The 55,675-nt window shown below is 71.4% G+C and carries 51 protein-coding genes and 1 pseudogene; 27 read left to right on the top strand and 25 right to left on the bottom strand.

Annotated elements, in window-relative coordinates; all coding sequences use genetic code 11:
• Nucleotides 1-322 precede the first annotated feature (322 nt).
• Both ABFX54_RS35315 and ABFX54_RS35310 read right to left on the bottom strand, forming a co-directional pair.
• Nucleotides 323-1,711: an alpha/beta fold hydrolase gene (locus ABFX54_RS35315; protein WP_346111007.1), complete on the bottom strand. Its 1,389-nt coding sequence runs from the start codon at nt 1,709-1,711 to the stop codon at nt 323-325.
• Between the two features lie 758 nt (nt 1,712-2,469).
• Complete coding sequence (locus ABFX54_RS35310; RefSeq protein WP_346111006.1) at nt 2,470-4,542, bottom strand: S9 family peptidase; 2,073 nt, start codon at nt 4,540-4,542, stop codon at nt 2,470-2,472.
• 33 nt (nt 4,543-4,575) lie between these two features.
• Between ABFX54_RS35310 and mshB the strand changes: the two genes are divergently transcribed.
• The 3 genes from mshB to ABFX54_RS35295 are packed head-to-tail and all read left to right on the top strand — an operon-like array spanning nt 4,576 to nt 6,421.
• The gene (mshB, locus tag ABFX54_RS35305) at nt 4,576-5,481 is read left to right on the top strand and encodes an N-acetyl-1-D-myo-inositol-2-amino-2-deoxy-alpha-D-glucopyranoside deacetylase (RefSeq protein ID WP_346111004.1); all 906 of its coding nucleotides are present in this window, start codon (nt 4,576-4,578) and stop codon (nt 5,479-5,481) included.
• A gap of 11 nt (nt 5,482-5,492) precedes the next feature.
• Nucleotides 5,493-5,909, top strand: a complete 417-nt coding sequence (locus ABFX54_RS35300) for a DUF6113 family protein (protein ID WP_346111003.1) — start codon at nt 5,493-5,495, stop codon at nt 5,907-5,909.
• Between the two features lie 17 nt (nt 5,910-5,926).
• Nucleotides 5,927-6,421: a flavin reductase family protein gene (locus ABFX54_RS35295; protein ID WP_346111002.1), complete on the top strand. Its 495-nt coding sequence runs from the start codon at nt 5,927-5,929 to the stop codon at nt 6,419-6,421.
• Nucleotides 6,422-6,523: 102 nt separating this feature from the next.
• Here the strand turns inward: ABFX54_RS35295 and ABFX54_RS35290 are convergent, their stop codons facing one another.
• A complete protein-coding gene (locus tag ABFX54_RS35290; RefSeq protein WP_346111001.1) occupies nt 6,524-7,624 on the bottom strand; it encodes a hypothetical protein in 1,101 nt (366 codons plus the stop codon).
• 74 nt (nt 7,625-7,698) lie between these two features.
• Between ABFX54_RS35290 and ABFX54_RS35285 the strand changes: the two genes are divergently transcribed.
• The gene (locus ABFX54_RS35285; protein ID WP_346111000.1) at nt 7,699-8,124 is read left to right on the top strand and encodes a hypothetical protein; all 426 of its coding nucleotides are present in this window, start codon (nt 7,699-7,701) and stop codon (nt 8,122-8,124) included.
• Nucleotides 8,125-8,229: 105 nt separating this feature from the next.
• Here the strand turns inward: ABFX54_RS35285 and ABFX54_RS35280 are convergent, their stop codons facing one another.
• From ABFX54_RS35280 to ABFX54_RS57155, 8 genes are all read right to left on the bottom strand, one after another.
• Complete coding sequence (locus tag ABFX54_RS35280) at nt 8,230-10,716, bottom strand: penicillin acylase family protein (protein WP_346111013.1); 2,487 nt, start codon at nt 10,714-10,716, stop codon at nt 8,230-8,232.
• Between the two features lie 156 nt (nt 10,717-10,872).
• Nucleotides 10,873-12,240 (bottom strand): cysteine--tRNA ligase, encoded by a 1,368-nt coding sequence (gene cysS, locus ABFX54_RS35275; RefSeq protein WP_346110998.1) that lies wholly within the window; start codon nt 12,238-12,240, stop codon nt 10,873-10,875.
• A gap of 20 nt (nt 12,241-12,260) precedes the next feature.
• The gene (locus tag ABFX54_RS35270; RefSeq protein ID WP_346110997.1) at nt 12,261-14,105 is read right to left on the bottom strand and encodes a sigma factor-like helix-turn-helix DNA-binding protein; all 1,845 of its coding nucleotides are present in this window, start codon (nt 14,103-14,105) and stop codon (nt 12,261-12,263) included.
• A 48-nt stretch (nt 14,106-14,153) separates the two neighbouring features.
• Nucleotides 14,154-15,974, bottom strand: a complete 1,821-nt coding sequence (locus tag ABFX54_RS35265) for a UvrD-helicase domain-containing protein (protein ID WP_346110995.1) — start codon at nt 15,972-15,974, stop codon at nt 14,154-14,156.
• A 4-nt stretch (nt 15,975-15,978) separates the two neighbouring features.
• Nucleotides 15,979-18,351 (bottom strand): hypothetical protein, encoded by a 2,373-nt coding sequence (locus ABFX54_RS35260; protein ID WP_346110994.1) that lies wholly within the window; start codon nt 18,349-18,351, stop codon nt 15,979-15,981.
• Between the two features lie 112 nt (nt 18,352-18,463).
• A complete protein-coding gene (locus ABFX54_RS35255) occupies nt 18,464-19,240 on the bottom strand; it encodes a class I SAM-dependent methyltransferase (RefSeq protein ID WP_106240821.1) in 777 nt (258 codons plus the stop codon).
• Nucleotides 19,241-19,342: 102 nt separating this feature from the next.
• Nucleotides 19,343-20,413: an ABC transporter substrate-binding protein gene (locus ABFX54_RS35250; RefSeq protein ID WP_346110993.1), complete on the bottom strand. Its 1,071-nt coding sequence runs from the start codon at nt 20,411-20,413 to the stop codon at nt 19,343-19,345.
• A gap of 17 nt (nt 20,414-20,430) precedes the next feature.
• Nucleotides 20,431-20,661: a putative acetyltransferase gene (locus ABFX54_RS57155; RefSeq protein WP_428834607.1), complete on the bottom strand. Its 231-nt coding sequence runs from the start codon at nt 20,659-20,661 to the stop codon at nt 20,431-20,433.
• 105 nt (nt 20,662-20,766) lie between these two features.
• On the opposite strand from ABFX54_RS57155, the gene fdxA reads away from it, so the two are divergent.
• The 3 genes from fdxA (at nt 20,767) to ABFX54_RS35235 (ending at nt 23,028) form a co-directional block, all read left to right on the top strand.
• Complete coding sequence (gene fdxA / locus ABFX54_RS35245; RefSeq protein WP_106240826.1) at nt 20,767-21,093, top strand: ferredoxin; 327 nt, start codon at nt 20,767-20,769, stop codon at nt 21,091-21,093.
• A 114-nt stretch (nt 21,094-21,207) separates the two neighbouring features.
• Nucleotides 21,208-22,278: a succinyldiaminopimelate transaminase gene (dapC, locus tag ABFX54_RS35240; protein WP_346110992.1), complete on the top strand. Its 1,071-nt coding sequence runs from the start codon at nt 21,208-21,210 to the stop codon at nt 22,276-22,278.
• A 93-nt stretch (nt 22,279-22,371) separates the two neighbouring features.
• Nucleotides 22,372-23,028: a DUF4178 domain-containing protein gene (locus ABFX54_RS35235; protein WP_346110991.1), complete on the top strand. Its 657-nt coding sequence runs from the start codon at nt 22,372-22,374 to the stop codon at nt 23,026-23,028.
• A gap of 15 nt (nt 23,029-23,043) precedes the next feature.
• On the opposite strand, the gene ABFX54_RS35230 is transcribed toward ABFX54_RS35235, so the two are convergent.
• Nucleotides 23,044-23,901, bottom strand: coding sequence for a hypothetical protein (locus ABFX54_RS35230; RefSeq protein WP_346110990.1), 858 nt, complete (start codon nt 23,899-23,901; stop codon nt 23,044-23,046).
• Between ABFX54_RS35230 and ABFX54_RS35225 the strand changes: the two genes are divergently transcribed.
• From ABFX54_RS35225 to ABFX54_RS35200, 6 genes are all read left to right on the top strand, one after another.
• Nucleotides 23,900-24,733 (top strand): 2,3,4,5-tetrahydropyridine-2,6-dicarboxylate N-succinyltransferase, encoded by an 834-nt coding sequence (locus ABFX54_RS35225; protein ID WP_346110989.1) that lies wholly within the window; start codon nt 23,900-23,902, stop codon nt 24,731-24,733. The genes ABFX54_RS35230 and ABFX54_RS35225 overlap by 2 nt on opposite strands.
• Nucleotides 24,733-25,788 (top strand): succinyl-diaminopimelate desuccinylase, encoded by a 1,056-nt coding sequence (gene dapE / locus ABFX54_RS35220; RefSeq protein WP_346110988.1) that lies wholly within the window; start codon nt 24,733-24,735, stop codon nt 25,786-25,788. The genes ABFX54_RS35225 and dapE overlap by 1 nt, the downstream gene beginning before the upstream one ends.
• A gap of 216 nt (nt 25,789-26,004) precedes the next feature.
• A complete protein-coding gene (locus ABFX54_RS35215; protein WP_346110986.1) occupies nt 26,005-26,802 on the top strand; it encodes an LOG family protein in 798 nt (265 codons plus the stop codon).
• A 22-nt stretch (nt 26,803-26,824) separates the two neighbouring features.
• A complete protein-coding gene (locus ABFX54_RS35210; RefSeq protein ID WP_346110985.1) occupies nt 26,825-27,409 on the top strand; it encodes an LOG family protein in 585 nt (194 codons plus the stop codon).
• 82 nt (nt 27,410-27,491) lie between these two features.
• Entirely contained in the window at nt 27,492-28,253 is a 762-nt protein-coding gene (locus tag ABFX54_RS35205) for a hypothetical protein (RefSeq protein ID WP_346110984.1), read from the top strand.
• 29 nt (nt 28,254-28,282) lie between these two features.
• Nucleotides 28,283-28,801, top strand: a complete 519-nt coding sequence (locus ABFX54_RS35200; protein WP_346111011.1) for a DNA-3-methyladenine glycosylase I — start codon at nt 28,283-28,285, stop codon at nt 28,799-28,801.
• Here the strand turns inward: ABFX54_RS35200 and ABFX54_RS35195 are convergent.
• From ABFX54_RS35195 to ABFX54_RS35185, 3 genes are read right to left on the bottom strand one after another with little or no spacing between them, the layout of a single operon-like run.
• Nucleotides 28,773-31,019 (bottom strand): polysaccharide lyase 8 family protein, encoded by a 2,247-nt coding sequence (locus tag ABFX54_RS35195; RefSeq protein ID WP_346110983.1) that lies wholly within the window; start codon nt 31,017-31,019, stop codon nt 28,773-28,775. The two genes, ABFX54_RS35200 and ABFX54_RS35195, sit on opposite strands and share 29 nt — an antisense overlap.
• Before the next feature lie 36 nt (nt 31,020-31,055).
• Nucleotides 31,056-31,832 (bottom strand): enoyl-CoA hydratase-related protein, encoded by a 777-nt coding sequence (locus tag ABFX54_RS35190; RefSeq protein WP_346110981.1) that lies wholly within the window; start codon nt 31,830-31,832, stop codon nt 31,056-31,058.
• Nucleotides 31,829-32,626 (bottom strand): PaaX family transcriptional regulator, encoded by a 798-nt coding sequence (locus ABFX54_RS35185; protein ID WP_346110980.1) that lies wholly within the window; start codon nt 32,624-32,626, stop codon nt 31,829-31,831. The genes ABFX54_RS35190 and ABFX54_RS35185 overlap by 4 nt, the downstream gene beginning before the upstream one ends.
• Before the next feature lie 159 nt (nt 32,627-32,785).
• On the opposite strand from ABFX54_RS35185, the gene ABFX54_RS35180 reads away from it, so the two are divergent.
• Both ABFX54_RS35180 and ABFX54_RS35175 read left to right on the top strand, forming a co-directional pair.
• A complete protein-coding gene (locus ABFX54_RS35180; protein WP_020545024.1) occupies nt 32,786-32,953 on the top strand; it encodes a DUF3117 domain-containing protein in 168 nt (55 codons plus the stop codon).
• An 80-nt stretch (nt 32,954-33,033) separates the two neighbouring features.
• Nucleotides 33,034-34,437 carry a leucyl aminopeptidase gene (locus ABFX54_RS35175; protein ID WP_346110979.1) on the top strand — a complete coding sequence of 468 codons (1,404 nt, stop codon included), beginning with the start codon at nt 33,034-33,036 and terminating at the stop codon, nt 34,435-34,437.
• Between the two features lie 73 nt (nt 34,438-34,510).
• Here ABFX54_RS35175 and ABFX54_RS35170 read toward each other — a convergent pair whose 3' ends face one another.
• Nucleotides 34,511-35,149 carry an O-methyltransferase gene (locus ABFX54_RS35170; protein ID WP_346110978.1) on the bottom strand — a complete coding sequence of 213 codons (639 nt, stop codon included), beginning with the start codon at nt 35,147-35,149 and terminating at the stop codon, nt 34,511-34,513.
• A 173-nt stretch (nt 35,150-35,322) separates the two neighbouring features.
• Here ABFX54_RS35170 and sigE point away from each other — a divergent pair, with 173 nt between their 5' ends.
• The 5 genes and pseudogenes from sigE (at nt 35,323) to ABFX54_RS35145 (ending at nt 39,033) form a co-directional block, all read left to right on the top strand.
• Entirely contained in the window at nt 35,323-35,955 is a 633-nt protein-coding gene (gene sigE / locus ABFX54_RS35165; RefSeq protein WP_346110977.1) for an RNA polymerase sigma factor SigE, read from the top strand.
• 1 nt (nt 35,956) lies between these two features.
• Nucleotides 35,957-36,049, top strand: a pseudogene (locus ABFX54_RS35160) (zf-HC2 domain-containing protein); the annotation flags it as partial.
• Between the two features lie 27 nt (nt 36,050-36,076).
• The gene (locus tag ABFX54_RS35155; protein ID WP_346111014.1) at nt 36,077-36,484 is read left to right on the top strand and encodes an anti-sigma factor; all 408 of its coding nucleotides are present in this window, start codon (nt 36,077-36,079) and stop codon (nt 36,482-36,484) included.
• A 165-nt stretch (nt 36,485-36,649) separates the two neighbouring features.
• Nucleotides 36,650-38,395 carry a S1C family serine protease gene (locus tag ABFX54_RS35150; protein WP_346110975.1) on the top strand — a complete coding sequence of 582 codons (1,746 nt, stop codon included), beginning with the start codon at nt 36,650-36,652 and terminating at the stop codon, nt 38,393-38,395.
• A gap of 269 nt (nt 38,396-38,664) precedes the next feature.
• A complete protein-coding gene (locus tag ABFX54_RS35145) occupies nt 38,665-39,033 on the top strand; it encodes a sec-independent translocase (protein WP_346110974.1) in 369 nt (122 codons plus the stop codon).
• A gap of 134 nt (nt 39,034-39,167) precedes the next feature.
• Here the strand turns inward: ABFX54_RS35145 and ABFX54_RS35140 are convergent, their stop codons facing one another.
• The 3 genes from ABFX54_RS35140 to ABFX54_RS35130 form a co-directional block, all read right to left on the bottom strand.
• Complete coding sequence (locus tag ABFX54_RS35140) at nt 39,168-40,304, bottom strand: Mrp/NBP35 family ATP-binding protein (protein WP_346110972.1); 1,137 nt, start codon at nt 40,302-40,304, stop codon at nt 39,168-39,170.
• Between the two features lie 218 nt (nt 40,305-40,522).
• Nucleotides 40,523-41,002: a DUF1003 domain-containing protein gene (locus tag ABFX54_RS35135; protein WP_346110971.1), complete on the bottom strand. Its 480-nt coding sequence runs from the start codon at nt 41,000-41,002 to the stop codon at nt 40,523-40,525.
• Nucleotides 40,992-42,203, bottom strand: a complete 1,212-nt coding sequence (locus tag ABFX54_RS35130) for a magnesium transporter MgtE N-terminal domain-containing protein (RefSeq protein ID WP_346110970.1) — start codon at nt 42,201-42,203, stop codon at nt 40,992-40,994. The genes ABFX54_RS35135 and ABFX54_RS35130 overlap by 11 nt, the downstream gene beginning before the upstream one ends.
• 93 nt (nt 42,204-42,296) lie before the next feature.
• Here ABFX54_RS35130 and ABFX54_RS35125 point away from each other — a divergent pair, with 93 nt between their 5' ends.
• Entirely contained in the window at nt 42,297-43,307 is a 1,011-nt protein-coding gene (locus ABFX54_RS35125; protein ID WP_346110969.1) for an EamA family transporter, read from the top strand.
• Nucleotides 43,308-43,318: 11 nt separating this feature from the next.
• Here the strand turns inward: ABFX54_RS35125 and ABFX54_RS35120 are convergent, their stop codons facing one another.
• A complete protein-coding gene (locus tag ABFX54_RS35120) occupies nt 43,319-43,702 on the bottom strand; it encodes a hypothetical protein (RefSeq protein ID WP_346110968.1) in 384 nt (127 codons plus the stop codon).
• 64 nt (nt 43,703-43,766) lie between these two features.
• Here ABFX54_RS35120 and ABFX54_RS35115 point away from each other — a divergent pair, with 64 nt between their 5' ends.
• Entirely contained in the window at nt 43,767-44,699 is a 933-nt protein-coding gene (locus ABFX54_RS35115; protein WP_346110967.1) for an HpcH/HpaI aldolase/citrate lyase family protein, read from the top strand.
• On the opposite strand, the gene ABFX54_RS35110 is transcribed toward ABFX54_RS35115, so the two are convergent.
• Both ABFX54_RS35110 and ABFX54_RS35105 read right to left on the bottom strand, forming a co-directional pair.
• A complete protein-coding gene (locus ABFX54_RS35110; RefSeq protein WP_346110966.1) occupies nt 44,689-45,234 on the bottom strand; it encodes a DUF6529 family protein in 546 nt (181 codons plus the stop codon). The genes ABFX54_RS35115 and ABFX54_RS35110 overlap by 11 nt on opposite strands.
• On the bottom strand, nt 45,231-45,959 hold the full coding sequence (locus ABFX54_RS35105; RefSeq protein ID WP_346110965.1) for a hypothetical protein: 729 nt from the start codon (nt 45,957-45,959) through the stop codon (nt 45,231-45,233). The genes ABFX54_RS35110 and ABFX54_RS35105 overlap by 4 nt, the downstream gene beginning before the upstream one ends.
• A gap of 99 nt (nt 45,960-46,058) precedes the next feature.
• Between ABFX54_RS35105 and ABFX54_RS35100 the strand changes: the two genes are divergently transcribed.
• Nucleotides 46,059-47,045, top strand: a complete 987-nt coding sequence (locus ABFX54_RS35100) for a CPBP family intramembrane glutamic endopeptidase (RefSeq protein ID WP_346110963.1) — start codon at nt 46,059-46,061, stop codon at nt 47,043-47,045.
• A gap of 349 nt (nt 47,046-47,394) precedes the next feature.
• Nucleotides 47,395-50,343, top strand: coding sequence for a beta propeller repeat protein (locus ABFX54_RS35095; RefSeq protein ID WP_346110961.1), 2,949 nt, complete (start codon nt 47,395-47,397; stop codon nt 50,341-50,343).
• 118 nt (nt 50,344-50,461) lie between these two features.
• Here ABFX54_RS35095 and ABFX54_RS35090 read toward each other — a convergent pair whose 3' ends face one another.
• Nucleotides 50,462-50,860: an NUDIX hydrolase gene (locus tag ABFX54_RS35090; protein WP_346110960.1), complete on the bottom strand. Its 399-nt coding sequence runs from the start codon at nt 50,858-50,860 to the stop codon at nt 50,462-50,464.
• Nucleotides 50,861-50,949: 89 nt separating this feature from the next.
• On the opposite strand from ABFX54_RS35090, the gene ABFX54_RS35085 reads away from it, so the two are divergent.
• The 3 genes from ABFX54_RS35085 (at nt 50,950) to ABFX54_RS35075 (ending at nt 53,334) form a co-directional block, all read left to right on the top strand.
• The gene (locus ABFX54_RS35085) at nt 50,950-51,576 is read left to right on the top strand and encodes a DUF6758 family protein (RefSeq protein ID WP_346110959.1); all 627 of its coding nucleotides are present in this window, start codon (nt 50,950-50,952) and stop codon (nt 51,574-51,576) included.
• Between the two features lie 52 nt (nt 51,577-51,628).
• Nucleotides 51,629-52,345: an MBL fold metallo-hydrolase gene (locus ABFX54_RS35080; protein ID WP_346110958.1), complete on the top strand. Its 717-nt coding sequence runs from the start codon at nt 51,629-51,631 to the stop codon at nt 52,343-52,345.
• Nucleotides 52,346-52,416: 71 nt separating this feature from the next.
• The gene (locus tag ABFX54_RS35075) at nt 52,417-53,334 is read left to right on the top strand and encodes a RecB family exonuclease (RefSeq protein WP_346110957.1); all 918 of its coding nucleotides are present in this window, start codon (nt 52,417-52,419) and stop codon (nt 53,332-53,334) included.
• Between the two features lie 113 nt (nt 53,335-53,447).
• On the opposite strand, the gene ABFX54_RS35070 is transcribed toward ABFX54_RS35075, so the two are convergent.
• Nucleotides 53,448-54,362 carry an oxygenase MpaB family protein gene (locus ABFX54_RS35070; RefSeq protein ID WP_346110956.1) on the bottom strand — a complete coding sequence of 305 codons (915 nt, stop codon included), beginning with the start codon at nt 54,360-54,362 and terminating at the stop codon, nt 53,448-53,450.
• A 13-nt stretch (nt 54,363-54,375) separates the two neighbouring features.
• Entirely contained in the window at nt 54,376-55,266 is an 891-nt protein-coding gene (locus tag ABFX54_RS35065) for an alpha/beta fold hydrolase (protein WP_346110955.1), read from the bottom strand.
• Nucleotides 55,267-55,675 lie beyond the last annotated feature (409 nt).

The raw sequence follows: 55,675 nt of genomic DNA, 5'->3' as shown, positions 1-55,675 counted from the left end.
GGTGCATCAGTGGACTCATCGCGCATCGCCAACCTGGGCAGGCCACCGGATCGGCGTCGCGAGTCGGCCGATGGCATGGTCGGTCTCAGGGACGGGGCCGCGGCCGGGCGGGGTCGTGAGGCCGGTCAGGGAGTGGGGCAGGGGCCGGGCAGGGTTGTGGGCGGCGGATATATGGCAGGAGTTGGGCGGGGTTGTGGTCCGGCAGAGGGCATGGCAGCGGTCGCGCGTACTTTCGCGGGAGCAGTACGTCGTGTCGCGTTCGTAGCCCGTGGTGGCCGGGGAGGGCGAGGGCCGGGGAGTGAGGGCGGGTGGGTGTGGTTGGTCAGCATCTGGTTTTGGGGGTGGGGAGGGTGCGGTCGGTGAAGTAGCGGTTGATGTGGTCGCGGGCGCAGGCGTTGAAGCCGTACAGGGTGTGGCCGGGGCCGTCGTGGTGGATGGTGGCGCTGCCGGGGAACTGGGTCAGGACCCGTTCGACCGCGTCGGACTCGCCCCATGCGCCGGCTCCCAGGACGGGCGGGAGGTTCTCGGGGAGGGCGGCGGGTGGGTTGGTGACGGGTACGGGCCAGCCGACGCAGTTGAGGGTGGCGGAGGCGTTGCTGCCGGCGATGCCCGTGTTGGGGGCGATCTTGCGGAGGCGGGCGAAGATGGAGTTCATCTCCTTGCGGTTGGCGACCCGGGGCCAGTCGGTGCATTCGGTGACGCCGGTCGCCTGGTCGGGGTAGCGGGCGCCCCTTGTCGGTACGAAGTCGGAGGCGTCGCCCTTGCTCGCCTTGCGGATCGCCGTGGCCAGCTTGGGCCAGGCCGGGGCGCCCTGTCGGGCGAGGGCCAGGGCGAAGGTCTGCAGGTCGCGGGTCTTGTAGGCGACGTTGGGCGTCGTGGTGGGGATGGGGTTGCGGTCGGCTCTGGCGATCAGGGCGCGCCAGCGCGCCGGGACGTCCTTGCAGTCGTTGGCGGCACACCAGGTGAAGAAGCGCCGCATGAACTGCTCGTTGGTCCTGGCCATCGCCTCAAGCTCGCGCTGCCAGTCGGGGGCGCTGTGGCTCCATGTGCCGTCCAGGACCATCGTGCGGACGCGGCCGGGGAAGAGGCGGGCGTAGTCCTGGCCGTAGAAGCCCGCGTATGAGGCGCCGTAGTAGTTGAGCTTGTCGTCGCCGAGGGCCTTTCTGATCGCGTCCATGTCTCTGGCGTGGTCGGCCGAGCTCATGTTGGCGAACAACTCGGGATCCTTGAGCCGGCAAGCTTCGGCGTAGCCGCGGTTGGTGTCGGACAGGCGGCCGAAGTCGGCGTCGTCCTTCGGCACGTCGGCGATGGGGACGCGGGTCCAGGCGCAGGGCAGGCCCGTGCTGAGGCCCTGGAACTGGTCGATGCCGTAGCCGCGAGTGTCCCATGTGACTATGTCCATGCGTTGGCGCAGCTTGGCCCACCAGTCGGGGGAGGACTGGGTCAGGGCGATGCCGGGGCCGCCCGGGCCGCCGTAGGCCACCAGGACCGAGCCTTCCGAGGTGCCGGTGGCCTTGAGCCGGCCCACCTTGAGGGTGATCTTGCGGCCGTCGGGTTTCCGCCAGTCGGCTGGGACCTGGAGGTCGGCGCAGTCCATGCCGATCTTGTCGTTGGGGCAGGGCTCCCACTTCAGCGCGCCCCCACTCTTGGCCGGGCTATTAACGGTCGGGGTCTTGGTAGCCGGGCTTGTGGCGGCTGAGGTCGTTGGCATGCTCGTCGGGCTGGGCTCTGCCCGTGCGGCTGCTGGTGTGGGTGCCATGCCTGCGTTGAGCAGGGTCAGGGTGAGCGCCAGAGCCAGGGGCGTGATCATGGGAAGCGGGAGGTGGCGCGTACGGGGGGAGGGGTGTGGGTTGGGCATGGCGTTCACGATGCCGGAGGAGACGGTGAGATCGCGTCGGACCGGGGTTTGGTTTATGGGGGAGGGAAGTGCGACCAGGAGTTGTCAGACCGTGGGTTGATGCGAGGACCGCCCAGGTGCTGTGGGGCGGGTTGGCTGTCGGCCGGAGGCGGTGTGGTGGCGCGGGTAACACACTGTCCCGACGTGGTGGGAAAGGGGTGGGCGGGCCGGTCCCGTCAGTGCGCGTGGGGTGGATGGCTCGGCTCGGTGCCGTTGGTGTGCGGTGCCGTGGTGGATGGCCGGCTGCCGCTCGCCGGCGTGCGGCGACGTGGATGGGGTGGCCGACCGTGCAGGGGAGGCGGCTTGGCCTTGTCGAGTTCGGGAACGTTGAGCGGGCGGTGATCTGAGGCGGGGACAGGTGGCCTCCGCCCTGACGGCACAGCGGCGTAGGTCGGTTGGTCTTCGTGGCGGGAAGGCGGTTTTGTCCCATAGGTGTGCGGTTGGGTGGTCAGCCGCGTCAGGGCAGGTGTTTTGTCCGGCCGGGCTGGTGGCATGGGTCGGACGGCCAGGTCTGGTGGAGGTGAGGGGACGGCGGCGCGGGTGGTTGGAAGGGCCCGCGCCGCGTGCGGACGTCAGGCCGCCGGGCCCAGGGAGCGCTTGAGGAACTCCACCTGGAGCAGCAGCAGGTTTTCCGCCACCACCTCCTGCGGTGTCATGTGGGTCACCCCCGACAGCGGCAGCACGCTGTGCTGGCGGCCGGCGGCGAGGAGGGCGGAGGAGAGGCGGAGGGTGTGGGCGGCCACGACGTTGTCGTCGGCGAGGCCGTGGATGAGCAGGAGCGGGCGTTCGAGCTTGGCCGCGTCGGCGAACAGCGAGGAGTTGTCGTACGCCTCCGGATGCTGCTCGGGATGGCCCAGGTAGCGCTCGGTGTAGCACGTGTCGTAGAGCCGCCAGTCGGTCACCGGCGCGCCCGCGACGGCGGCGTGGAAGACGTCGGGACGGCGCAGGACCGCGAGCGCGGCCAGGAAACCGCCGAAGGACCAGCCGCGGATGGCCACCCGGCTCAGGTCGAGGTCGTCGGGATATTGCTCGGCCACGCCCTGCAGCGCGTCGATCTGGTCGTCGAGCGCGGGGCTCGCCAGGTCGCCGCGGACCGCTCGCTCGAAGTCGGTGCCCCGGCCAGGGGTGCCGCGGCCGTCGGCGACGATGACGGCGAAGCCCTGCTCGGCGAACCACTGGCTCTCCAGGAACGCGCCCCGCCGGTTGAGCACCCGCTGCGCGTGCGGCCCGCCGTACGGGTCCATCAGCACCGGCAGCCTGCCGGAGCCCTGCTCGTGCCACGAGGGCAGCACCACGGCGGTGGCCAGCTCGCGGCGGCCGGAACGGCCGAGAGAGACCCGCAGGTCGAGGCCGGGACGCTCGGCGAACGACGGGATCGGCACCGCCATGCCGTCGCGGCGGACGACCGTGGTGGAGACGCCCTCGGCGTCGAGGCTCTGCTCGGTCAGCACGCCGACCCCGCCGGACATCCGCCCGGAGAACACCCCGGAACGGGTCGAGACGGGCAGCAGCGAGTGGCCGTCCCACGTCCAGAGCTGGATCTCGGTCGGGTCGCCGCTCGCGCTGAACAGCACGCTGTCGTGATCGACGTCGAGCACGGCGCGCACCTGCAGCGTCGGGGGCGTGACGGCGCGGTCGCCGACGAACAGCCGGTGGCCGCCCTCGGAGTTGGCCACCCACACGAGCGAGCCGTCGTCGAGGTGGGCGGGGACGCCGCCGACGATGTCGACCCAGGCGGGGTCGGTGTCCTCGCGCACCAGCGTGGACGCGCCCGTCGCCGGATCGACCGTGAACAGCCGCATCGTCCGCTGGTCACGCGTGAGGGTGACGATGGACAGCGCGTGGGAGTCCCAGGCCGCGGTGGTGAGATATTCCTCGTCGTACGGCACCGCCACCCGCGACCCGTCGAGCCCCAGCACGAACAGCCCGGTCACCGCGTTGGGCGTGCCGGCGGCCGGATAGCGCTGGGCCACGGCCGGACGGTCGGGGTTGGCCGGGTCGGCGATGTGCCACACGTGGACGGGGGCCTCGTCGGCCCGCTCGACCAGGAGCGCGTCACTCGAAGGGGCCCACCAGTAGCCCCGCATCCTGTCCATCTCCTCGGCGGCGATGAACTCGGCAAGCCCGTAGGTCACCGTCTCGGTCTCCGGCTCGGCCAGCGCGCGATCGGCGCCGGAGGACAGGTCCTGGACGCGCAGGGCGCCCCCGGTGACGTAGGCGACATGTCGCCCGTCGGGGGACAGGCGGGGGTCGATGACCGAGCCCGGGGTGTCGAGCTCGCGCACCTGCCCGTCGGCCAGCTCCACCACGTAGAGCGCGCCGGACAGGGCGAAGCAGGCCCTGGTCAGGTCGGCGTCGGGGGCGTAGGCCACCACGCCGCCCGCCGACTCGCGGCTGCGCTCGCGCCTGGCCCGCTCCTCCGGCGGCAGGTCCTCGTCGTCCGCGTGGAGGGTGCGCGGGTCGACCACCAGGCGCTCGACGTGGGTGCCGGTGTCGAGCTCCCACATGCAGGTCACCGGATCGGTGCCCGACCTGGTGCGCAGGAACACCACCCGGCCGCCGTCGGGGGAGATCGTGAAGCCTCTGGGCACGCCCAGGGTGAAACGGCGGGTCCTGGCAGACAGGCGCGGGAAGCTCTCGCTCATGGCCTCAATCCTGCCATTGCTACGCTCGTGGGCATGACTGATCGACGGCTGCTGCTCGTGCACGCCCATCCGGACGACGAGTCGATCGGCACCGGCGCGACCATCGCCAAATACGTCGCGGAGGGCGCCCACGTCACGCTCGTGACCTGCACGCTCGGCGAGGAGGGGGAGATCATCCCCCACGGCCTCGCGCAGCTCGCCTCCGACCGCGACGACGCGCTCGGCCCCTACCGGGTCGGCGAGCTCGCCGCCGCCTGCCAGGCGCTCGGCGTCGAGGACCACCGTTTCCTGGGCGAGCCGGGCCGTTACCGCGACTCGGGCATGATGGGCGCGGCCACCAACGACCACCCGAAGGCGTTCTGGAGCGCCGACCTCGACGAGGCGGCGGGTGAGCTGGTCAAGGTCATCCGTGAGGTACGCCCGCAGGTCATCGTCACGTACGACGCCAACGGCTTCTACGGTCACCCCGACCACATCCAGGCCCACCGGGTTTCGCGCAGAGCGTTCGAGCTGGCGGCGAAACCCGGCCTCGGCGAGGGCGAGCCCTGGCAGATCGCGAAGTTCTACCACACGGCCATGGCCAGGTCCGTCATGCGGCGCGGGGCGGAGGCGATGCGCGAGTCCGGGACCGGCTTCCTCCTGGAGGACGTCGACGACATGCCCTTCGGCTGCCAGGACGAGGACGTCACCACCGAGATCGACGCGCGTCCCTGGATCGGCAACAAGATCGAGGCCATGCGGGCGCACGCCACCCAGATCACCGTCGAGCCGCCCTGGTTCGCGCTGTCCAACAACATCGGCCAGGAGCTCCTGGGCGTCGAGCACTACACGCTGGCCATCGGCGTGCCCGGCCCTCCGGTGCCTGGTCCGCCCGTCGAGGCAGGGGGTCTCGGAGAGCCGCACAACCGCGAGAACGATCTCTTCGCGGGCATCCACTAACCTCGTGCGATATGGAACATCGCAGCCAGGCCGAGTCGGCGCTGGGCGGGGCGGCGTACGGGATGCTGTTCGTGCTCGGGGTCGTCATGGCGATCGTGGGAGGGTTCACGCATCCCGTGTGGCAGCCCGGCCTGATCCCGGTGTCGGCGATCGGCTGGGTGCTGGCGTTGTTCGGGGTGTGCGTGGGGGCAGGCCGGCTGATGCGGGCGAAGCTCGGCGCCACGACGGCGGGGCTCGGGTGGCTGCTGGTGACGATGCCGTTCACGCTGGAGCTGAGCGCGGGTGACTTGGTGATCGCGAGCGGCGCTCCGGGCTATGTCTACCTTTACGGGGGATTGGCCGCTCTTGTGGCGGGCTATCTGCTTTCGCCCTCGTCAGGCGGGGGTTCGTGGCTTTTGCGTGGGTACGAGCAGAAGAATTCTATGTAGAGGCATACAGTAGCTAGGTGCATTCCATCGAGCGGCACGTGGACCCGGCAACATACCGTAAGGTCGTCGGCCGTTTCGCCACAGGAGTCGCGATCGTCACGACCAGACTCGGGCACGTCGATCATGCGATGACCGTCAACTCCTTCACCTCCGTCTCGCTCGATCCGCTGCTCGTGCTGTTCTGCGCGGAGAAGGTGGCCCGCTTCCACGACGCGGTGCTGGAGACCGGGACGTGGGGCGTGTCGGTGTTACCGGCCTCCATGGAGGACGCCTCGCGCTTCTTCGCCCACCGGGGGCGGCCGCTGAACGGCCAGCTCACCAGGTGGCCGCATCATCGGGGTGAGTCGGGGGTGGCGCTGTTCGACGGGGCCATCGCCACCGTCGAGTGCGCGACGACGGCGGTGCACGACAGCGGGGACCACTCGATCGTGGTGGGCGAGGTGAGCGCGCTGGACACACCGGCGGACGCCGCGCCGCTCCTGTACCACGAAGGGCGCTACAAGACCATCTGAGGCGAATGTCCGCCGGGTCGGGAGGCGAGGCCGGGCATGGGCCGGGCCAGGCGCTTCGGCCTGGCCCGGTCGTGTGCTCGTGCTACTGGTCGGGACGGTGGTCTACTCGTGGTGCGCGGCCGTCGTGGCGTCGGTCGCGGTCTGGTTGCCGGCCGTGGTGTCGGCCGTGGTGTCGGTCGGGGTGTCGGTCGGGGTGTCGGTCGGGGTGTCGGTCGGGACGCTCGTGTCTGTCGGCGTCGGGGTCGGCGTGGGGGCGGGGGTCTCGCCCGGTGTCGGGGTCTCCGAGGGGTCCTCGGCCGGAGGCTCGGACGGCGGCGGGCAGGTCGGGATCTCAGCCGTCGGGGACGCGCTCGGCGGAGCGGTGTCCGCGGGCGGATCGCTCGGCGTTTCTGACGGCGGCACGGACGGCGGCACGGTCGGCGGATCGGACGGGGGATCGGTCGGCGGATCGCTCACCGTGGGCGTAGGCGTCTCGCTGGGCGTCGGCGTCACGGTGGGGGGAACGCTCGCGGACGGTGAGGTCGTGTCCGGGGGAGGCGCCGTGTCCGTGGGATCGGCAGGCGGCTCGCTGGGCGGATCAGTGGGTTCGACGTACGGCTGACAGGTGAACGTCACCGTCGGCCCGGGCTCCGTGACGGTGACCGTGGGACCCGGTTCGGTCACCGTGACCGTCTCCTTGACGGTGACGGTCGGCAGCGGCGCCATGGCGACGCCGGCCTCGCCTTGCTTCTTGTACGTGCCGCGCCCCAGCCGGGCCCGGGTGTTCCCTTCCCCGCCGAGCACGGTGAGCTCCACGTTCGCGGTCTTGCACGATCTTCTCTTGCACACCCGCTGCTCGACGGCGAAGAAGCCCGCGCCTTCGTAGGTTACCGAGACGTTCAGATAGGAAACGCCCCGCCTCTTGACCACCTTCGTCTCGGCGGTGTATTCCCCGGTCGTGGGGCTCTCCGTGGGAGTGGGGGCCGGGGTCAAGGTCTCGGCCGGGGGTGGCGTCTCGGTAGGCGGCGTCGCACCAGGTGTCTGGGACGGGGGCGTCTCGGTCGGCGGCGACGTGGAGGGCTCGGCGGCTAACGCCAGCCGCGCGTTGGAAGGGGTGTCAGTGAATCGTAGGGAATCGGTCGCTGACGTCTGGGTGATCGCGACTCCGCCGGCTCCTGCCAGTGCAACGGTGCCGAGCAGCGCGCCCAGGATGGAGAATCTCATAATCCTGCTCTTTGGGAGATTTCAGGACGGGGATCATTATTCCGACTTGTCAAGATTGGTCAAGACTCAGACGCATGAACAGGCGCTTCCGGTTCCGGCGGGCGGCGAACTACGTCAACCTCTCCACGCCGCTCGGTCTGCTGATCGCTTTCGTCGGCGGGGCGTCCAGGACGCCCGGTCCCGACGGCCTCATCCTGGCCTTCGGCTACCGCTACAGGTTCCCCGTCGCGGGGGCGTTCACCGTCGGGAACGTGGTCCTGACCAGGCATGACTCGCTGAGTGAGCAGCTCATCCTGCACGAGGGGCGGCACGCCACGCAGTGGGCCTGGTGCGTCGGGCTGCCGATGCTGCCGCTCTACCTGCTGTCCATGCTCGTGTCGGTGATCGTCTGCGGGCACCAGGCGTCGTACAACGTGTTCGAACGGCTGGCCGGGCTGGACGACGGCGGTTACCCGCGCAGGCCGGCGCGATGGCGGCGCGACGCCGGCAGCGCGGGTTGACGGGATCGTGTAAAGAAGGGCGCTCCGATCAGGGCCCGCTCTCCGGCAAGCCGGTCAGGGCCTGCTCCCCGCCGAGAGGACGCCGCCCCGCCCGGAGCAGCACGCTCACGGCGTGAGCCGCAGCGTGTGGACCGCCGCCTTCTTGACCGCCTCGGGCGAGGAGTACATCGGCAGCAGGTCCCCCCTCGCCCACACCTTCGCCTGGTCCCAGTAGTTGTCGTGGAAGGCGTGCCCCGAGGCGCCGGTCAGGTTGATCCAGCGGGACTTGTCCAGGTCCGACAGATCGACGACCATGCGCATCGACGGCACGGCGGTCACCGCGTACCCCTCCTGGACGTTCCACCCCGTGGCGTTGACCGCGTCCTTGCTCCCGGACACCGCCAGCGGCCCCCGGTTGAACAGCGCCTCGACCGGCGCGACGCCCGACGCGCCCAGCGAGCCGTTGACCAGTTCGAGCTGGTGCAGGTCGCCCCAGCGCCACGCCTTGACGTCCGTCCCGAGCCGGTCGGCGAGCTCCTGGTACGCCGACGCCAGCGCCTGGCGCAGGACGTCGTCGCGGCTCTCCTCGAGCTCCTTGGTGCCCACGTCGTCCCAGAACGGGTCGTCAGGGGCCTCCAGGAGCCGCCTGACGACCTCGTACCAGCGGTCGCCTCCCGTGGGCCTGGCCGCCTCGGGCAGGTCGTCGTCGAACGTCAGCGTGAGCAGGTGCCGCCAGACGGCGTTGAAGTAGGCCGCGGCGGCCGAGCCGGACTCCTGCGCGCGGTCCCACGACTTCAGTAACTCCCTCGCCTGTACGGCGGGCCCGGCCAGGTCCACCTTCATCAGGGCGGGCACCAGCGTCTCGGCGAAGCCGTCGGCGGAGTCGCGCTGGATCCGCAGCATCGTCTCGGTGTCGATCGGGCCCTTCTGGAGCGCCTCCCTGAGCAGGGTGCGGATGCGTTCGGAACGGTAGCCGTAGGCCCAGTCCTCGGTCAGCAGCGGCTGGTAGCGGGCGGGGTCGATGACGGCGTTGTTGGCGGTGACGATGTAGCCGTCCTCGGGGTCCTCGACGGTGGGCAGCTGGTCGTACGGGATCGGCGCTGGACGCCACTCGTACTCGCCGGTCCAGCCGGGAACGGGCCAGGTGCCGTCGCCCTTCTCCCGTACGGGGACGCGCCCGGGGGCCTGATATCCGATCTTGCCCGTCGTGTCGGCGTAAATGAGGTTCTGAGAGGGGACGTCGAACAGCGAGGCCGCCGCCTTGAACTCGTTCCAGTCGGTGGCCTTGTTCAGCGCGAAGATCGCGTCGGCCGTGCGGCCCGGCGTCAGCGCGGTCCACTGCAACGCCACCGCGTTGGCCTCGCCGCTGGGCCGCGCGTTGGGCATCACCTCGTTGATCAGCGGGCCGTGCCGGGTGCTCTTGACGGTGATCGTGACGGGCGACCCGCCGGCCACCTTGATCACCTCTCTGCGGGTCTCCAGCTTGACCTGCTCGCCCTGGTACAGGTACGTGTCGCCGGTAACCTGCTCAAGGAACAGGTCGGCCACGTCGGGCCCCAGGTTCGTGAAGCCCCAGGCGATCTTGTCCGTGTGCCCGATGACCACGCCGGGCAGCCCGGCGAAGGTGAACCCGGTCACGTCGTACGGGCACGCCTCGGTGATCGCCCGGCAGTGCAGCCCCGCCTGGTACCAGACCGACGGCATCTGCGCCGACAGGTGCGGGTCGTTGGCCAGGAGCGGCTTGCCGCTGAGGGTGTTGGCGCCGGAGACCACCCACGAGTTCGATCCGACGCCCTCCCGGTCCGCGGTGCTCATGGTGCTCGGTACGTTCCGTAGCGTCCCGGCCGCGTCGGTGAGCGCCCGCCCGGCCCGCACCCGAGGCTCGGCCCGCTGGTCGAAGCGGCTCTGGGCGATGCCGCCCTCGTTGACGATCGGCAGGTGGCGGTCGTAGGGGTAGCCGGGGTAGAGCTGGTCGACGCGCTCCCTGGGCAGCTTGGTCAGGGCGAGCGCGCGGTCGATCTCGTCCTCCATGTTGGAGCGCAGGTCCCACGCCATGGCCTTCAGCCAGGACAGGGAGTCGACCGCGGTCCACTTCTCCGGCGTGCCGCCGCCGCCCTGGAGCTTGAGCACGGAGTATTCGAGGCTGCGGTCGGAGGCGTTGGGGTTGGCGCTGAGCCAGGCGTTGACGCCCGCCGCGTACGCGTCGAGGTAGTCCTTCGTCTCCTGGGCCAGCTCGGGCAGCTCCTGCTCGGCCACCCGGCGCCAGCCCATGGTCCGCAGCGCCTTGTCGTTGGCGAGCGTGGCGGCGCCGAACAGCTCCGACAGGCGCCCGGCGGTCGTGTGACGGCGGAAGTCCATCTCGTAGAAGCGGTCCTGGGCGTGGACGAAGCCCTGGGCCATGAACAGGTCCTTGGCGCTGTCAGCGTAGATATGTGGAATTCCAGATTTATCGCGATAAATCTCCACACTTCCCGTCAAGCCGGGCAGCCGCAGCGACCCGTCCACCTGGGGGAACGACTTCCGCACCGTGTAGACCAGCACGCCCGCCAGCACGAGGACCAGCGCGAGCGCGACGGTCAACGACCGGGCCGCCCACCGCAACGGCCACGGCATCCACGCATAGGGCCTCACCGCCACCTCCTTCATGCCGAACTGGCATCAAGTCTGGCAGTTCGCGATCACTCCTCCGGACGCCTTCCCGGCCGCGACAGCGCCGACCGAGAGCGCTCGCCCGGCCTCGCCGGCCCCACGTCCGTCAGTCCGGGACGATCACTCCCAGGTCTGGCCTTCGGCGGTGTCGGACACGCGTACGCCCAGGTCGGCGAGCTTGTCGCGGAGCCGGTCGGAGGCCGGCCAGTCTTTCGCCTCGCGCGCCCGCTCCCGCGCCTCCAGCAGCTCACCGGCCCCGGGCGGCAGCACCTTGGCCTTGCCGATCTCGGTGGACAGATCGAGCGCCAGCACCTGGTCCAGATGGAGGAACGTCTCGAACTTCGCCCCTGGCGCCACCGACTCGTCCCGCTCCAGCTCGCGCAGGATCCGCAGCGCCGCAGGAGTGTCGAGGTCGTCGTCGAAGGCCGCCTCGGCCCGGTCGGCGTAGTCCCTGGACAGGGGCGCGCTGACCGACTCGGACCACTCGGCCACCCGGGCCCGCCACCTGCGCACCGTACGGTCGGCGGCCCGCAGGGTGTCCCAGGTCAGGTTGAGCTGCTGGCGGTAGCGGTGCTCCAGGAACGCCAGCCGCACGGCCAGCGGGTCGAGCCCCTCGGCGACCACGTCGGACAGCAGCACCACGTTGCCCGTCGACTTGGCCATCTTGCGCCCGTCGAACAGCAGGTGCTCGCCGTGCACCCAGTGACGCACCACCTCGTGCCCGGCCGCCGCGTCGGACTGGGCCCGCTCGTCCTCGTGGTGCGGGAAGCGCAGGTCGATCCCGCCGAGGTGGAGGTCGATGCGCGAGCCGAGGAAACGCAGCGACATGGCCGAGCACTCCACGTGCCAGCCGGGAAAGCCCCTGCCCCAGGGCGTGTCCCAGGTCAGCTCGCCCTCGGCGGGCTTCCACAGGGCCCAGTCGGCGTGGAACCGCTTGCGCGGATCGACGGCCTCGATGCGGTGGGCGGGCCTGAGCTCGTCGAGCCGGTTGCCGGAGATCTCGCCGTATGAGGGGAACGTACGGACATCGAAGAAGACCGACCCGTCGGGCACGGTGTAGGCGTGCCCCTGCTCGATCAGCTTGGCGATCAGCTCCACCATCAGCTCGACGCTCTCGCTGGCGCGCGGCATGTGCTCGGGCGGGCGCAGGTTGAGCGCGGAGGCGTCGGCCACGAACGACTCCTCGTGGAAGCGGGCCAGCTCAAGCGGCGAGCGCCCCTCGGCCTGCGCCTGGGCCAGAACCTTGTCCTCGCCCTCACCAGCCGGGGAGTCGGCGAGGTGGCCGACGTCGGTGATGTTCTGGCAGGCCACGACCCGCACCCGCCGCCGCTCCAGGACCCGTCTGACCAGGTCGGAGAGTACGTAGGTGCGCAGGTTGCCCACGTGCGCGTGGCGGTAGACGGTCGGCCCGCACGTGTACATCCGCAGCGCCCGCCCGGCGTCGATCCGCTCGACCTGCCTGGCGCGCGTGTCGTAGATCCGCAACATCTCCCGAGCTTAGCCCGGCGTCATCCGCCCAGGAAACCGAGTATGTCCCGGTCACCGCGCTCGCGCAGCCTGGCGAGCACCTCCTCGCGGCCGGCCGTGTCGGGCAGCCCGATCCTGGCCCCGATCAGCCGCAGGCCCTCCAGCTCCGAGCTGACGGGAGCGGTGTAGCCGAGCAGGTAGAGCGCCCGGTTCACCGGCGGCATCGCCAGGGGCGCGGCGGGCAGGTAGCGCGTCAGCAGCTCGCCGCCGTCGGACACGGTGAGGAAGACGTGGTCGCCCTCGTTGGCCTTGTACTCGACCAGGATGTTGCGGATCGACCCCATGGTGGGCTGGTTGTGCCAGCTGATCACCACGTCGCCGGACGGCGCGGAGGCGGTCAGCTGCCCGCCGGGCGCCATCCCCAGGTACGCCGCGAACCCCGTCGGCAGCGGCGATCCTGAGCCGCGCAGGTGCTCGGCGTTGATGTCCACCCGGTGCCACCAGCGCCCGTCGCGGGAGCGGAAGCTGCGCCGGGTCTCCGAGACGTCCTTGCGCGGCTGGTACGGCTCCGCCTCCCCGCCCGGCGAGGTGCCCGCCACCCGGATCCAGCCCCGCTGCGTGCGCTCGAACCCGGGCCCGCCCGAGTACGCCCGCACGGAGCTCTCGCTCACGTCGTAGCGCGAGGTGAGGTTGGCCACGATCGTGCTCACCGACGCCTCGCCGCCGGCCCGCTCGATCTCCCTGGCGATCATCTCCCTGATCCCCAGGTACTCGTCGCCGCCCCACCTGGTCAGCCCGTACTTGTTGCGGTCGAGCCGGCGGAAGCGCTCGTCGGCGGTGAGCTGGTTGCGGATGCCGACCAGGCTGTAGTCCTCGCCGATGCGCTCCTGGATCTCCTCGGGCGACAGGGGCGTGCCCGCCACCGCCAGCACCGCCTCGGCCTTCTCGTTGATGCTGCGCGGCCACGGCACGACGTGCTGGCCCAGCACGCGAAGCTGCGGCACGGCCAGGATCCACCGCTCGGCCACGTCCTCGTGCACGCCGAGCTGGGACACCATGGACACGGCCTCGGGCAGCGGGCGGGGCCCGTCGGCGAAGAGCTGGCGCGTCTTCTCCCGCAGGTCGTCGGCCCCGCCGGCCACCAGCCAGCCGTCCGACTGCTCGTAGCCGGTCATCAGCGTACGGACGAACCGCCACGCCGGGATCCCCAGCGCGCGCAGGTCGCCCGCGTGCCACGGCACGACGGTCTGCAGGTCCTCGGCCGGCACGGCCACGCCCAGCCGCCCGCGCAGCCACGTCACGTGGGCGACCAGGCCGCCCGCCTCGGGCTTGGCGAGCCAGGCGTCGATCTGCTCGCGCAGGTCGCGCTCGATCTGCCTGATCCGCTCCCTGGTGACGGAGAAGCGCTGCGCCAGCTCGTCCAGGGTGGCCCGCTGCTCGGCGTACAGCCGGTCGCGCGCGATGGCCCGCTGCCGGTCGTCCAGCGCCGCGAACAGCTCGTCGATCAGGTCGGGCAGCGGCTTGTCCGTTCTCGCCGGGCCGGGCCCGGCCTCGGGCGCGGGTTCGAGCAGCCGCTCGAAGACGCCGCTGAACAGTTTCTGCACCACGTCCTTGCCCAGTGTCTCCGGCGTCCGCTCGGCCTCGGCGGGGTCGGAGAACCGCAGCAGCGGCAGGATGTCGCCGAGCGTCAGATGCCCCCAGCAGGCCACGGCCAGGTCGGCCAGACGGCCCGCCACGGTCTGTGTGCCGACGATGGCGCACGCGCGGTCGAGAGGAATCGCCTGCCACCAGGCCTCGGGCAGCTGTGGCTCCTCCACGATCGGCGCGATCTGACCAGGAGAGGTCCAGCGCAGTGGTGGCGTGAGGTCGCTCAGGCTGAGGTTCATTGAGGTCCAACCGGCAAAGGGAAGATATCCGCAGTTCAGACTATGTGATCAGAGGGGTAGAAACGGGCTGCCTCTTCCAGAATGGGAGATATAGAGCATCGAGCGAGCACGGGTGCAGGCGACGAACAGTATGCTCCGTTCGCGTTGCAGAGCGTGCGCGCGTGCTTGCGGTTCTTCCGGCAGCGGCCCTGGCACCACGTCGTCGGCGACGCCGACGAGCGCCACGCGTTCGAATTCGAGCCCCTTGAGTTGCGGGAAGCTCGCCCCCCGCACGCCCAGGCCGTCGAGCGCGCGGCCGGCCCGGCGCGCGAGCCGCTGGTGGCGGGCGCCGACCGCGATCTCGCCGGCCGGCACGCCGTCGGCCAGCCAGCCCTCGACCGTGGCGCGCAGGCCCGCCAGCTCCGCCTCCAGCGTGTCGTACGCCCGCACGAGCGGCCGCTCGCCGTTGCGCGTCGCGCTGAGGCCGTACATGTCGGTGACGCCCGCGACGAGCCCGGAGGACAGGCCGCCGCCGCGCAGCCGGACGACGAACGACAGCACCTCCTGCGGCAGGCGGTAGGAGAGCTTGAGCGTGTGCTGGACGGCGGGGATGCCGAGCGCGCCGAGCGCCACGCGCGCGTCGGTGACGCGCTGGTGCGGATCGCCCACGATGAACAGGTCGTCGCGCGCCCGCGGCACCGCCGCCCGCAGCAGCCGCCACTGCGCCGCGCTGATGTCCTGCGCCTCGTCCACGACGATGTGACGGTACGGCTTCAGCCCGGGATCCACATCGTCGAGCAGATCACCCGTCGAGATCGACAGCAACCGCAACGCCTCGTCGGTCAGCTCGGCCAGCGAGCGCGCCCCCGGGCCGACCAGCGCCGGGCGGCGGCCCTCCGCGTCGGCCACGATGCGCAGGGCCAGGCGTTCGACGTTGTCCACCTCGACCCGCTTGCGCACCACCTCGTCCTCGATCAGCAGGTCCAGCTTGGCCGACAGCTCGTCGGCCAGGCTCTGCGAGAACGTCACCAGCAGTACGGGCCCCGCGCCGCGCGCCGCCAGATGGGCCGCCCGGTGCAGCGCCAGGACGGTCTTGCCGGTGCCCGCCCCGCCGATGACCAGCACCGGGTGCTCGTACCTGGCGGCCCTGGCCAGCCGGTGCTGCGGCGGGTCGAGGAACGTGCACCAGTCCGGCGCGTCCAGCACCCGCTCAAGCGCCACCTTGTCCTGGACGAACGCCGCGCGGTCGGGGCTGCGCCGCAGCGCCGCGTACAGGTCGTCGGTGTCGATCGGGCCGCTCTCCGGGTCGGCGGCCCGCCAGGCGTCCAGCTCGCGCCACGCCTCCGCCAGGGTGCCGCCGCGCGCCAGCGCGGCCAGCGGGGCGTACTGGGTGGGCGGCAGCAGCGGTTCGAGCGCGGCCACGTCGGCCTCGGTCGTGATCAGCCGGAACAGCGGCAGCGCGTGCAGGTCGAGGCCGAGGCCCAGCAGGTCTCCGTCGCAGATCGGGTCGAACAGCCCGGACGACCCCGCCGATCGGCGTAATGCGGGCTCCACCCGCTCCAGGGACTCCGCGTCCCACTCCTCGACGACGCCGATCACCGGGTTGACGCCGTAGCGGTGGCGGCGCGCGTACGACCAGGCCTCGGCGTCCGGCAGCACGTCGCGCAGCCAGTAGACGTCCCGCTGCCGCACCACCACCCCGCGGTGGCCGGCCGCCAGGCGCAGGGTCGCGACCCGCGGATCGCGCGCGCCCCGCACCCTCTCGGCGTGCGGGGCGCCGGCCACGTTCAGCAGGAACCGGCGCAGCGCGACCACGGCGTCCCTGCGCACCGGCTGGGCCAGTGCGCTGAGCTCCCTGGGGAACTCCGGGCCGATCGCGAGCCGCGGCACAGGCTCAGTCCAATAGTTCGAGCAGGTCGCGGTCACCGCGTTCGCGGAGCCTGTTGAGCAGGTCGGGCAGGGCGACGGGGCCCGTCATGCCGATTCTGGTCGCGATCACCCTGGCCGCCTGATCTCGTGTGCCTCCCGGGGCCGTGTACCCGACCAGGCGCAGCGCCTTGGTGATCTTCTCGGCGCCCTGCGCGGCGACCGGCAGGTGCCTGGCCCTCAGCACGCCCTCGTCCGACAGCGTCAGGAACAGGTGGCCGCCCTCGCGGGCGCCCACGTCCACCAGCAGGTGCTCGATGGACTGCAGCACCGGCGAGCCGTGCCAGGTCATGGTCAGCTCGCCCGCGGCGCTCCTGACCGTCCTGCTCTCACCCGGGTTCAGCCCCAGGTACGAGGCGAAGCCCGTCGGCAGCGCGCACTCGCCGCCCGCCAGCTGCTCGCCGGTCACGTCCACGCGCAGCCACCAGCGGCCGTCCGGCTGCCTGAAGCAGCGCCTGGTCTGGGAGACGTCCTTCAGCGGCTGGTACGGCTTGTCCGGCTCGGGCGCGCCGCCGTTCGTCTCGCTCGCGGGCCCCGTCACCGGGGTGAACGCCTGGAACTGCGGCGGGCCCGGGGGAGGCGGCGACTGGGCGGGGCCGAACGCCGACTGCAGCAGCTCCACCGGCTCCTGGCGCATGGCGGCCTGCTGATCGTGAACCTGCTGATCAGGAGTGTGCTGGTCCGGGATCTGCTCGGGCGCGGCCTGCTGGGCCTCAAGCTCCTGGGGCTGCTCGTACTGCTGCTCCCGCACGGGCGGAGGGGCCAGCGTGGTCAGCACGAACTGCCAGGCCGGGACCTCCAGCGCGCGGATCTCGACGTTGTGCCAGTCGGCCGCGCCGATGATCCGCTCCTTGGGCGCCTCGGGGCCGATCGTCGCGACCAGCTCGTCCAGATGAGCGCGGTACGGGGCCGCCTCGTCGCTGGACAGCCAGTGGTCGAGGCGGGCGCGCAGCTCGTCCTCGGTGGCGGCGATCTCGGCGGGCGGGACGGCGAAGAGCTTGGCCAGCTGGTCCACGGCGGAGGGCTCGTCGGTGAAGACCCGGTTCTGGGCCACGGCCCAGCTCTTGTCGTCCAGACCGGCGAACGCGGCCTCGATCAGCTCGGGCAGCTCCTGCTCGCGACCGCTCTCGGCACCGGCCTGCTCGCCCTGCTCGGCGTGCTGCTCGGCGTGCTGCTCGGCGGGCTCCAAGGGGAACTGCTCGACCGGGACCTGCTCGGCGTGAACGTCTTCGTGAACGTTTTCAGGGACCTGCTCATCGAGGACATCCCCGGCCGGTTCGGCTTCCTGAACGTCGGGCACGGGCTCGTCGGCGGTGTCCAGCGCGTCCCCGTGGTGCTCCTCAAGGGCGTCGCCGTGGTGTGCCGCCACGACCTGCTCGCTCTCGGGCGCGCTCTCCGGCTCGGCTGCCCGCGCGACGGACTCCTCGGCCTGTTCCGCGGCGGCGACCTCGGCCGCGTGCTGGGCGGCGGCCACCTCGGCGTCGTGCCGGGCGGCGTCCCCAGCGTCAGCGTCAGCGCCGGCGTCGTCGGCGACAGCGTCAGGGCCGGCGGCGTCCCCAGCGGCGTTCTCCGCCGCGACCGGCCCCACGTGAGACTCTTGGGCCTCGTGCTCCGGCTCCGGCGCCGCAGCGGCGGGCTCAGCCTCGCGCGCGGCCTGCTCCTGAACGTCCCGCTCGTGCGCGAAGGGCTCATGCGCCAGCGGCGCGGCGACGGACTCGCCCACTGGCGACTCGGCGGGCTCGACCGGCTGGGCGGCCACCGGCTCGGCGGGCTCGACCGGCTGGGCGGCCACCGGCTCGGCGGGCTGGTCCAGTGGCGGCGCGACGGGCTCGGCGGCCACGGGCTCGGCGGCCACGGGTGCGGCCTGCGGCAGGCCGGCGGGCGTGGCGAGCGGCGGCTCGTGCCTCCCGCCCGGGGCCGGAGCGGCGTACGCGAGCGGCTGCGCGAGGTGCACCAGGACGGCGGAGAACAGCGTGTTCAGCACCGGCCGCGCCTGGATGAAGGGCTGGTCCACCAGCTCCCGGCTGGTCAGCGCCAGCAGCCCGGCCCACGACCCGGTGCGGTCGAGCGCGATGGCGACCGCGGGCTCGTCGGCCTCGTCCGGGTCCAGCACGTGCAGCGCGGGCAGGACGTCGCCGATCGAGGCGGCCGGCCAGTGTTCCAGGGCGATCTCCGTCAGCAGCTCGCCCAGCGACTCGGGGCCGATCGCGGCCAGGACGCGGGGCATGGGCAGGCTGCGCCACCACGCATCCGGCAGGTCCGGCTGCCCGGTGAGTAGCGTGATCGTCGACGCGTCGCTCCACCTCAACGGTGGTACGAGGTCGCTCAGGCAGAAGTTCATCCCGTTCCGTTCACCAGCCCCTCACGCCGCCGCAGCGGTGCAGCCCAAATCTCGCCGCCCACGGAACAGACCATAGTCCGGCAAAACAGCCCTACGCATCATGCACGACGCATCAACGCCGAACAGCGGCAAAGCGTAGACGCACGTAGTCGGCCATCCAGCCAGTCTCCCTGCGAAGTGCGGGCGCGGCCAGTTCGTTGACGCGACGGAGCAGGGGCTCCACGATCTCCGGGGGAAGCCCTTCGAGCACCGATGCGGCGAACACGCGCACCCAGTCCGCGGCCCCGCCGGGGCACTCGTCAAGGGGGGTCGGCCGGTCGAAGTATTCGAGCAACCTGACGACGAACCCCTCCTGCTCGAGGCGGCGGGCGTACTCGGCAGGCGTGGGAAAATACCACGGGAGCTCTGGTTCGCGCAGGCCGTATTCGCGCCACGCGGTCAGCATCGCGGTGGTCAGCTCGGCGCAGTTGCCCGCGCCGCCCATCTCCGCGACGAAGCGTCCGCCAGGCTTGAGTGCCTCGCGGACGCTGGCGATCACGGCGGCCGGGTCGCGGCTCATCCAGTGCAGCGCCGCGTTGGAGAAGACCGCGTCGTACGGGTCCACCACCGTGAAGTCGTGCCCGTCGCCGATGATGAAGTCGATGCCGGGATACTGCGCCAGCGCCTTCTCGATCATGGCGGACGAGCCGTCGATGCCGAGGACGTCGGCGCCCCTGAAGGCGATCTGCGCCGTCAGCACCCCGGTGCCGCAGCCGAGGTCGAGCACTCGCTCGCCGGCCCGGGGGTCGAGCAGGTCGACCAGTGGCGCGCCTTGGGTCGATACGTAGCCGAAGCTGCTGTCGTAGGCGCGACTGTTCCACCGCTCCAAACTCGGTGTGTCGTATCGCAAGACGATCAGCTCACAATCGATCAGACATCGGGCCCCCGTGGCCGTGCTGTCTGTTCACTTTAGAGGCTGATTGTCGCTACCACATATCAAGTCACATAGGACTCATCCCACCTTCTTGCCCCACTCCTTCCTCAGGTACGCCTTCGCCGCGTCTGCCTGCGGAATCGTCATGAGCACCGGCGGGCCGGGCGCCTTGGGCAATTTCGCGGCCTGCTCCCTGTCGAGCGTGCCCTTCATGAGCATCGCCTCGCCGCGCACCGGCCTGGCGTACCCCTTCTGGAGCAGGTTCTGGCCCTCGTCGGAGAAGAGGAACTCCTGCCAGAGCCGGGCCGCGGCCGGGTGCGGGGCGTTCTTGTTGATCGCCTGCACGTGGTAGCCGCCGAGCGCCGCGTCCCGGGGGATCGTCACCTTCCAGGCGTCGCCGTGTTCGGCGCTGCGCGCGGCGTTGAGGTGGTCCCAGGCGATGACCACGTTGGCCTTGGCCAGGTCGGTCAGCCTGCCCGCCTGCTTGAGCCTGGCGAACAGCTCGACGCCCTGCTGCGGCTGCGGCGTCCCCGAGCGCATGGACGCGGCCATGACGCCGCCGAACGCCGACGCCGAGCGCAGCGGGTCGCCGTCGAGCGCGACCTTGTAGCCGGGCCCGAGCAGGTCGGCGAAGGAGGCGGGCGGTTTGACCGCGCGGGGGTCGTAGCCGATGGACATGTAGCCGCCGTACGCGGCGTACCAGGCGCCGGACGGCTCCTTCACCTGGTCGGGCAGGTCCTGCCAGCCCTGGACCTGGTAGCGGGCGAACCGGTCGGCCGCGGAGACGGCCACGTCCATCGTCAGGTCGAACACGTCGGGCTTGAGCTGCGCGGCGGCGTCCAGTTCACGTTTGCTGCTCGCGGTGGGCTCCAGCTCGTTGACCTTGATGTCGTACTTGTCGGCGAAGGTGTCGATGACCTCGCCGTAGTTGACCCATTCGCGGGGCAGGGCGATCACGTTGAGCTCGCCCTCGCGCTTGGCGGCCTCGGCCAGGCGGTCCATGGTGCCGAAGCCGGCCTTCAGCGAGGTGGCTCCGGTGTTGATCGGCGGCAGGTTCCTGGCCTCGGTGGAGGCGGTGTCCGTGGACGACGCGCCGCATCCGGCGCTGGCGAGGATGGCTGCTGCGGCGGCGCAGGTACGTACAGTCACGTATTGAATACTTGCTGTTACATCCGCCCAGGTCGAGGAGGCGCGGCCGGAACGACCTTGGCGGCCACGAGTGTCTCTTCGGGGATCTCCACCACGGTGCCATCCCTTTTGCGAACTTTGAGAAGTCCGTCCGGCCACGACACGAGCACGCCCACCGCGTCACGGAACCCGCCCGGGACGCGTCTGCGGGTGGTGATCCGTGCGCCTATATCCTGACTTGTGATGGCGATGACGAGGCGCGCGACCATGAGTTTGGCACCCTCCGTTTCGGCCAGCGTGCAAGCACGGCAATACTAGGGCGTAGCAAACCGCGGTCGAAGTCATGCCATGGTGCGGAGAAGAAGGAGCTCGAGGTGACCTACGTCATCGCGCAGCCTTGCGTGGACGTCCTGGACAAGGCGTGCATCGAGGAATGCCCCGTTGATTGCATCTACGAGGGCGAGCGCATGCTTTACATCCACCCCGACGAGTGCGTGGACTGCGGCGCGTGCGAACCAGTGTGCCCCGTCGAGGCCATTTTCTACGAGGACGACCTTCCCGAGCAGTGGAAGGACTTCTACAAGGCGAACGTGGACTTCTTCGAGGACCTCGGCTCGCCCGGTGGCGCCTCGAAGGTGGGCAAGATCGAGAAGGACCATCCGGTGGTGGCCGCCCTGCCGCCGCAGGGCGAGGACCACTGACGAGTCCCGACGTCGTGCACGGGGGCATCCGCAGGGATGCGCCCCGTTCGCGCCATGCGCCCGTGACGCGGCTCCGCTGAGCCGCCGCGCCCCAGTACGCCGAGGAGAAGAATCGTGAACAAGCTGCCTGACTTCCCCTGGGACCGGCTGGAGCCGTACAAAGAGCGTGCGCTGGCGCATCCCGACGGCATCGTCGACCTGTCGGTCGGCACGCCCGTCGACTCCGTGCCGCGGGTCGTCCAGGACGCCCTGGCCGGAGCGTCCGACAGCCCCGGCTACCCGCTGACCCACGGCACCGTGGCGCTGCGCGAGGCCGCGGCCGGCTGGCTGCGGCGCAGGCACGGCGTCACGGTCGGGCCGCGCGACGTGCTCCCGCTGATCGGCTCCAAGGAGTTCGTCGCCTGGCTGCCCACCTACCTGGGCGCCAAGCGGGTGGTCTTCCCCGAGCTGGCCTACCCCACCTACGACGTGGGCGCCAGACTCGCCGGCGCGGTCGGCACCGCGTCCGACAGCACGCTCGCGCTCGGACCCGAGCCCGTCGACCTCATCTGGGTCAACAGCCCCGGCAACCCCACGGGGCGCGTGCTGCCCGCCGAACACCTGCGCAAGGTCGTGGCCTGGGCCCGCGAACGCGGCGCCGTCGTGGCCTCCGACGAGTGCTACATCGAGCTCGGCTGGGAAGAGCAGCCGATCTCGATCCTCCACCCCGACGTCTGCGGCGGCTCCCACGAGGGGCTGCTCGCCGTCCACTCGCTCTCCAAGCGCTCCAACCTGGCCGGCTACCGCGCCGGGTTCGTGACGGGCGATCCCGTCCTGGTCAAGCGGCTGCTGGAGACCCGCAAGCACGCCGGCATGATCATGCCGCAGCCCGTGCAGGCCGCGATGGCGGCCGCGCTCGGCGACGACGAGCACGCCGAGCACCAGCGCGAGCTCTACGCCGCGCGCCGAGCGCTGCTGCGGCCCGCGCTGGAGAAGGCGGGCTGGGAAATCGACCATTCGACGGCAGGGCTGTACTTCTGGGCGTCCAACGGGCAGAACGCCTGGGATCAGGTAGCCAAGCTTTCCGAAATCGGCATTTTGGTCGCGCCGGGCGAATTCTATGGATCAGCAGGTGGGCGCCACATCCGCATCGCGATGACCGCGACTGATGAGCGGATCGGTGCGGCGGTGCTCCGCCTCCAGTAGGATCGCGCGTCATAGCCATCCCAACTGGCTTGAGCACGCATAAATTGATAAGGGCTTATGCCGAGGCAGACCGCGAGTGGAGCGAGCTGATCGATGAGCATGACCTCCATGGTCGTACTCGGGCTGAGCATCGCCACCGTCCTGCTGCTGCTGGGCGCCTTCTTGGCGACCATGCGGCAGGACAGGAGAGGCCGCACGAGCGCGCCGCCCGCGCAGGTCGCGTCCTTCGAGACCCCGCTGGCGGCGCCGGTGAGCGTCCCCGCGCATGTCGGCACCGACTACACCGACCCTCGCACCCTCCGGATCGGGGACCGGATCCAGGTGCACGGCTCACGCGCCCGCGTGCTCGGAGCGATGTACATCTCGTGGCAGGGCCACGAGTGGACCGAGTTCTTCCTCCGCGACTCCGCAAGGCGCTACCAGTGGCTCTCGGTCGAGGTGCTCGACGGTGACCCGCCGCACCTTGAGGTCCAGCTCTGGAATGACGTGCCGACGCAGGGCATGGTCCCGGCCAAGAGCATGCTGATCATGGAGGGCGTGGAGTTCTTCCCGATCGAGCGCGGCACGGCCGCGTTCAGGACCGAGGGCGACACCGGCTACCCTGAGCGCGGCCTGCTCGACTTCGCCGACTACCGGGCCGCCGACGGGCGGTTGTTGTCCTTCGAACGCATCCAGGGCGGCTCGTGGACGGCCGGCTACGCCCAGCCGCTCCCGCCCGGCTCGATCTCCATCGTCCGCCGCGCCTCCTGAGCGGCGCTTCCCTTCTCAGGACAGCTCGACCCGGCGGTCGCCGGCCTTGCCGCCCGCCTGCCAGCCTTCGAGCTCCAGGTCGTTGGACCAGGTCACGCCGCTGTAGCCGACCCGGCTGATGGCGTACTGCTCGGCGTGGGCCACCGACCAGGCGGCCACCAGCCACCCGCGCTTCTTCGACGTGATCGCCGTGCTGCCCAGCGCCCTGGCGAGCTGCTTGCGCGCCTCGGCGGTCTTCGGCTGCGGCGGCGGGGTCTTGGCCGAGGGGTACCAGCAGTGGACCGCCTTCGGGACCCGCCCGGTGAAGGCGGCGGCGAGGATCTTCGCGTCGCCCTCGTGCGGCGCGTACGCGTAGCCGCCCGCCGAACGCTGCACGGCCTGCGCCGCCTCGGCCAGCGGGAGCTTGCGGTAGTTCTTCACCTTGACCAGCGCGGCGAAGAACTTGTTGGTGGCGTAGACGGGGTCCATGAGCTGTTTCTTCCTGCCCCAGCCCTGCGACTCGCGCTGCTGGAACACCCCGACCGAGTCGCGGTCGCCGTAGTCGAGGTTGGACAGCTTCGACTCCTGCAGCGCCGTGGCGTACGCGATGACCACGGCCCGCTCGGGCAGCCGGCGGCGCGCCGCCACGGCCGCGATGGTGGCCGAGATGCGGGCCTGCTCGATGTCGAGGCCGATGGTGCCGTCGGGCGTGACGGCGGTGCAGTAGGCCTCGGGCTGGACCGCCAGCCGCGGAGCCCGCTTCAGCAGGTGATAGAGGCCCACCGACACGCCCACCGCGAGCACGACGACCACGACCACGATGGTGATGACCCCACGAGAGAAGCGCACGCGCACCCTGAAGAACCTACCCGGCCGGATAAGCTCCGTGGCCATGAGTCACGTGAGCACCTCGTCACCGATACCCCCGGTGGTGGACGAGCTGTGGGAGCGCCGCGCGGAGCTGTCGCCGGCCGACGCCGAGGCACGCCACCTGGTGACCGGCGCGATCGATCTGCTCGACCGGGGAGAGGCCCGTGCGGCTCACCTGGTCGGCGGCGAAGTCGTCGTGGACGAGCGGGCCAAGCGGGCGATCCTGCTCAGCTTCAAGGTGCTCGGCCTGGTCCGCTCGCAGGTGGGCGACTTCCACCAGCACGACCGGCATCCGCTCAAGAGCTCACTCGACGGCGTCCGCGTGGTGCCGGGGGCCATCGCGCGCTGGGGCTCGTACCTGGCGCCCGGCGTGGTGCTGATGCCGTCGTTCACGAACATCGGCGCGTACGTCGATGCCGGCACGATGGTCGACACCTGGGCCACGGTCGGATCCTGCGCCCAGATCGGCAAGAACGTGCACCTGTCCGGCGGCGTGGGCATCGGCGGCGTGCTGGAGCCGCCCGGCGCGGTGCCGGTCGTGGTCGGGGACGACGCGCTGATCGGCAGCCGGGCGATGATCGTGGAGGGCGCCAGGGTCGGCGAGGGCGCGGTCGTCGGGGCTGGAACGATCCTGTCCGCCTCGATGCCCGTCATCGACGTCGAGAGCGGCGCGGAGCTGGCCCGCGGCGCGATCCCCGCGTGGTGCGTGGCGGTGAGCGGCACGCGGCAGAAGGAGTTCCCCGGCGGCACGTTCGGCCTGCCCTGCGTGCTGGTGATCAAGCGCCTGGAGCCGGGGCGCAGGCACGACAAGGCGGCGCTCAACGAGGTGCTGCGCGAACACGGAGTGAACACCTGATGCTTGACCTGACCCAGGACGTACGCGACCTGACCGCCGCGATCGTGGACATCGAGTCGGTGAGCGGCGCCGAGAAGGCGCTGGCAGACGACGTCGAACGGGCGCTGACGGCGCTGCCGCACCTGAAGGTGACCAGGTCGGGCGAGACCGTCGTGGCCCGCACGGAGCAGGGGCACGCCGAGCGCGTGCTGATCGCCGGCCACCTCGACACCGTCCCTCTCGCGGGCAACCTGCCCAGCCGGGTGGAGGGCGACCTGCTGTACGGGTGCGGCACCTCCGACATGAAGGCCGGCGTGGCCGTCGCGCTCAGGCTGGCCGCCACCGTGCCCGCGCCCGTCAGGGACGTGACCTATGTCTTCTACGACTGCGAGGAGATCGAGGCCGAGCGCAACGGCCTCACCAGGGTCGCCAGGGAGCATCCCGACTGGCTGGCGGCCGACTTCGCGGTGCTGATGGAGCCCACCGACGGCGTGATCGAGGGCGGCTGCCAGGGCACCCTGCGGGCCGAGGTCACGGTGACCGGCCGGCGCGCCCACAGCGCCAGGTCGTGGTTCGGGGTCAACGCCATCCACGGGATCGAGCCGGTGCTGGCCAGGCTCAACGCGTACGAGGCGCGCCGGCCGGTGGTCGACGGGCTGGAATACCGCGAAGGGCTGAACGCGGTCGGCGTGCGCGGTGGCGTGGCCGGCAACGTCATCCCCGACCTGTGCGTGGTGACGGTCAACTACCGCTTCGCCCCCGACCTGTCGCTGGAGGCGGCGCAGGAGCACGTACGCGAGGTGTTCGACGGCTTCGAGGTGGCCTTCACCGACGGCGCGCCCGCGGCCAGGCCGGGGCTGACGCATCCGGTGGCGGCTGCCTTCACCGCGGCCGTCGGCGGCACTCCGCGCGCCAAGCTGGGCTGGACGGACGTGGCCCGCTTCTCCGCGCTGGGGGTGCCCGCCGTCAACTACGGCCCCGGTGACCCGAACCTGGCACACCAGCAGGGCGAATACGTGTCGCTGCCCAAGATCGTGGAGAGCGAGCGGGCGATGCGGAACTGGCTCCACATATGAAAGTGGCCTTCCTCGCCGGCCATTTGGCGGGGAAGACCACTTTCAGTCCCGAGCAGCACCCTCGGCAGTTAGACGCGGGGGAGTCGAAATCCGGTTCCCGGCTTCGTCCAGATTTTTTCAGACAATGTTCCGTCCGTCCGACCAGCGATTTCGCCTTCAGCCGACAGACTCGGACGACGGAACCGGCCGCGCGTGAGAAGGGCTAGCGTCATCTCCATGGAAAAGATTCGCCGAGAGCGCCGCCAGGGACAAGCCGTCGTCCGTGGCGACCTCGTCCCCAGCTCCACCCACGACCAGCGGCTGCTGGCCCGCCAGGGATCCTCCGACTGGGTCCACATGGACCCGTGGCGGGTGCTGCGCATCCAGGCGGAGTTCGTGGAGGGCTTCGGGCAGCTCGCCGAGCTGCCGCCGGCGGTCACCGTCTTCGGTTCGGCCCGCACCGCCCCCGACACGCCCGACTACGCGATGGGCCGCGCGCTCGGCAGGAAGCTGGCCGAGACCGGCTACGCCGTGATCACGGGCGGCGGGCCCGGCGTCATGGAGTCGGCCAACCGGGGCGCGCTCGACGTCGACGGCGCGGTGTCGGTCGGGCTCGGCATCGAGCTGCCCTTCGAGCAGCGCATGAACGACTACGTCGACCTCGGCATCGAGTTCCGCTACTTCTTCGTGCGCAAGACGATGTTCGTCAAATACTCGTGCGGCTTCATCGCCCTGCCCGGCGGCTTCGGCACCCTCGACGAGCTGTTCGAGGCGCTCACGCTGGTGCAGACGCGCAAGGTCACCTCCTTCCCCGTGGTGCTGATGGGCTCGGAGTTCTGGGGCGGGCTGCTCGACTGGATCAAGAGCACGCTGCTCGGCACCGGCAAGATCGCGCCGCAGGACCTCGACCTGATCACCATGACCGACGACGCGGAAGAGGCCGTGCGGATCATCGTCGACGCCGACCGGGCCCGCTCCCAGCAGCGTGAGGAGGAGCTGAAGGCCGCGGCGGTCCAGACCGCGGAGCCCCAGTAGGCCCCGAATAAGCTCTTGCGCCGTGAACATCTGCGTCTACTGCGCCTCAAGCCTCAACATCGACAAGAAGTACATCGAGCTGGCCGCCGCCGTCGGCACCGAGCTCGCCCGGCGTGGCCACACCCTGGTGAGCGGCGGCGGGTCGGTGTCCTGCATGGGCGCCGTCACCGCCGCCACCAGGCCCGCCGGCGGCCGGACGGTCGGGGTGATCCCGCAGGCGCTGGTGGACATGGAGGTGGCGGACGTGGAGTCCGACGAGCTGATCGTCACGGCCGACATGCGCGAGCGCAAGGGCATCATGGACGCCCGCTCCGACGCGTTCCTGGTGCTGCCCGGCGGCATCGGCACGCTGGAGGAGCTGTTCGAGATCTGGACCGCCCGCGTGCTCGGCCTGCACGATCGCCCGCTGGTCATCCTCGACCCGTTCGGCCTGTACGACCCGCTCAAGCACCTGGTCGACGGCATGTACGAGCAGGGCTTCACCCGCCCCGACGTCTTCGACGCGATCTCCTGGACCTCGACCGTGGCGGAGGCGTTCGCCGCGCTCGAATCGCGCACCCAGCCCGTGCGGCCGAGCGTCGCCGAACTCGGCGAGGCCGCGGGCTGACCTGCGCGGCTTCGCTCGCTTCCGGGGGCGGACGCGGCAAGTGCGGGACCTCGTGCCCCGATGGTATGAGTACGATGCCAATGTGCTGGTCATACTCGCCATCGCCGCCATCGCCATCTTGGCCTGCGTGGTGCTGGTCTCCCTCGGCAGGGGCGGTGAGCTGACCGAGTTCCCGCCCGACGTGCCGCCGCTCGACCTGCCCGAGGCGGGGCAGCTCACCGCGGTCGACTTCATGGCGCTCCAACTGCCGGTCAACCTGGTCGGCTACCACACGCAGAGCGTCGACGAGACCCTGCGCAGGGCCGCCGGCGCGATCAGCGCCCGCGACACCCGGATCGCGGTGCTGGAGCAGCGGGTCTCCGAGCTGCTGTCGAGCCGGCTGTACGCGCGGCAGGAGGTCTATGCCGCGCCGGGGGCGGGGCCGCGTACCGAGCACGAGCCCGAGGCGCCGGCCACGCCGCGCGAACTGCCCGAGTCGGGCGATCCGGTGGGGGCGGGCGGGGCCACGGCGACGTGGGAGCACGCCGCGCAGCTCAAGCGCCCGCCGGAGTGGCGGGTGGCCCAGCCGGGCGACACCGCCGCCGCCAACGGCGAGACCCCGGCCGCCGCTGCCTCCGATGAAGGGGCCGCCGCCAAACCGGACGACGAGTTCGTGGCCGAAACCGAGGAGGCGGCAGAGGAAGAGCCCGCCGAGCAGCCGGCCGACGGTGAGAAGGCGGAGGAGACGGTGGCGGTGCGCGAGGAGCCCGACGCCGAGGATGAGCCTCAGCCCGCCGTCAAGGACGAGGCCGTCGAAGACAAGGACAAGGACAGCAAAGGCAAGGACGGCGACGAGCGCCCGTGAGTGAGCCCATCCGCTGCAGTTGGGCGGGTATGTCCGACCCGATGTACCTCGCCTACCACGACGACGAGTGGGGCCGCCCGCTCAGGGGCGACGACGAGGTCTTCGAGCGCGTGTCGCTGGAGGCGTTCCAGTCGGGCCTGTCGTGGCTGACGATCCTGCGCAAGCGGGAGAACTTCCGCGCCGCCTTCGACCGCTTCTCGATCCCGAAGGTCGCCGCGTACACGGAGCAGGACGTCGAGCGCCTGCTCGGAGACACGGGCATCGTCCGCAACCGGGCCAAGATCGAGGCCGTCATCGGCAACGCCAGGGCCGCCTACGACCTGCCCGGCGGCCTGTCGGAGCTGGTGTGGCGGCACGCCGACCCCGACGCTCCCGTGCCCGCGACGATGGCCGACGTGCCCGCCGTCACCCCTGGCTCGAAGGCGCTGGCCAAGGAGCTGAAGAAACACGGCTTCCGGTTCGTCGGCCCGACCACGGCGTACGCGCTGATGCAGGCGATCGGCCTGGTCAACGACCACATCAAGGACTGCCTGGCGCGGAGCCGCTGAGCTCCACGCCGTGGCCGCGCCCCAGCGACCCGCCTACCGCCACGGTGATCACGGGGGTCCTGCCTGTGCGCACGGTGACGGTCTCGTCGGCCCTGACGACCCCGCGGGCGGGGCGGTCGAGCGTGATCGTCACGACGTCCACGGTCCTGCTCGGGTCGGCCACGGCCAGGAAGAGCCGTTCGCGGGCCCGGCGCAGCATCACCACGCAGGGCTGATCCACGCTGACGATCCCCGCCGTACCCGGCGTCCAGAAGGTCGCCCCGAGCAGCGAGCGCGTCCGTACGGCCTGCACGTCCCGCGTGTTGGCCAGCACCCGCGCGGGCCGGCTGCCGCGAAAGGACCTGGTCCGCTCGCGGGTGGCGTTCGGCAGCAGCACGTAGGCGTATGTGGCGTCCTGCGGGTCGATGCCGTGGTCGTACCAGATCGTCACGTATCGCCGGGAGACGAGGTCGGCGGCGCCCTCGGTGTCGTCGCCCGCGTTGATGTCGCGCCAGCGGCCCGAACGCGTCTCCACCAGCATCGAGGCCCCGTCGACGACGTAGCCGCCCGCCCCTGGCAGGTGGATCCACCCGTCGCCCACGTACGGCTCCGCATCCGTGGCGCGGTTGTCCACCACGGTCTCGATCCTGCGGCCGTCGCCGCTGGTGATGCCGCCGCCGAGCGCCACCACGGCCGAGTCGAGGCAGAACCACGACTTGCGCGCCCGCAGGGTGACGCCGTCGCCGATCAGCTCCATGGCCGCGACGCCGTACCGCCCCTCCAGCGCCACCCCGCCCGCCGGCTCGTTGGCCGGCCGGTAGGCGCTGAAGTCGAGATCGGCCCGCTCACGGGTGTCCACGGTGGTGCCGGGCAGCCGGTACGGGTCCACGGTCGGCCAGAAGTCGTGCCCGTAATGGCCGAGGTCGCCGGTGTAGAGGTAGGTCATGCCGTCGCCGGTGTACCAGCCGTGCGGGTTCTCCCCGTTGATCGCCTCGTAGGCGGCGACCCGCCGCGACGACATGCTGATCGCGACCGACCAGCCGGGCCGCCGGTGCACGACCCGGTCCATCGAGGGGAACACGAAGTGCCCTGAGGGGCCCGGCGCGGCCTCCACGCTCTTGTCGTCGAGCACCGCGACCGCCCGCCTGGTCTCCGGCACGTTCGCGTGCCGCAGGTAGGCCCGGCTCCCGCCGCGCTCGATCCACCCCTTGGCCAGCGCCATGAAACGGCTCCGGTACGGCTCCGGCGCGCTCTCCGCCAGCAGCAGCACCGCCGAGATCACGCCATGGCCCGCCACCCGGTCGGAGAACGCCTGCCGCGTCGCCGCCCGCCCCCTGACGGTGTCCATGAGCAGCCCGTCGTGCATGAAGGGCGCGAAGGAGCGCTCGACCGCGTCCAGCACCACCCGCAGCCCCGGGTCGCTCACCTCCCAGGGCGAGCCGTGCAGCAGCGCCACGCTCTCGGATACCGCGATGAGCAGGGACAGGCCGTAGGAGCCCGTGTAGGCCACGCTGCCGTGCTGGATGAACGAGCCGTCGCGGTAGAAGCCGTCGCCGCTTTCGGCGTAGCGGAACACGCTGTGCCGCCCGCCGTCACGCACGTCGGAGAGCCCGTCGCGGGCCAGCGCCAGCCGGCCGGGGTCACGCCCGGCCACGCCGCGGAAGGCCACGATGCCGGCCTTGTCGGCCCGGTTGGAGCCGCTCTCGGAGGCGTCCGGCCAGCCCGCGCGCCGGTCGGCGTCGGGGCAGAACCGGTCGATCGCCCTCAGGTACGCCTCCGTCCGGCCCGCGTCGAGCCGATCGCCGAGCAGCACGCACACCCGGGCCAGTTCGGCGGGCGTGCCGATCTCCCAGAACCACCAGTTGCCGCTCTCCGGGAGCCGCTCGTTGTAGTGGCCCTCGTGCAGCAGGTCGAGCGCCTCGATCACCTGGGCCGCCACGGCGTCGTCGCCGTACTGGGCGGTGCCGGGCGTGGCCCACGCGGTGGCGATCAGCCGCAGCCGGCCGTAGCTGCCCGTGACGCGGCCGGGCCGGCCCCCGAGCGGCAGGTCCGGCCAGAGGAGACCGGGCGTCATCTCGGCCAGCCGGCGGGCGGCGCGCTCGCTCAGCGTGGCCATCGGCCGCTCGTAGACCGGGTCGGAGGCGTCGAACGCGCCGCCCGTGAGCAGGCGCACGGCCCTCGCGCGCAGGCCCTCGACGTCATACGGAGCGCGCGGGCGATCGGATCCGGAAGAGCGCATGGCGCAAGCCTTACCCACGCGGCCGTGCCGGCTCGGTCACTCCGCGTTGAAGACCGGCACTTCTTTGGCGAGGAAGGCCCGGGTGGCGTCGAGATGGTCGCGGGTCGCGACGCATTCGTCCTGAAGCTCGGCCTCCAGGGCCAGCGCGTCGGGCAGCGAGTGCGTGGCGGCGTAGGCCAGCGCCCGCTTGGTGGCGGCGTAGGCCAGCGTGGGGCCCTGCGCCAGCCGTACCGCGAGCTCCTGGGCGCTCTTCAGCACCTCGCCCGGCGGGACCACCCGGGTGACCAGGCCCAGCTCCAGCGCGCGGGCCGCGTCGAGCGGCTCGCCGAGCAGCATCAGCTCGGCCGCCCTGCCGGGGCCGACCAGGCGCTGCAGCGTCCACGACGCGCCCGTGTCGGGCGCCAGGCCGATGCCCGCGAACGCCAGCGCGAACTTCGCCTTCTCCGAGGCCACCCGCAGGTCGCAGGCGAAGGCCAGGGACGCGCCCGCGCCCGCGGCCACGCCGTTGACGGCGGCCACCACCGGCTTGGCCATGGTGGTGATCAGCTCCACGATCGGGTTGTAGTGCGCGCGCACGGTGTCGGCCAGGCCACGGCCAGCCTCCAGGTTCGCGGCGTGCTCACGCAGGTCCTGCCCGGCGCAGAAGGCCCGGCCCGAGCCGGTCAGCAGCACGGCCCTGACCGCGCGGTCTTCCGCGGTGCGGCGCAGGGCGGCGAGGAGCTCCTGCTTGGTCTCGGCGGTCAGCGAGTTCATCGCCTCGGGACGGTCGAGGGTGACGGTGGCGACGGCGTCGGCCGTCTCGTAGCGGATCACATCAACTCCCTGTCGACGAACGCGGCGGCTGCGGGCAGCAGCCGGGCGGCTTCCTGCTCGAAGTAGGCCCTGGCCTTCTCGCCCGGCCAGCCCGCTGGCAGCAGCTCGGGCGGCAGGCCGGGGTCGCGGAACAGGAAGTTGCGCCACCCGTGCACGAGTCTGCTCCTCGTCGCGAACACCAGGTCGGCCGGGGCCTGTTCCGGCAGCGTGCTGATCAGCGTGACAGCTTCGGCGTGCCAGCTCTCGTACGCCTCGCCGATGGAGGTCAGATCCCAGGCCCTGGCCACCAGCTCGCGCGGGTCGCCCTCCAGCCCGGCGTCGAACCTGTCGGCCCGCACCCCCTCGCCTTCGAGCAGGTTGTCCAGCTCGATCGAGGAGCGCGGGCCGATCCAGGTGGTCTCCGACAGCGACGCGTAGCCCAGGAAGGTCAGGTCGGCCTTGAGCCGCTCTCTTCGCGGACGCTCCTTGACCGGCTCGAAGACGATCAGATGCCAGCGGCCGTGCCAGGTCAGCGTTCCCGCTCGGTAAATTCTCAGTGCTGCCTCATCCAGCCGTCTGACGCATTTCGGCGTCAGCCCGTAGCCGGCGCCCTGAGGCAGTCTCAGTGGCCGCAGCCACCCCTGCCGCACCATGCGTGAAACCGCCGTGCGTACGGCGGGAGCGGCGATGTCCAGGGGTTTCATCAGCCGGACGAGTGCGGCGACGGATGCCTGTCCACCGCGTGAGCGTAAGTGGTCCCCATAGAGGTCGAACAGAGCGGCGCGAGCGTGCACGAGGTCCAGTTTGGACGTCATCGCACGCCTCGACAACGCATTCTGGGAGGAGATCGTTACCCATGAGCGCTCTCGATGCGGGAGAATAGGACATCACAGAAGACGTGAATGCGCCGACCACCCCCTCGGGAGGTCGGAAATCGCGGGCCGCGGGAGCCCAAGGCAGGAAGGGATGCACGCATGGCGGCGATGAAGCCGCGGACCGGCGATGGTCCGCTCGAGGTCACCAAGGAAGGGCGCGGCATTGTCATGCGGGTCCCCCTGGAGGGTGGCGGCCGGCTCGTCGTGGAGATCTCCGCCGACGAGGCGAAGGCCCTCGGCGAGGCGTTGAAGAACGTCGTCGGCTGAGAGCTCCCGAGAGACCACTTGATTGACCGACCCTGGCGTGGCCCGGCGCCAGGGTCGCTGACGTTTGAGGAGATGTTCTCGTGCCCATTGAGACCACGGCGTCGGTGATCGCCGAGGTTCCCGGCGATGCCGAGCTCCTGGCCGTACCTTACGCCTCCGACCTCGCTCCCGCGGTCGAGTTGCACCTGCCGGTGCCCGACCTGCTGGCGCACTACGAGGCCAAGGGAGAGGCGGGGGAGATCGTCGAGGTCCCGGTGGCACGGGCCGGCGGCGTGGGACGCGTCCTGCTGTACGGCGTCGGCGACGGCTCACCCCGTGCCCTGCGCAAGGCCGCCGCGACGCTGACCAGGAAGGTCAAGGGCCGCGACGCGCTGACCGTGGTGGTGCCCGATGGCGACGTGGCCGTGTTCGCCGAGGCGGCGCTGCTGGCCGCCTACTCCTTCAAGATCGGCGCAGCGGGCAGGCAGCCCGTGCGGGCCCTGGTGTTCGCCGGCGCCGACGAGGCGGCGGTGCGCCGCGCCGCCGGGGTGGCGGGGGCCGTGGCGCTCGCCCGCGACCTGGCCAACACGCCCGCGTCCGTCAAGGACCCGTCCTGGCTCGCCGAGCGGGCCGCCGAGGTGGGCGTGCCGGTCGAGGTGTGGGACGAGGAGCGGCTGCGGGCCGACGGGTTCGGCGGCCTCCTCGCCGTCGGGAAGGGCTCGGTCAGGCCGCCCCGGCTGATCAAGCTCTCCTACACGCCCGCCGAGCCGGCCGAGCGTCACGTGGTGCTCGTGGGCAAGGGCATCACGTTCGACTCGGGCGGGCTGTCGCTCAAGCCCACCGAGAACATGAAGACCCAGAAGACCGACATGGCGGGCGGCGCGGTCGTCATCGCCGTGCTCGGCGCGCTGGCCGCGCTCAAGGCTCCCGTGCGCGTGACCGGGCTCGTCGCCGCCGCCGAGAACATGCCGTCCGGCACCGCCCAGCGGCCGAGCGACGTCATCACCCCCTACGGCGGGCGCACGGTCGAGGTGCTCAACACCGATGCCGAGGGGCGGCTGGTGCTGGCCGACGCGCTGGCCTACGCCGACGCCGTGCTCGACCCCGACGTGGTGGTCGACATCGCGACGCTCACCGGGGCGATCACGGTCGCGCTCGGCCGTCACGTCGGCGCCGTCTACTCCTCCGACGACGTCCTCGCCAAGGAGCTCGTGGAGGCCGGGCAGGCCGCCGACGACCGGCTGTGGCGGATGCCGCTGATCGAGGACTACGCGCCCGCGCTGGAATCGTCGATCGCCGACCTGGCCAACGTCGAGACCGGGTCCACGTACGGCGCGGGGTCCATCACGGCGGCGCTGTTCCTGCGCGAGTTCGCGGGCCGGCGGCCGTGGGCGCACCTCGACATCGCCGGCGTCGGGCGCAGCACGGTCGACGAGGGCACGCTCAGCAAGGGCGCCACCGGCTTCGGCGTACGCGTCCTGCTGGAGTGGCTCACCCGAGCCTGACCGGCTGAGCCTTACCGGAGGCCCGCCGGGCGGGCTCGGCCGAGGCCCGGCCCGCCGGGCGGCTCGGCGCCGGCTAGTCGGCGATCTTGACGGCGGCGAGGAGGCCGTCGCCCAGCGGCATGAGCACCGAACGCAGGCGCTCGTCCGACTGCACCAGCTTGCCCACCTCGCGCAGCGTCACCGTCTCGGTGTCGCGCTGCGCGGGGTCGGCCACCCGGTTGTGCCACAACATGTTGTCGAAGGCCACGATGCCGCCCACGCGCAGCAGCCGGACGGCCTCGGCGAGATAGTCGGCGTATTCGTACTTCGCGGCGTCGGCGAACACCATGTCGTAGCCGCCGTCCGACAGCCGCGGCAGCACGTCGAGCGCCCGCCCCGAGATGAGCCGCACCCGGCCGCCGGAGAAGCCGGCCTCCGCGAACGCCTGCCTGGCCAGCCGCTGATGCTCCGGCTCGACGTCGACGCTGGTCAGCGTGCCGTCCGCGCGCATGCCGCGCAGCAGCCACAGCCCCGACACCCCGCAGCCCGTGCCGACCTCGACGACGGACTTGGCGTTCACGGCGGTGGCGAGGAAGCACAGGGCCGCCCCTCCGCCGGGAAGGATGGGCATGGCCCCCATCTCAAGCCCGCGCTGCCGCGCCGCGTGCAGGATCTCATCTTCGTGATGGAACTGCTCCGCATAGGCCAGAGTGGCCTCCACCGGACTGGTCATCGGCCTCCTCCCCCCACTTTCGTGCGATTGGTCCGCGAGATTGGCACCGATCGCAGCCTAGGGGAGACACGCCGGGACGGGAACTCAGGAGGGACCTAAGGCGTTGCAGGTTTAAACGGGCTTTGCCGGTCCGGAAGGCAGGCAGTACGCACGAAGGGACGAAACCAGGCACTATGGCGGTAGTGGTGGTCCCAGAGAGAGGAGTTCTGGTGGACGAAAGCGACCACCAGACAGATACTCCCGTGTCGTCTGACTGGACGCCTCCCACCTGGGAGGAAGTGGTGCGGACTCACTCCGCACGCGTGTATCGGCTGGCCTACCGGCTGACCGGCAACGTTCACGATGCCGAAGACCTGACACAGGAGGTCTTCGTCCGGGTTTTCAGGTCGCTGTCGAGTTACACCCCCGGCACGTTCGAGGGGTGGTTGCACCGGATCACGACGAACCTGTTCCTCGACATGGCGCGGCGCAAGCAGCGCATCAGGTTCGAAGGTCTGGCCGACGACGCCGCCGAGCGGCTGCGCGGCCGCGAGCCGTCGCCGGCGCAGGCGCTCGACGACGCTCACTTGGAGCCCGACATCCAGGCCGCCCTCGACGCGCTCGCCCCCGAGTTCCGGGCCGCGATCGTGCTGTGCGACATCGAGGGCCTGTCTTACGAGGAGATCGCGGCCACGCTCGGCGTCAAGCTGGGTACGGTCCGAAGCCGTATTCACCGTGGCCGGGCGCAGTTGCGGGAGGCGCTCGACCATCGGGCCCCCCGTAATTCTCAACTCCCCCCGACCGTGATCCGTGGGGAGGAAGTCTGATATGGCTCATCTTGGAGAACGTGTATCCGCGCTCGTCGACGGCGAACTCAATCACACCGAACGTGAGCGCGCGCTCGCCCATCTGACTTTCTGCGCTGACTGCAGGCGCGAGGTCGAGTCGATGCGGGCGCTGAAGACGCGCCTGCGTTCGCTGGAGACTCCGGCGATGCCGGCCGACCTGACCATGTCGCTGCTCCGGATGGCTGAGCCGGGTGGCCCGCTGCCGCCGAGGGAGCGCCCTTTCCCTTCCCGCACGTTCGGCGGTGTGCCCATCCCCGGTCCCCACAGCATCGCCCCCCTGGACAACCGCCCGCGCAGGGACGCCATCGGTGGGGGCTCGGGCCCTGGCCGCGGTTCTAGGAGGCGCACGACGTACGTGGCGGTCGGGGTGGTCTCCGCGGCCGTGGCGCTGGGCACCTTCTTCGCCGCCTCGGGCGTCGGACAGGGCAATCCGGCTCCGCCCGTTGAACTGTTCCAGCAGCAGGCTCGTACTACGCCTACGAACGCTCCTTCCACCGCCACGCCTTGACCCCCGGTATGCCGGGAACAGACGGTTGGCGTAGTCGGCGGCGAGCGGGGCATACGATCTGGGTTCGGGAATTGTCACAAGCAAGTCCTGACTAAAGCTTTATGACCCTCGTATGCCGCAGTAGCGAGGATTGCGGTGGCCGAGCCAAGGAGTGGTGAGACTTAGATGACCGACGAGCGCCCCAGAGAAGGACGCACGCCGTCGGACTACCCCGAGCCACAGGGGCGGCCGGACTTCCTGCCCGCGGACGACAGGTCCGACTACGACGGCAGGCGGCCCGAGCCGCCCGCCTCGTTCGGCTCGTCGTGGGGCGACCCGTCGGGCCGCTCCGAGGGCTACGGCTCGCCGCCGTACGAGTACCGCTCGTACGACGCCTCATCCTCCAGCGGCTCCCCATCCGGCGCGTCCTCCCACGACCCCCGCACCGACCCCCAGACCGGTCCCCAACCCGGTTACCAGACCGGCCCTCAGTTCGGCGCCCCCACGTTCGGTCCTCCCGACGGCGCGGGTTCCGGGCCGTCCTACGGCTCACCCGGCGGAGGCTCACCCGGCGCGCCCGACAACGGCACCCGCGCCTACGACAGCCCGTTCTTCGGCTCCCCCGACAGTGGCGCGCGTTCCTACGAGGGGCCGCCGTTCGGGTCCTCGGGCGAGCAGTCCTACGGCGGTTCCCGCCCTTACGGCGGATCCGCGCCGCCGCCGCCCCCGCGTCAGGCGCTCGGCATGGGAACAAGCTGGGCGCCACCGCCCCCCGGCCCGCAGGGCGTGGGCACGGCCAGGCGTGGCCCCTCCACCGGTCTCCTCGTCGCACTCGCCGTGGTGATCGCCCTGGCGGCCTCGATGCTCGGCAGCGTCGGCACCTACCTGCTCACCAAGCCGACCAGCGGCAACGACCCCTCCTACAGCCTCGGCCCGCTCCCGACCGGCGCCACCAACCGCGCGCCCGACTCGGTCGCCGGCGTGGCCTCGCGGGTGCTGCCCAGCGTGGTCTCGCTGGAGGTCGGCAACGGCACCAACACCGAGGGCGCCTCCGGCTCCGGCTTCCTGATCAAGAACGGCTACGTGGTCACCAACAACCACGTGGTCTCGCTGGCCGCCAAGGGCGGCGAGATCCGGATCATGTTCAACAACCGCAAGACCACCTCGGCCCGCATCGTGGGCCGCGACCCTGGCTCCGACCTGGCCGTGGTCAAGCCGGAGGAGACGTTCGGGACGCCGGAGATCACGCTCGGCAACTCCGACCAGGTCGTGGTGGGCGACCCCGTCATCGCCATCGGCTCGCCCCTGGGCCTGACCGGCACGGTGACGACCGGCATCGTCAGCTCGCTCAACCGCCCGGTCATCGCGGGTGACGACACCGGCACCAGCGCCGAGGAGCCCGCGTACATCAGCGCGATCCAGACCGACGCGGCCATCAACCCGGGCAACTCGGGCGGGCCGCTGGTGAACGGCCGGGGCGAGGTCGTCGGCGTCAACTCGGCCATCGCCACGCTCGGGCGCTCGATGAGCAGCCAGAGCGGCAGCATCGGCCTGGGCTTCGCCATCCCGGTGAACCAGACCCGCCGGGTGGCGGAAGAGCTGATCACGACCGGCAAGGCCAAGCGGCCCAAGATCGGCATCGTGCTGGAGAAGGACTACCGCGGGGTCGGCGTGAAGATCGCCACCGAGCCCGCCGGCGGCCAGCAGCCGGTGGACGCCGACGGGCCGGCCGGGAAGGCGGGGCTGAAGGCGGGTGACGTGATCCTGGAGATCGATGGGCTCGCGCTCCAGGACGGGAACGAGCTGATCGCCCTGATTCGCAGCAAGGCTCCGGGCGCCAAGATCAACGTGAAGTACCAGCGTGACGGCAAGGAACGCTCCGCCACGCTCGTGGTGACGGCGGACGACGAGCCCAGGCCGACACCGTCCTGATCACGGCCCTGAACACGGCACCACGCTCACGGCACCACGCTCAGGGCTTCGGGATTCCGGGCGGCTTGACCCAGGACACCTCGCTCACGGCTCCGGGGGACACCACCGTCTCCCGGGGCCCTGTTCGTCCGGGAACGAACCCTCCTGGGCGAAGCCGTTCCCGCCGGTGATATGACCTAGGTGGACGACCGACCCACCCCCAGGAGCCCGTAGTCTGTGGATAGGCCGGGGTTGTCCTCGGAGTGGTTGGACTGCGGTAGGAGCTCACGGTGTTCGGACTTGGGTGGGCGGAGATCGGAGCGCTGATCGTGATCGCGCTCCTCGTCTTCGGTCCCGACAAACTGCCTCAGGCCGCCTCACAGGCGGGCAAGACGCTGCGCAACCTGCGGCGGATGGCGAACAACGCGCGTGACGACCTTCGCGCCGGTCTGGGCCCGGAGTTCCAGAACTTCGACCCCGCCGACCTCAACCCGCGAAACTTCGTCCGCAAGCACCTCCTCGACGACATCGAGGACGACTGGAACAACAACGGCAAGCAGCAGGCGCTGGAGCCGGCCACCACGGCCCCCTACGAGCCTGAGCCGGTCGACGAGCTCGGTTTCGGAGAGATCCCGCCCTACGACGCCGAGGCCACCTGAGCGTCCCGCACACGCGAAGACCTCAGTGAGCGTCCCGCGTACGCGAAGAGCCCGCCCTCCGCGTGAGCGTCCCGCACGAACGAAGAGCCCGCCCTCCGCGTACGCGGTGAGCGGGCTCTGAACGATCTCGTGCGTCAGCGGCGCGGCGCCAGGCCCAGTTGCATGCCCTTCAGGCTGGTGGAGCGCTTGCTCAGGCCTGCCGCGATCTTCCGCAGCTCGGCGGCGGCCGGGGTGTCGGGGTCGGTCAGCACCAGCGGCTTGCCCTCGTCGCCGCCCTCGCGCAGCCGCAGGTCGATCGGCACCTGGCCGAGCAGCGGCACCCGGGAGCCGAGCGTGCGGGTGAGCGCGTCGGCGACGGTCTGGCCGCCGCCCTCGCCGAACACGGCGATGCGCTCGTCGCAGTGGGGGCAGGGCAGCCAGGCCATGTTCTCGATGACGCCGGCGATCTGCTGGTGGGTCTGGGCGGCGATGGAGCCGGCCCGCTCGGCCACCTCGGCGGCGGCCTGCTGCGGCGTCGTCACGACCAGGATCTCGGCGCCGGGCAGCCGCTGCGCGACCGAGATGGCGATGTCGCCGGTGCCGGGCGGCAGGTCGAGCAGGAGCACGTCGAGGTCGCCCCAGTAGACGTCGGCGAGGAACTGGTGCAGCGCCCGGTCGAGCATGGGCCCGCGCCAGACCACCGGCGTGTTGCCCGGGGGCTTGAACATGCCCACCGAGATGACCTTGATGTCGTGCGCCACCGGCGGCATGATCATGTCCTCGACCTTGGTGGGCCGCTCGGCGGCGCCCAGCATGCGAGGAATGCTGTGGCCGTAGATGTCGGCGTCGACGATGCCGACCTTCAGCCCGTTCGCGGTCATGGCGGCGGCGAGGTTGACCGTGACGGAGGACTTGCCCACCCCGCCCTTGCCGCTGGCCACCGCGAAGACGCGGGTCAGCGAGCCGGGCTGGTTGAACGGGATCTCCTTCTCGGGGCCGCGGTCGCCGCGCAGCTTGGTCTGCAGGACCTTGCGCTGCTCGGTGCTCATGACGTCGAGCTCGATCTGGACGCCCGTCACGCCTTCGACCTTGCCGACGGCGGTGGTGACGTCGCGGGTGATGGTGTCCTTCATCGGACAGCCGGCCACGGTGAGGTAGACGCCGACGCGCACCGCCCCGTCGGGAGCGATCTCGATGCTCTTGACCATGTCGAGGTCCGTGATCGGGCGGCGGATCTCGGGGTCGATGACGGTGGAGAGCGCCGCCGTCACCAGTTCCTGGGTAGGTGCCATCGAAGTCTCGGCACGAGGGAGTGCCGTCCCTCCTTAGTCGATATATGTGTGGCAGGCGCGGGACGCCCAGCGAGGATGCCCCTCCATGGTATGAACCGGAGCTCTCGCCGGGTTAATCCGGGCCGTCAGATGTCCGTGCGAAGTCCATGCGAAGTCTGTGTGCGCTGACGTCGTCATCAGATTACTCCGTGTCGCTTCCACCGCCGAAGGGGCAGGGCTCACCGGCGATCCTGCGCGCCCTCCTTGAGCTCCTCCAGCAGCCGGTTCAGCTCAGCGCGGAGGTAGTCGCGGGTGGCCACCTCGTTCAGCGCGATGCGCAGCCCCGCGATCTCGCGGGTCAGGTACTCGATCTCGGCCTGGTTGCGCTCGGCGCTCTCGCGGTCCTGCTCGTACTGGACGCGGTCGCGGTCGTCCTGGCGGTTCTGGGCCAGCAGGATCAGCGGCGCCGCGTAGCTGGCCTGCAACGACAGCATCAGCGTGAGAAAGATGAACGGGTAGGGGTCGAACGTGAGGCTCGGTGGCGCGGCCACGTTCCAGATCACCCAGAGGCTCACGAAGACGGTCATGTAGACGATGAACCGGGCGGTGCCGAGGAACCGGGCGATCTGCTCGGACAGCCGCCCGAACGCCTCGGGGTCGTAATGGGGACGCAGCGTGCGCCGCAGCGCGCGCGGCTGGTCGAGGCGGTCACTCGTCACGGTCGTCGGCCCTTTCGCGCCAGCCCTCGGGCAGCATGTGGTCCAGCACGTCGTCCACGGTCACCGCGCCGACGAGCCGGCCCAGCTCGTCCACGACGGGCGCCGCGACCAGGTTGTAGTTGGCCATGTAGTACGTGACCTCGCGCAGCGTGAAGTCCGGCCTGATCGGGTCGATCGAGGGGTCGAGCACGCCGCCGAGCAGCGTGGACGGAGGCTCGCGCAGCAGCCGCTGGAAGTGCGAGACGCCCAGGTACTTGCCCGTCGGCGTCTCGTTCGGCGGCCTGGTCACGTAGACCTGGGCGGCCACGGCGGGCGGCAGGTCCTGCTGCCTGATGTGCGCCAGCGCCTCGGCGACGGTGGCGGTGGGCGGCAGGATCACCGGCTCGCTGGTCATCACGCCGCCCGCGCTGGTCTCCGGGTACGTCAGCAGCCGCCGCACCGGCTCGGCCTCGCCCGGCTCCATCAGCGCCAGCAGCTCGGCCGCCCGCTCGGCCGGCAGGTCGTGCAGCAGGTCGGCGGCGTCGTCGGGCCCCATCTCCTCCAGCACGTCGGCCGCCCGCTCCGGCTCCAGCGTCACCAGGATGCCGATCTGGTCGTCGGGCGGCAGCTCCTCCAGCACGTCGGCCAGCCGGATGTCGTTGAGCGCGCGGGCGATCTCGACGCGGCGCTTGCTCGGCAGGTCGTGCAGCGCGCTGGCCATGTCGGCGGCCCGCAGCGACTCGAACGCGGCGATCAGCCCGCTGGCCCCCTGGTCCTTCTGCAGCGTGTCGAACCCGGAGACCTCCTCCCAGTCCACGATCCGCGGCTCGCGCCGCCTGCCCTTGTAGACGGCGACCTTGGTGATCTCCCAGGTGGACGGCCTGACCTCCTCCATGGCCACGTCGTAGACCGTCATGGGCTGGTCGCCGAGGCGTACGCTCAGGTCGAGCATCTCGCCGATGACCAGCGTCTCGGCGGCGCGCTGCTCGAACCTGCGCATGTTGAGCCGGCCGGTGAAGACCAGGGCGCCCGCCTCGATGCGGCGCACCCGGGTGATGGGCAGGAAGACGGGGCGGCGCGGCTGCACCTCCACCACGAAGCCGTGGACGTTGGGCCGGCGGCCGATCCGCAGCCCGACCACGACGTCTCTCACGCGGCCGATCTGGTCGCCCGCGGGGTCGAAGACCGGGGTGCCCGGCAGCCGGGCCACGAAGATCTTCACGTGGTCAGGCTAACAGTGCCGCCCCATTGCGCCCGGGACGCCCGGCGTGTCAGTATCAAACCCGCTTAACGGTAATTACGGGTGAGGTGTGCGATGAGGTATGCGGGGCTCGCGCTGGCTTTCGTGTCCTCCTGTTGTTTCGGGTTCTCGGGTCCCATGGCCAAATACCTCATCGAGGCCGGCATGACGCCGATCGAGGCGGTCTGGACGAGGATGGCGGGCGCGGGGCTGCTGCTCCTGGCGGTGCTGGTCCTGGTGCGCCCGCGGGCGCTGCGGATCCCCGCGTCCAGGCTGCCGTTCCTGGCCCTCTACGTCGTCATGGCGGTGGCGGGCGTGCAGACGCTCTACTTCGTGGCGATCACGCGGCTGCCGGTCGGGATCGCCCTGCTGCTGGAGTTCATGGCTCCGGTGATGGTGGTGGCGTGGGTGCGGGCTGTGCGCCGGATCCGCCTGGCCAGGGCCGCGTACGTCGGTGCGGTCGTGGCCGTGGTCGGCCTGGCGATCGTGGTCGAGGCGTGGCAGGGGATGCGGCTCGACGCGCTGGGCGTGCTGCTCGGCCTGCTGGCCGGAGCGTGCTGCGCCGGATATTTCCTGATGAACGATAGCTTCGGCGACGACATCGACCCGCTCGGCCTGATCGCCTGGGGCATGACGGGGGCGGCCGTCGTGCTGATCCCGTTCGCCCGGCCGTGGGACCTCCCGTGGGAGGCGTTCACCCTCTCCGTCACGCCGGAGGGCGGGCTGACGCTGCCCGTGCTGGGCGCGTACCTGTGGATGGTGCTGGTCGCCACCGTGATCGCGTACATCCTGGGCATCTACGCCGTGCGGCGGCTGTCGGCCGCGGTGGGGGCCACCGTGGCCACGCTGGAGCTCATCGGCGGCGCGGTGGTGGCGTGGGGGGTGCTCGGGGAGACGCTGGGCGTGTTCCAGATCGTGGGCGGCGTGCTCGTGCTCTCCGGCGCGCTGCTCGCCCAGACCGCCACCGCGAGCGCCCACCCCGAGCCCGAGTCCGGGCCCGAGTCCGGGCCCGAGCCTGGGCCTGGGCCGCTCAGTGCGCGAGGTGAGCCGCCGGCGGCCGAAGCCGCTCAGGGCGCGTCTGTGTGACGCGGGGGCGCTCACCGTTCGGGGGTGAGGCGCCAGACCTGGGAGTCGCGGGCCCAGCGCTCGGGCAGGTGCTCGCTGTCGCGGGCGTTGAGCCGCTCCTTGGCCAGCACCGCCACGACGTCGGCCGCCGCGGCCTGGTCGACGGGCGCGACCGCCGCCTCGAACTCCACCAGCCTGGCGCCGTTGTCCTTGCTGCGCAGCGTGACGTGGACGCGGTCGAGGGCGTCGAGCCCGGGCAGCTCCTGCTCCTCGCCCCCGGTCACCAGGTAGATGGCGCCGTCGTGCCAGGCGTGCCAGGCCAGGCGCGGGCGGTCGAGGGTGAGCCAGAGGATGCCGGACTTCTTCGCGCCCTCCTCGATGGCCGCGCCGGTGCCGGCCGCGCTGTTGTCGCTCACAGCTCAGACTGTAACGGCGAACGGGCCGCCGGTCGAAGGTCACGTGGGGCAGTAGCGTGTGCGCATGCGCTCACGACGTTCGGTGCTCGCCGTGCCAGGCAGCAATCCCCGGTTCCTGGAGAAGGCCCAGACCCTGCCCGTGGACGAGGTCTTCCTCGACCTGGAGGACTCCGTCGCGCCGCTGGCGAAGGAGGAGGCGCGCGGCAACATCGTCGCCGCGCTGCGCGAGGGCGACTGGTCGGGCAAGACGCGGGTGGTCCGGGTCAACGACCTGACCACGCAGTGGACGTACCGCGACGTGATCGAGGTCGTCGAGGGGGCCGGGGAGTTCGTCGACTGCGTCATGCTGCCCAAGGTGCAGGACCCGACCGAGGTCGTCTGGCTCGACACCCTGCTCACCCAGATCGAGAAGACCATGGGGTACGACGTCGGCAGGATCGGCATCGAGGCGCAGATCGAGAACGCCCGCGGCCTGGTCAACGCCGACGCCATCGCGGGATCGTCCAAGCGGCTGGAGACGCTCGTCTTCGGCCCCGCCGACTTCATGGCCTCGGTCAACATGCGCACGCTCGTCGTCGGCGAGCAGCCGCCCGGCTACGACGAGGGCGACGCCTACCACTACATCCTCATGCGCCTGCTGATGGCCGCAAGGATGCACGACCTCCAGGTGATCGACGGGCCCTACCTGCAGATCAAGGACGTCGAGGGGTTCACCAGGGTCGCGCGCAGGGCGGCGGCGCTGGGGTTCGACGGCAAGTGGGTGCTGCATCCGGGGCAGGTCGACGCGGCCAACGAGGTGTTCTCGCCGGCGCAGGAGGACTACGACCACGCCGAGCTCATCCTGGAGGCGTACGAGTACTACACCTCCGTGGAGAAGCGCGGCGCGGTCATGCTGGGCGACGAGATGATCGACGAGGCGTCCAGGAAGATGGCGCTCGTCGTGGCCGCCAAGGGGCGGGCGGCCGGGCTCACCCGTACGAAGAGCTTCACACCTTGAGGCCCACCGCGGTGAAGAACCAGAACGACGACGTCAGCCACAGCCCCACGAGCACCGTGAACGACAGCCCGCCGAGCACCGGCAGCGTCCAGCCCGGCGTCCCCTGCTTGGGCAGGGCCAGCATCTTCGCGGTGAACAGGCCGTAGAAGAAGCAGCCGAGCAGCGAGTGCGCGAGCACGCGGGGCACGTCGTACTGCAGGCCGAGCGCGTACAGGCAGTGGAAGGCGACGGGGATCGTGAGAATGAACGCCAGCCGTCCCGACCAGCGGTGCACGCCGGGCGGGATCGTGACGCCCAGCTTGCCCCACATCGACATGGCCGAGACGACCTGCACGATCGCCAGCACGAACGCGCCCGTCGTCAGCCACACCTTCATCGGCAGCGCGGCGGAGAAGCCGGCCACGCCGACCGCGAAACCGGTCGGCGTGTGCGCGCGGCCGTACACGCCGAGTGCGAGCATCACGAGCCCGCCGATCAGCACCGGCACCAGGAGCGGGGTCAGGCCGCGAGAGGGCTGCTGATGGATGGCGGTCATTGCATCTCCTCGATGAAGCCGTCCACGTCCTTCGGGTAGACCGTGGTGTCCTCGACCGTCACGGGGGCGGTCGGCTGCTCGCTGTTCAGCTGCGGGACGTCGAACTGCTCCTCCCCGGCGAAGGCCGCGCCCACCTGGTAGTAGCGGCCGTTGGCGTCCTTGATCATGATCCAGCCGGCGCGGAACTTGGCGCCCCTGACGATGGCGGTGGCCCGGTACAGGCCCGACGGCTTGACCACGGTGGGCGCGGTGAAGTTCCACCGCTTGCCGGCGACCGTCACCCAGCCCTTGGCCCGGCCGCCGCCCAGTTCGGCCGTGACCTTGGACTTGGCGCTCGCCAGGCCGGTGAGCTGGAGCTCGCCGGACGACTCGTTGCCCTTGAACCAGGCTTCCGTCCGGCCGTCGCAGAAGTAGGCGACGGCCTTGCCGTTCCTGATCGAGATGGCGATCAGAGCCCCGTTGCCCCGCACCCGGCCGCCGTAGTCGGCCTTGGCGATCTTCTTGGGCTCCGTTCGCGTGGGTGAGGGGGACGGCGCGGCCGAGGCGTCCGCTCCCGTGCCCTCCTGCGTGCCCTCCTGTGCGGCCTCGTCGGCCGAGGGCGGTTGTGCGGCGTTGTCCGCGGCCGCGTTGTCGGCGGCCGGTGTCGCCGTGATGCTGGCGACACCCAGCCCCACGGCGAGCACTGCTCCCGCCGCGAGCGTGATGACAGGTCCCAGCCTTGACATGGACTGCTCCCAGGGTCGAAATGTCTACGCCTCCGAGCATCCGCCTAAAACGGTGGACCGTCTGTGAACTATTGCGCATCAAGCCGACAGAATGGAGTCATGCAGGAAAATCCAGGGTCACCATTTCCGTACGGCGCGCAGCAGGCCGGATATCCCTACGGGCAGCAACCGCCCTCCTGGTTCCTGCCGGTGCCCAGCGGCGCCAGATTCGACCACCTCGCCAGGAACGCCGTCGCGCGGCCGTGGCGCTCGATCGTGGGCACGCTCATCATCGGCGTCGGGTTCTTCGCGATCGGCATCCTGGTCGTCTTCGCGTTCGTGATCCTGGCGGCGGCCCTCGGGCTGCCCTCGCCGTTCGACCCCGCGACCGGGGCGCCCGCGGGCACGCCCTTCGGCCTGGCCATGACGCTGGTGTCGATCGCGCCCGCGATCCTGCTCGTGCTCGGCACGGCGGCGCTCATCCAGCGGCGCAGGCCGGGGACGCTCTCCTCGGTGGCCGGGCGGCTGCGCTGGTCGTGGCTGCTGCGCTGCGTAGCGCTGGCCGTGCTGGCGCTGGCGCTCGGTCAGACGGCGCAGTGGTTCGCGCTGTCGGCGGCCGGTCTGGACAGCGAGATGTTCGGCTGGGCCGGGTGGGAGGTCTTCCTGCCCCTGATCATCGTGATCCTGCTGCTGGTGCCGTTCCAGGCGGCGGCCGAGGAGTACATGTTCCGCGGCTGGTTCATGCAGGCCGTGGGGGCGCACGTGCGCAATCCCGTCTGGGCGATTGTCATCGGCTCGGCGTTGTTCGCCTCGCTGCACGCGTACTCGTGGGCGGGACTGGTGGACGTGTTCGCCTTCGGGGCCGTCATGGCCTGGCTGGCGGTGCGGACCGGGGGCCTGGAGGCGCCGATCGCGCTGCACGTGGTCAACAACGTGGTGGCCTTCGGAGTGAGCGCCGCGGCGGGCAACCTCGACGACGCGCTCGACCAAGGGAAGGTGCCGGTGCCGTGGCAGGCGTTGGCGGGAACCGTGGTGCAGCTCGGGGTGTATGCGTTTGGTGTGATGTATCTAGCTAAAAAGCGGTCAATTAGCACTGTTTCGGAATAAATCCGGCAAGAGGTGCGGGGAATCTCACTAGAGAGGTCTCGCTATTCCGGCTCAGGCATGCTGGTCTGGATGCTGTCGGGACGGCGCGGGATTTCCCTGACCGCCCTGGAACGGTCCGCGCGACGCGGCCGGGAACGACTTGTACGACCCGTACGACTAGTTCGACTAGGAGGTGCGGCGCGTGGCCTCCGGCCCCAGCGAACCGCCACGGCGACCGCCGGAAGACGACGAACCACGTTCCGGGAGCACATCAGAACCGCGGGCTCCGGCCGAGCCCAGGATCAGCCACTCACCGCCCGGTCCGACCGACGACCGGGCCAGAGGGCTGCCGCTGACCTCTCCCTGGGGCATGCCACCGTTCGCCGCGCCGATCCCGGACGAGGAGCCGCCCGAGCCTCCCCGGGGGCGCCGGCCGTACGCCTCGCCTACGGCCGAACCGGAGACCGAGCCCCGCCGGCGGCCCCGCCGCATCGTCAACCGGCCCGACAAACTCGTCGCCGGCGGTCCCCTCTCCCCGGAGAGCCCCCCGCCCGGGTCGCCCCCGCCCGGGGAACACGCCCCCGGATCCGCCGCCGACGTTCCGGAGGGACGTCCGTCCGCGCCTGACGGGCCCGAGCGACCTTCTCCCGCCGCCGATGAAGCCGCCAGTGACTCGGCCCGCGACTCGGCCCGCGACTCGGCCGGGCGGGAGCCGGGTGGCGAGGCCGAGGCGCCCGGATGGTTCGAGCCCGTTCTCCAGGTGCCTCAGCCCCGGCCAGAGGCGGATCTGACCCGCGAGCCCGCCCCGTACGACGAGGAGCAAGCGGGCGACGAGCCCACCGCCGGCGACGACACCAGTGACGACACCAGTGACGACGCCAGTGGCGACGCTGGGGACGAGGGGGAGGACGAGCCGGAGGTGCGGCGGGTCGGACGGCCGCCCGCGGGTCGCCCCACCAGGCCCGACCTGCTGGTCGCGACCGGTGCGCCGCGCCCCCAGGGCCCCGCCGGCCGCCACCACAGGGGCCCCGCGCCGGCCGCCTACCGCAGGTCCAGCCCCGTACGCAGGGGCAGCAGGGCCGTCCCCGTCGTCCTGAGCGTGGCGGTGGCCGTCCTGGTGGCCACCGGCGTGCTCGTGTGGCAGTGGCCCGACGAGGAGGCCGGCGGCCTGCGCCTGGAGGCGGGCACCGGGCGTTCCGGCGACGACCTGTTCACCGTCCAGGCCGCCGCCGACGGCACCGACCAGAAGCTCAACGACATCATCGCGGTCGGCCGCGCCGTGGTGGCGGTCGGCAGCGACACGACGAGCCCGACGCCGCGCCCGCTGTTCCTGTTCTCGCCGGACGGCGGCAAGAACTGGCAGCTCGGCCAGGTGAGCGGCGCCTCCACGCCCACGGTGCGCCGCGTCGTCGGCGGGAACGGCCGCTGGCTGGCCAGCGGCGGCGACGACGTCACCGGCGAGCGCGGCCTGTGGACCAGCGCCGACGGGTTCAGCTGGACGGCGGTGGAGGCGTCAGGGCTGGCCGCGTTCAGGAACGGCGACCACATCGAGGACATCGCGCGCACCGGCTCGGGATTCGTCGCGGTCGGCAGCACGGCGGCGGACGGCGGCGGATCCGTGCCGGCGATCTGGCGCTCCGGCGACGGCAGGTCGTGGGAGCGCGTGGAGACGAGGGAGCTGGAAGTACGGGCGATCAAGGCCGTGGTCGCCAAGGGTGACACGGTCGTGGCCATCGGAGCCCCCGCGGACGGCGAGGGATCGCGGGTGCTCCGATCGGCCGACGGCGGCCGTACCTGGCAGGCGACCGGCTTCCAGCTCCCCGAGGCGACCGACCTGCGGGCCGGGATGGTCGCGGTGCTGCCCAAGCGGTTCGTGCTGGTGCCGGCGCGGCGGCGGACGATCGACGGGGACGTACGCGTCTACTGCTCGCCGACCGGGGCGCAGTGGTCGCAGTGCGGCTCCATCGGCGGCCTGGCCGCGCAGAGCGTCGGCGTCGAGTCGCTGATCTCCTACCCTTCGGGCGTCGCCGCGATAGCCCAGGCCGGCCTGGGCAAGTACTCCGTGCTGACCACCACCGACGGCCGTTCATGGAACAAGCGGACCGACCTCGGCAACCCGCCGGGAGCGACGCTGCGCGGGTTCACGATCTCCGACGGCGGCACCCTGTTCGCCGGCGGCGACCAGGCCGCCTCCGACGTGGACAACCAGCTCCTCCTCATGAGCGCGCCGCCGCGCGGCTCGGCCTCGCGGGTGCCGCTCGGCGAGGTGGAGGGCCTGACCAGGATCGCCCGTGAGACGAACGCGCTGACCAGCCACGCCGGCCGCTACGTCGCCGTCGGCTCGGCCTCGGGCGACGCCGGCCTGTGGACGATCAGGAACTGGCAGAGCTGGAAGTCCATGAGCCTGGGCGGTCCCGGCAGGCAGACGCTGGAGGACGTGGCGTACGGCGCGCGCGGCTGGCTGGCCGTCGGCGGCACCGAGACGAACGTCTCCGTCGCCGACCCCCTGCTCGTCACCTCCGGCGACGGCGAGAACTGGAAGCGGGTGAACGTCGCCGGCGACCTGGCCCGCCAGGCCGACCACCCCTACCTGCGCACGCACGCGGTGACGGCGGGCAAGAAGGGGTACGTGGTGGCGGGCGAGTCCAGGGACCAGGCGGGCAGGGTCAGCGCCGCTCTGTGGTTCACGCCCGACATGCGGAAGTACACCCGGTCGGAGAAGCTGCCGCAGGGCGGCGCCGGCGTACGCGTCCACGACGTCGTCTCCGTCGGAGACGGCTACCTGGCGGTCGGCGGCTCTGGGAGTGCCGACCAGGAGACCAGCGTGGCGTGGCACTCGGCGGACGGCGTGAACTGGCGCGCCCGCGAACGCGTGTCCCCTCCCGGCTCGACCTCGGCCGGGCTGCGCCGGATCACCGCCTACCGCGACCAGCTCGTGGCCATCGGCACGGCCATGGCGGACGGGGCGCGGCGCGCGTTCGCCGCCGTCTCGGACGACGAGGGCGAGAGCTGGCAGACGGCCTGGCTGCCCGCCGATCGGGCGGCGGCGGTGTACGACCTGGCCGCGGCGGACGAGGGCCTGGTCGCGGTGGGCTGGCACGGCGTGCCCGGCGAGGGCGACAGCGCGGCGTGGACCTCGCAGGACGGGCTCTCGTGGAATCGCATGGAGCTCACCCAGGACCGGCTGGCGGGCCAGGGGAGCCAGTGGTTGTCGGCCGTGGCGGTGGAGGGGACGGAGGTGGTGGCGCTCGGGCGGTCCACCACGTACAGCGCCGACCACCTGATCCTGTGGACGTCCAGCCTGACCTCCAACCGCTAGCCCCCGCTGCTCGGAGCCGGCCCATGGGGCGGAGCGCACCCGCCCCGCCCCTGGCCGCTCCTCAGGAGGAGGTCAGGGGGCAGGGGAGCTCAGGAGGGGGTCGGGGCAGCCAGGGAGCTCAGGAGGAGGTCGGGGGCGGCCAGGGGAGGACGTCCCATGCCCGCAGCGACTCCAGCAGGCCCTCCGACAGCGGCAGCCGTAGCAGCTCGTCGCGCCCGCACCAGCGCGCGTCGGCCGCGTCGTCGCCGGCCACGAGCTCGCCCCCCGCCACGGTGGCGAGGTAGTCGCGGATCGCGTACGTGGCCCCGCCGGGCCCAGGGCGGTCCACCGCGCCGGCCAGCCGGCCCACCTCGACCCGCAGCCCCGTCTCCTCCAGGACCTCACGGCGCACGCCGGCCTCGTCCGTCTCGCCCGGCTCCAGCCTCCCGCCCGGGATCGACCAGAGCCCCGCGCCGGGCGGACGACCGCGCTTGATCAGGAGAAGCCGGTCAGAAGCGTCGATGATGATCGCACCCACACAATTTACGCGCACCTGACCAAGATTACGACGAGATAACGGATAGCGGTCTTGACGCGGCCGTCCCCGAGAAAGCACCGTGGGTAGTTGTGAGAGCGGCTCCAACCTGCCCGCGGTGTTTTGGCCCGCTTCACGGGCCGAATACCTGGTCGAGTGCGTTTCGATGTGATGCGCACGGCGACGTGCTGCCCTACCAGCCGCCGTTGCCGCCGACCGGCGCCGCGCTAGAGGCGATACGTAAGACGTCCGTCGTACCGGTGTGGCTGCCGTGGCCGCTGCCCGCCGGATGGCTGGTGACCGGCTTCGGCGAAGTGGGTGACCAGCGCACCGGCGCCAGAGCCAGCCTGGTCGCGCTGACCGGGCCGTCGCTGATGGAAGGGCCGGCCGATCTGCTCATCATCGCGGAGGAGCCCGGCATCGGGCTGGGGGCGGCGTTCTCGGGGCTCGACGGGCCCGATCCCGGCGAGGGGTTCGACGCGGGGCCGCCGAACGCGAAGATCTCGGTGCTCGGCCATCCGGCCCCGCTGTGGTGCGTCGACGGCGAGGACGACCGGGCCGTCTACGCCGGCGAGGCGCTGGGCAACTGGCTGTGGGTCGTCGCCTGGCCCGCCGACGCCGGATGCGTGATCGCGCTCGGCGAACTGTCGCTGCTGGACGCCCGTGACCACGATCTGGACGTGCCGTTCGGGGCGTTCTCGCCGAGACTCGAAGATTAGGACGGGCGAACGCGATTCGCGCTGTCCGGCGAACGGGCTAGAGTTCGGAGGCGTGACAGCGCGTATCGAGCGAGTGGTGACCGAGGGCGTCGTCGACATCGACGGCACCGAGCACAAGGTCGAGAACAACACCTGGATCGTGGGTGACGACGACGAGGTCATCGTCATCGACGCGGCGCGTGACGCCGAGAAGATCCTTGAGCAGGTGGGCGAGCGGGAGGTGCTGGCCGTCATCTGCACGGCGGGCCTGCCCGACCACGTCGGGGCGGCCATCGAGGTGGCCAGCCGCGACGAGGCCGTGGTCGCCCTGCACCCCAAGGACAAGCCCCTGTGGCGGGAGACCTGGCGGGAGACCTGGCCCGACATCGACATGGAGGACGACGGCATCTTCGGTGTCGCCGACGTCCAGCTCGACGTCATGGAGACGCCCGGGGTCTCGCCCGGCGGCGTGTCGCTCTACTGCGAGGCGCTCGGAGCCGTCTTCACCGGCAAGGCGCTCCAGGCCGACGGCCCCGGCAAGCTGGGCGGCGAATATCCGGCCCTGGCCGACCAGCTCACCTCGATCGGCGGGCGGCTGTTCACGCTGCCCGGCGAGACGCGGGTGCTGGCGTCCCACGGCGACGAGGTGACGATCGGCGACCTGGAGCCCCACTTCGACGACTGGGTGTCCGGCTCGCTGACCCGTACCGACACCGCCGCCGAGGCCGAGGGGCCGCTGACCGACGGCACCAAGCTCTCCGGCATCAAGCTCGACCCGAGCGACGACTGAGTGGGTGCGGGCGCGACCGGAGTGAGCAGGCGGCGTCCGGCGACGGCGCCCGCCTCGCGGGGTGAGGCCGGATGAGTTCCGTCGCGGGGCAGCTTCCGCTCGAAGGGATGCCGCGGCGGCTCTACTCCTGTACGCCGTCGCGGTTGAACACCTGGCTCGACTGCCGCCGGCGTTACCGGTTCACCTATCTGGACCGGCCGCAGCCCTCCAAGGGGCCCGCCTGGGCCCACAACAGCGTCGGCGCGAGCGTGCACAACGCGCTGGCGGGCTGGTGGCGCGAGCCGTACGAACGGCGCACCCCGCTGACGGCGGCCAACCTGCTCACCAACGGGTGGATCAACGAGGGGTTCAAGGACGTCGAGCAGTCGGGGCGCTGGCTGGGCCGCGCCCGCGACCTCGTGTCCGGATATGTCGCGACTCTGGATCCGACGGACGATCCGGTGGGCGTCGAACGCACGGTCGCCACCCGGACCAAGGTCATCGCCGTGTCCGGCCGCATCGACCGGCTCGACCGGCGCGGCGACGAGCTGGTCGTGGTCGACTACAAGACGGGCCGCCGCCCGCTCACCCAGGACGACGCCCGCTCCTCGCTCGCCCTGGCGATCTACGCCGTCGCGGCCTCGACGATGATGCGCACCCCGTGCCACCAGGTCGAGCTGCACCATCTGCCCACCGGCGAGATCGTCGAGTGGCGCCACACCGACGAGTCGCTGGCCCGCCACCTGCACCGCGCGGAAGACCTGGCCGGTGAGGCCGCCGAGGCCGACGAGCGCTACCGGGCGGCCGTGCAGGCGCCGCCCGGCACCACGCGCCGCGCGCCCCAGGGCCGTCGCGAGACGGTCGGGCCGCCGGAGGTGCCCGCCGAGGTCGACGAGCTGTTCGCGCCCAGCCCTGGGCCGATCTGCTCCTGGTGCGACTTCCGCCGCCACTGCCCCGAGGGTCAGGCCGCCGGTCCTGACCGCCAGCCCTGGGACGGCCTGGCGGAGTAGACCGGCGCGCCGAGTGGTGCCGTCCGCCTCGGGCTGCGCGCGGTGCGGGTGCCGTGCTGCCGCCCGCCTTGGACTGCGCGCGGTGCGGGTGGCCGGCATCGCGCTGCCGCCTGTCAGGCGGCGGAGCGCGCCTGTGGCCAGCGACGGGGATCGGTCAGCCCTTTGAGGCCCTTGCGCACGTCGTAGCCGACCGCCCCCAGCCGCGCCGCGGACGCGTGCAGCATGTCGCGGGTGGCCGGCATGAAGGCGTGGTCGTGCACGGGCTCGGGCAGCGAGTTCGCGGCCAGCCTGAACGCCGCCAGCGCCGCCGTCACGCTCGCCCTCGGGACCTCGGGCAGCGCGCCGTACATGCGCCTGGCCCAGCCGGGCAGCGTGTAGTAGCAGAGGGCGCCGAACGGGAAGTAGGCGGGCTTGCCGGGCGAGAGCAGCCGCAGTTCCTTCGGCAGCCGCGGCCAGAGCAGGAACCGCACGGTCGCGGCCGCCTCCGGCGTCACCCGCAGGCGGGGGCGCACCCGCTTGAAGTAGGCGTCCATCTCCCCGCACGAGCCGGGCACGTCCTCCGGGTGCAGCCCCACGTACGCGGCGCTCTTGCGCTGCTCGCGCAGGTAGCGGTCGGCCTGGCGCTCACTGAGGCCCAGCCCGCCGCGCCTGGTCACCTCCAGGTACGACGACACCTCCGCGCAGTGCACCCACAGCAGCAGCTCGGGATCGTCCACCCGGTGCGTCCTGCCGGTGGCGGGGTCGTGGATGCGCAGCGCCTTGTGGATGCTCCGCACCCGCCGGCCGATCTCGTCGGCTTCCTGCGGGCTGCCGAACGTCACCCGCCCGACGAAGTCCGCCGTGCGGCGCAGCCGCCCGAACGGGTCCTCCTGGAAGTTGGAGTTCTGCCAGACACCCAGCATGGCCAGCGGATGCAGCGCCTGCAGCATGAGACCGCGCACGCCGGCCACCCACATCGAGCGGTCGAGGTGCACCTGCCAGGTGGCGCTCTGGGGCGGCTGGACGACGATGTCTTCGATGGCCGTCATAGTAAGTACAGAATTACATGACGTTGGACCTTGTGTCCAAATAGTGCTTTTCGGCGGCGTTCCAGAACCTGACCAGCGCCGCCGCCGTCGTCTCCGGCGCCTCGACGGCGGGGGAGTGCACGGCCCCCGGCACCACCACGCAGTCGGCGCCGAGCCTGGCGGCCATCTCCGACTGCGCGTCGGGCGGCCAGCCGTCGTCGTGCTCGCCGTAGAGCACCAGTGTCGGGATCTCGACCTGGCGCAGCTCGTCGGTACGGTCGCGCATGGTCAGCACCTCCTCGGCCATCCGGGACAGCCCGGTCGGCGAGTTGGTGAGCAGGCGCTTGCGCAGGAACGCGAGGATCTCGTCGGAGACGTCCGCGGCCAGCGCCTCGGGCTCCAGCCGGTGATGCCAGACGTGTTCGAGGCCCAGGACGGGGATCTCTTCCATGATCTTCTTGCCGTTGCGGGCCCGCCTGCCCTCGATCGCGCCGGGCCCTGAGCCCATCAGCGTGAACGACGCGAACTTCGTCCGCCCGTCGATGACCGCCTCCCGAGCCACCAGCCCGCCGAACGAGTGGCCGACCAGATGGACGGGGTCGCCGCCGCCGACCACCTGGGCGAGCAGGTCGACGTCCGCGCCGAGCGCGGGGCAGGTGTAGGCGTCGGGGGTCTCGGGGCCGGGGGTCTCGTACTGGCCGCGCAGATCGATGGCGACGACCCGGCGCCCGGACTGGGCGAGGGTCATCAGGACCGCGATGAAGTCCTCCTTGCTGCCCGTCAGGCCGGGGACCAGGAGCGCGGGCCATCGCTCGACCACACCACTGACCGGCAACGCCTCCAGGGCCGCGAACGTGCCCTGTGGCGTCTCGATCTTCTGTGGTGCAACGCCAGGAGGCAGGTCGAGGAATCGCGGCGTACTCACGTGGGGCAACAATACCCAGAGGTCAGCGCCTCGACACCGGCATGGCCGCGATGCCGGTGCGAGTTCGGGGGAGTTGCGAGGTATACGAAGCCCACCGATCCAGCCCGCGCCGGGCGGCCGTGGTCGCGCCTCACGCGGCACGAAGGGCGTACCTACCTCCGTCGTGCCTCCTCACCCGCCGGGCACCTCACACGCGCGCTCAGGGCCGTCCACGAGCGTCTGGCGCCCGTCCCGGGGCCTCCGAGCCCGGGCAGCCCGCACGAGAAGGGGCCTGGATGCGCGGAAGGCGCGCACCCTGGGTCGGGTGCGCGCCTTCCGTCGCGTATACGCCTGTGTCGGGCGCGTACCGGTGCCGCCTCGGGCAGCCGGCGCGGCGGCGGTTGCCGGCGCCGCCACGGGGCTGGCGGGG

Source organism: Nonomuraea maheshkhaliensis (genome assembly GCF_039529435.1).
Classification (GTDB): domain Bacteria; phylum Actinomycetota; class Actinomycetes; order Streptosporangiales; family Streptosporangiaceae; genus Nonomuraea; species Nonomuraea maheshkhaliensis.
This window is presented reverse-complemented; position numbering and strand designations above follow the sequence as displayed.

What these genes read in the sequence shown, in the direction of transcription:
- ABFX54_RS35105 (WP_346110965.1), bottom strand. Translation starts at nt 45,959, where the DNA reads ATGTCAAGGCTGGGACCTGTCATCACGCTCGCGGCGGGAGCAGTGCTC.
- ABFX54_RS35270 (WP_346110997.1), bottom strand. Translation starts at nt 14,105, where the DNA reads ATGAACCTCAGCCTGAGCGACCTCACGCCACCACTGCGCTGGACCTCT.
- ABFX54_RS35095 (WP_346110961.1), top strand. Translation starts at nt 47,395, where the DNA reads ATGCCACCGTTCGCCGCGCCGATCCCGGACGAGGAGCCGCCCGAGCCT.
- dapE (WP_346110988.1), top strand. Translation starts at nt 24,733, where the DNA reads ATGCTTGACCTGACCCAGGACGTACGCGACCTGACCGCCGCGATCGTG.
- ABFX54_RS35195 (WP_346110983.1), bottom strand. Translation starts at nt 31,019, where the DNA reads ATGCGCTCTTCCGGATCCGATCGCCCGCGCGCTCCGTATGACGTCGAG.
- ABFX54_RS35230 (WP_346110990.1), bottom strand. Translation starts at nt 23,901, where the DNA reads ATGGCCACGGAGCTTATCCGGCCGGGTAGGTTCTTCAGGGTGCGCGTG.
- ABFX54_RS35235 (WP_346110991.1), top strand. Translation starts at nt 22,372, where the DNA reads ATGAGCATGACCTCCATGGTCGTACTCGGGCTGAGCATCGCCACCGTC.
- ABFX54_RS35225 (WP_346110989.1), top strand. Translation starts at nt 23,900, where the DNA reads ATGAGTCACGTGAGCACCTCGTCACCGATACCCCCGGTGGTGGACGAG.
- mshB (WP_346111004.1), top strand. Translation starts at nt 4,576, where the DNA reads ATGACTGATCGACGGCTGCTGCTCGTGCACGCCCATCCGGACGACGAG.
- ABFX54_RS35280 (WP_346111013.1), bottom strand. Translation starts at nt 10,716, where the DNA reads ATGCCGTGGCCGTTGCGGTGGGCGGCCCGGTCGTTGACCGTCGCGCTC.
- ABFX54_RS35185 (WP_346110980.1), bottom strand. Translation starts at nt 32,626, where the DNA reads ATGACGTCCAAACTGGACCTCGTGCACGCTCGCGCCGCTCTGTTCGAC.
- ABFX54_RS35200 (WP_346111011.1), top strand. Translation starts at nt 28,283, where the DNA reads ATGTCCGACCCGATGTACCTCGCCTACCACGACGACGAGTGGGGCCGC.
- ABFX54_RS35125 (WP_346110969.1), top strand. Translation starts at nt 42,297, where the DNA reads ATGAGGTATGCGGGGCTCGCGCTGGCTTTCGTGTCCTCCTGTTGTTTC.
- ABFX54_RS35300 (WP_346111003.1), top strand. Translation starts at nt 5,493, where the DNA reads ATGGAACATCGCAGCCAGGCCGAGTCGGCGCTGGGCGGGGCGGCGTAC.
- cysS (WP_346110998.1), bottom strand. Translation starts at nt 12,240, where the DNA reads ATGTTGCGGATCTACGACACGCGCGCCAGGCAGGTCGAGCGGATCGAC.
- ABFX54_RS35180 (WP_020545024.1), top strand. Translation starts at nt 32,786, where the DNA reads ATGGCGGCGATGAAGCCGCGGACCGGCGATGGTCCGCTCGAGGTCACC.
- ABFX54_RS35215 (WP_346110986.1), top strand. Translation starts at nt 26,005, where the DNA reads ATGGAAAAGATTCGCCGAGAGCGCCGCCAGGGACAAGCCGTCGTCCGT.
- ABFX54_RS35100 (WP_346110963.1), top strand. Translation starts at nt 46,059, where the DNA reads ATGCAGGAAAATCCAGGGTCACCATTTCCGTACGGCGCGCAGCAGGCC.
- sigE (WP_346110977.1), top strand. Translation starts at nt 35,323, where the DNA reads ATGGCGGTAGTGGTGGTCCCAGAGAGAGGAGTTCTGGTGGACGAAAGC.
- ABFX54_RS57155 (WP_428834607.1), bottom strand. Translation starts at nt 20,661, where the DNA reads ATGGTCGCGCGCCTCGTCATCGCCATCACAAGTCAGGATATAGGCGCA.
- ABFX54_RS35290 (WP_346111001.1), bottom strand. Translation starts at nt 7,624, where the DNA reads ATGAGATTCTCCATCCTGGGCGCGCTGCTCGGCACCGTTGCACTGGCA.
- ABFX54_RS35285 (WP_346111000.1), top strand. Translation starts at nt 7,699, where the DNA reads ATGAACAGGCGCTTCCGGTTCCGGCGGGCGGCGAACTACGTCAACCTC.
- ABFX54_RS35150 (WP_346110975.1), top strand. Translation starts at nt 36,650, where the DNA reads ATGACCGACGAGCGCCCCAGAGAAGGACGCACGCCGTCGGACTACCCC.
- ABFX54_RS35075 (WP_346110957.1), top strand. Translation starts at nt 52,417, where the DNA reads ATGAGTTCCGTCGCGGGGCAGCTTCCGCTCGAAGGGATGCCGCGGCGG.
- ABFX54_RS35170 (WP_346110978.1), bottom strand. Translation starts at nt 35,149, where the DNA reads ATGACCAGTCCGGTGGAGGCCACTCTGGCCTATGCGGAGCAGTTCCAT.
- ABFX54_RS35155 (WP_346111014.1), top strand. Translation starts at nt 36,077, where the DNA reads ATGCGGGCGCTGAAGACGCGCCTGCGTTCGCTGGAGACTCCGGCGATG.
- ABFX54_RS35260 (WP_346110994.1), bottom strand. Translation starts at nt 18,351, where the DNA reads ATGAACTTCTGCCTGAGCGACCTCGTACCACCGTTGAGGTGGAGCGAC.
- ABFX54_RS35070 (WP_346110956.1), bottom strand. Translation starts at nt 54,362, where the DNA reads ATGACGGCCATCGAAGACATCGTCGTCCAGCCGCCCCAGAGCGCCACC.
- ABFX54_RS35315 (WP_346111007.1), bottom strand. Translation starts at nt 1,711, where the DNA reads ATGCCAACGACCTCAGCCGCCACAAGCCCGGCTACCAAGACCCCGACC.
- ABFX54_RS35310 (WP_346111006.1), bottom strand. Translation starts at nt 4,542, where the DNA reads ATGAGCGAGAGCTTCCCGCGCCTGTCTGCCAGGACCCGCCGTTTCACC.
- ABFX54_RS35115 (WP_346110967.1), top strand. Translation starts at nt 43,767, where the DNA reads ATGCGCTCACGACGTTCGGTGCTCGCCGTGCCAGGCAGCAATCCCCGG.
- ABFX54_RS35110 (WP_346110966.1), bottom strand. Translation starts at nt 45,234, where the DNA reads ATGACCGCCATCCATCAGCAGCCCTCTCGCGGCCTGACCCCGCTCCTG.
- ABFX54_RS35140 (WP_346110972.1), bottom strand. Translation starts at nt 40,304, where the DNA reads ATGGCACCTACCCAGGAACTGGTGACGGCGGCGCTCTCCACCGTCATC.